57 protein-coding genes (2 of these 57 cut by a window edge) are annotated in these 57,671 nt (G+C 48.3%); 20 read left to right on the forward strand and 37 right to left on the reverse strand.

All coding sequences use genetic code 11. From position 1 onward, the window contains the following. A protein-coding gene (thiI, locus tag FO446_RS20045; RefSeq protein ID WP_173612347.1) for a tRNA uracil 4-sulfurtransferase ThiI crosses the window boundary here: on the reverse strand, positions 1-1,042 show its 5' portion. The gene continues 158 nt to the left of window position 1, outside the view; the window shows 1,042 of its 1,200 coding nt (coding positions 1-1,042); its start codon is at positions 1,040-1,042; its stop codon lies off the left edge, out of view. A gap of 25 nt (positions 1,043-1,067) precedes the next feature. Further along, positions 1,068-2,237 (reverse strand): cysteine desulfurase family protein, encoded by a 1,170-nt coding sequence (locus FO446_RS20050; RefSeq protein ID WP_237898908.1) that lies wholly within the window; start codon positions 2,235-2,237, stop codon positions 1,068-1,070. A gap of 276 nt (positions 2,238-2,513) precedes the next feature. Here FO446_RS20050 and FO446_RS20055 point away from each other — a divergent pair, with 276 nt between their 5' ends. After that, a complete protein-coding gene (locus FO446_RS20055) occupies positions 2,514-2,660 on the forward strand; it encodes a hypothetical protein (protein ID WP_162837761.1) in 147 nt (48 codons plus the stop codon). A 114-nt stretch (positions 2,661-2,774) separates the two neighbouring features. Here FO446_RS20055 and dapF read toward each other — a convergent pair whose 3' ends face one another. Continuing rightward, positions 2,775-3,635, reverse strand: coding sequence for a diaminopimelate epimerase (gene dapF / locus FO446_RS20060; protein WP_237898915.1), 861 nt, complete (start codon positions 3,633-3,635; stop codon positions 2,775-2,777). A 143-nt stretch (positions 3,636-3,778) separates the two neighbouring features. Here dapF and FO446_RS20065 point away from each other — a divergent pair, with 143 nt between their 5' ends. Continuing rightward, entirely contained in the window at positions 3,779-4,309 is a 531-nt protein-coding gene (locus FO446_RS20065; protein ID WP_173612350.1) for a DUF84 family protein, read from the forward strand. Positions 4,310-4,376: 67 nt separating this feature from the next. Here the strand turns inward: FO446_RS20065 and FO446_RS20070 are convergent, their stop codons facing one another. Next, on the reverse strand, positions 4,377-4,958 hold the full coding sequence (locus FO446_RS20070; RefSeq protein ID WP_173612351.1) for a DUF1700 domain-containing protein: 582 nt from the start codon (positions 4,956-4,958) through the stop codon (positions 4,377-4,379). A 97-nt stretch (positions 4,959-5,055) separates the two neighbouring features. Between FO446_RS20070 and FO446_RS20075 the strand changes: the two genes are divergently transcribed. Beyond that, entirely contained in the window at positions 5,056-5,646 is a 591-nt protein-coding gene (locus FO446_RS20075) for a 5' nucleotidase, NT5C type (protein ID WP_173612352.1), read from the forward strand. Positions 5,647-5,707: 61 nt separating this feature from the next. On the opposite strand, the gene FO446_RS20080 is transcribed toward FO446_RS20075, so the two are convergent. After that, on the reverse strand, positions 5,708-5,932 hold the full coding sequence (locus FO446_RS20080) for a DUF1540 domain-containing protein (protein ID WP_173612353.1): 225 nt from the start codon (positions 5,930-5,932) through the stop codon (positions 5,708-5,710). A gap of 100 nt (positions 5,933-6,032) precedes the next feature. Here FO446_RS20080 and FO446_RS20085 point away from each other — a divergent pair, with 100 nt between their 5' ends. Beyond that, a complete protein-coding gene (locus tag FO446_RS20085) occupies positions 6,033-6,812 on the forward strand; it encodes an SDR family NAD(P)-dependent oxidoreductase (RefSeq protein ID WP_237898920.1) in 780 nt (259 codons plus the stop codon). Here the strand turns inward: FO446_RS20085 and FO446_RS20090 are convergent. Both FO446_RS20090 and FO446_RS20095 read right to left on the reverse strand, forming a co-directional pair. Next, entirely contained in the window at positions 6,789-8,045 is a 1,257-nt protein-coding gene (locus FO446_RS20090) for an MFS transporter (protein WP_232773856.1), read from the reverse strand. The genes FO446_RS20085 and FO446_RS20090 overlap by 24 nt on opposite strands. Positions 8,046-8,184: 139 nt before the next feature. Continuing rightward, positions 8,185-9,402, reverse strand: coding sequence for an MFS transporter (locus FO446_RS20095; RefSeq protein WP_173612356.1), 1,218 nt, complete (start codon positions 9,400-9,402; stop codon positions 8,185-8,187). A gap of 157 nt (positions 9,403-9,559) precedes the next feature. Here FO446_RS20095 and FO446_RS20100 point away from each other — a divergent pair, with 157 nt between their 5' ends. Continuing rightward, positions 9,560-10,294, forward strand: coding sequence for a transcriptional regulator (locus FO446_RS20100; RefSeq protein WP_237898921.1), 735 nt, complete (start codon positions 9,560-9,562; stop codon positions 10,292-10,294). Continuing rightward, complete coding sequence (locus FO446_RS20105) at positions 10,266-11,585, forward strand: MFS transporter (protein ID WP_330873223.1); 1,320 nt, start codon at positions 10,266-10,268, stop codon at positions 11,583-11,585. The genes FO446_RS20100 and FO446_RS20105 overlap by 29 nt, the downstream gene beginning before the upstream one ends. A gap of 73 nt (positions 11,586-11,658) precedes the next feature. On the opposite strand, the gene FO446_RS20110 is transcribed toward FO446_RS20105, so the two are convergent. The 14 genes from FO446_RS20110 to FO446_RS20175 all read right to left on the reverse strand — a co-directional run bounded on the left by FO446_RS20110 (position 11,659) and on the right by FO446_RS20175 (position 25,284). Then, positions 11,659-13,095 (reverse strand): serine hydrolase domain-containing protein, encoded by a 1,437-nt coding sequence (locus FO446_RS20110; protein ID WP_232773853.1) that lies wholly within the window; start codon positions 13,093-13,095, stop codon positions 11,659-11,661. A 32-nt stretch (positions 13,096-13,127) separates the two neighbouring features. Next, positions 13,128-14,240 carry an o-succinylbenzoate synthase gene (gene menC / locus FO446_RS20115; RefSeq protein ID WP_173612360.1) on the reverse strand — a complete coding sequence of 371 codons (1,113 nt, stop codon included), beginning with the start codon at positions 14,238-14,240 and terminating at the stop codon, positions 13,128-13,130. Continuing rightward, positions 14,221-15,228 (reverse strand): ABC transporter ATP-binding protein, encoded by a 1,008-nt coding sequence (locus FO446_RS20120; protein ID WP_237898923.1) that lies wholly within the window; start codon positions 15,226-15,228, stop codon positions 14,221-14,223. Before FO446_RS20120 ends, menC begins: the two co-directional genes overlap by 20 nt. Next, entirely contained in the window at positions 15,225-16,214 is a 990-nt protein-coding gene (locus FO446_RS20125) for an ABC transporter ATP-binding protein (protein ID WP_088908700.1), read from the reverse strand. Before FO446_RS20125 ends, FO446_RS20120 begins: the two co-directional genes overlap by 4 nt. Before the next feature lie 23 nt (positions 16,215-16,237). Continuing rightward, a complete protein-coding gene (locus FO446_RS20130) occupies positions 16,238-17,092 on the reverse strand; it encodes an ABC transporter permease (protein ID WP_173612362.1) in 855 nt (284 codons plus the stop codon). Between the two features lie 15 nt (positions 17,093-17,107). After that, positions 17,108-18,028, reverse strand: a complete 921-nt coding sequence (locus tag FO446_RS20135; RefSeq protein ID WP_173612363.1) for an ABC transporter permease — start codon at positions 18,026-18,028, stop codon at positions 17,108-17,110. A gap of 17 nt (positions 18,029-18,045) precedes the next feature. Beyond that, the gene (locus FO446_RS20140; RefSeq protein ID WP_173612364.1) at positions 18,046-19,644 is read right to left on the reverse strand and encodes an ABC transporter substrate-binding protein; all 1,599 of its coding nucleotides are present in this window, start codon (positions 19,642-19,644) and stop codon (positions 18,046-18,048) included. A gap of 25 nt (positions 19,645-19,669) precedes the next feature. Beyond that, positions 19,670-20,548 (reverse strand): MurR/RpiR family transcriptional regulator, encoded by an 879-nt coding sequence (locus tag FO446_RS20145; RefSeq protein ID WP_173612365.1) that lies wholly within the window; start codon positions 20,546-20,548, stop codon positions 19,670-19,672. Further along, positions 20,549-22,042, reverse strand: coding sequence for a M81 family metallopeptidase (locus FO446_RS20150; RefSeq protein ID WP_232773852.1), 1,494 nt, complete (start codon positions 22,040-22,042; stop codon positions 20,549-20,551). Positions 22,043-22,245: 203 nt separating this feature from the next. Further along, positions 22,246-23,022 carry a GTP-sensing pleiotropic transcriptional regulator CodY gene (codY, locus tag FO446_RS20155; RefSeq protein WP_016742124.1) on the reverse strand — a complete coding sequence of 259 codons (777 nt, stop codon included), beginning with the start codon at positions 23,020-23,022 and terminating at the stop codon, positions 22,246-22,248. Between the two features lie 215 nt (positions 23,023-23,237). Beyond that, positions 23,238-24,014, reverse strand: coding sequence for a sporulation protein (locus FO446_RS20160; RefSeq protein ID WP_173612367.1), 777 nt, complete (start codon positions 24,012-24,014; stop codon positions 23,238-23,240). A 56-nt stretch (positions 24,015-24,070) separates the two neighbouring features. Continuing rightward, on the reverse strand, positions 24,071-24,616 hold the full coding sequence (locus FO446_RS20165; RefSeq protein WP_007720889.1) for a sporulation membrane protein YtrI: 546 nt from the start codon (positions 24,614-24,616) through the stop codon (positions 24,071-24,073). After that, complete coding sequence (locus tag FO446_RS20170; RefSeq protein WP_007720892.1) at positions 24,613-24,924, reverse strand: YtrH family sporulation protein; 312 nt, start codon at positions 24,922-24,924, stop codon at positions 24,613-24,615. The genes FO446_RS20165 and FO446_RS20170 overlap by 4 nt, the downstream gene beginning before the upstream one ends. Before the next feature lie 132 nt (positions 24,925-25,056). After that, positions 25,057-25,284, reverse strand: a complete 228-nt coding sequence (locus tag FO446_RS20175; RefSeq protein WP_173612368.1) for a hypothetical protein — start codon at positions 25,282-25,284, stop codon at positions 25,057-25,059. A 325-nt stretch (positions 25,285-25,609) separates the two neighbouring features. Between FO446_RS20175 and FO446_RS20180 the strand changes: the two genes are divergently transcribed. From FO446_RS20180 to FO446_RS20190, 3 genes are read left to right on the forward strand one after another with little or no spacing between them, the layout of a single operon-like run. Continuing rightward, positions 25,610-26,857: an MFS transporter gene (locus FO446_RS20180; protein ID WP_237898924.1), complete on the forward strand. Its 1,248-nt coding sequence runs from the start codon at positions 25,610-25,612 to the stop codon at positions 26,855-26,857. Beyond that, positions 26,854-27,006, forward strand: coding sequence for a hypothetical protein (locus FO446_RS20185; RefSeq protein WP_221868168.1), 153 nt, complete (start codon positions 26,854-26,856; stop codon positions 27,004-27,006). The genes FO446_RS20180 and FO446_RS20185 overlap by 4 nt, the downstream gene beginning before the upstream one ends. A 15-nt stretch (positions 27,007-27,021) precedes the next feature. Further along, positions 27,022-27,159, forward strand: a complete 138-nt coding sequence (locus FO446_RS20190) for a hypothetical protein (protein WP_167402441.1) — start codon at positions 27,022-27,024, stop codon at positions 27,157-27,159. A gap of 71 nt (positions 27,160-27,230) precedes the next feature. Here FO446_RS20190 and FO446_RS20195 read toward each other — a convergent pair whose 3' ends face one another. Beyond that, on the reverse strand, positions 27,231-27,746 hold the full coding sequence (locus FO446_RS20195) for a hypothetical protein (RefSeq protein ID WP_173612371.1): 516 nt from the start codon (positions 27,744-27,746) through the stop codon (positions 27,231-27,233). A 42-nt stretch (positions 27,747-27,788) separates the two neighbouring features. Then, positions 27,789-28,868 (reverse strand): M42 family metallopeptidase, encoded by a 1,080-nt coding sequence (locus FO446_RS20200; protein WP_221868167.1) that lies wholly within the window; start codon positions 28,866-28,868, stop codon positions 27,789-27,791. A 153-nt stretch (positions 28,869-29,021) separates the two neighbouring features. Between FO446_RS20200 and FO446_RS20205 the strand changes: the two genes are divergently transcribed. Then, positions 29,022-29,861, forward strand: a complete 840-nt coding sequence (locus FO446_RS20205) for a GNAT family N-acetyltransferase (RefSeq protein ID WP_232773849.1) — start codon at positions 29,022-29,024, stop codon at positions 29,859-29,861. A 78-nt stretch (positions 29,862-29,939) separates the two neighbouring features. After that, positions 29,940-31,241, forward strand: coding sequence for a BaiN/RdsA family NAD(P)/FAD-dependent oxidoreductase (locus tag FO446_RS20210; protein ID WP_221868165.1), 1,302 nt, complete (start codon positions 29,940-29,942; stop codon positions 31,239-31,241). Between the two features lie 238 nt (positions 31,242-31,479). Here the strand turns inward: FO446_RS20210 and FO446_RS20215 are convergent, their stop codons facing one another. From FO446_RS20215 to FO446_RS20245, 7 genes are all read right to left on the reverse strand, one after another. Then, the gene (locus FO446_RS20215) at positions 31,480-31,689 is read right to left on the reverse strand and encodes a hypothetical protein (RefSeq protein WP_173612375.1); all 210 of its coding nucleotides are present in this window, start codon (positions 31,687-31,689) and stop codon (positions 31,480-31,482) included. Beyond that, the gene (locus FO446_RS20220; RefSeq protein ID WP_173612376.1) at positions 31,686-34,139 is read right to left on the reverse strand and encodes a septation ring formation regulator EzrA; all 2,454 of its coding nucleotides are present in this window, start codon (positions 34,137-34,139) and stop codon (positions 31,686-31,688) included. The genes FO446_RS20215 and FO446_RS20220 overlap by 4 nt, the downstream gene beginning before the upstream one ends. A 47-nt stretch (positions 34,140-34,186) precedes the next feature. After that, complete coding sequence (gene refZ / locus FO446_RS20225) at positions 34,187-34,789, reverse strand: forespore capture DNA-binding protein RefZ (RefSeq protein WP_173612377.1); 603 nt, start codon at positions 34,787-34,789, stop codon at positions 34,187-34,189. A gap of 256 nt (positions 34,790-35,045) precedes the next feature. Further along, positions 35,046-35,954: a hypothetical protein gene (locus FO446_RS20230; RefSeq protein ID WP_173612378.1), complete on the reverse strand. Its 909-nt coding sequence runs from the start codon at positions 35,952-35,954 to the stop codon at positions 35,046-35,048. Positions 35,955-36,082: 128 nt separating this feature from the next. Further along, positions 36,083-37,081, reverse strand: coding sequence for an MBL fold metallo-hydrolase (locus FO446_RS20235; protein WP_173612379.1), 999 nt, complete (start codon positions 37,079-37,081; stop codon positions 36,083-36,085). 66 nt (positions 37,082-37,147) lie between these two features. After that, on the reverse strand, positions 37,148-39,388 hold the full coding sequence (locus FO446_RS20240) for a sensor domain-containing diguanylate cyclase (RefSeq protein WP_330873255.1): 2,241 nt from the start codon (positions 39,386-39,388) through the stop codon (positions 37,148-37,150). Between the two features lie 38 nt (positions 39,389-39,426). After that, positions 39,427-40,008 carry a histidine phosphatase family protein gene (locus tag FO446_RS20245; RefSeq protein ID WP_173612380.1) on the reverse strand — a complete coding sequence of 194 codons (582 nt, stop codon included), beginning with the start codon at positions 40,006-40,008 and terminating at the stop codon, positions 39,427-39,429. A gap of 230 nt (positions 40,009-40,238) precedes the next feature. On the opposite strand from FO446_RS20245, the gene FO446_RS20250 reads away from it, so the two are divergent. The 6 genes from FO446_RS20250 to FO446_RS20275 all read left to right on the forward strand — a co-directional run bounded on the left by FO446_RS20250 (position 40,239) and on the right by FO446_RS20275 (position 49,419). Next, on the forward strand, positions 40,239-42,524 hold the full coding sequence (locus tag FO446_RS20250) for a YcdB/YcdC domain-containing protein (RefSeq protein ID WP_173612381.1): 2,286 nt from the start codon (positions 40,239-40,241) through the stop codon (positions 42,522-42,524). Between the two features lie 292 nt (positions 42,525-42,816). Then, on the forward strand, positions 42,817-43,416 hold the full coding sequence (rpsD, locus tag FO446_RS20255) for a 30S ribosomal protein S4 (RefSeq protein ID WP_016742106.1): 600 nt from the start codon (positions 42,817-42,819) through the stop codon (positions 43,414-43,416). A gap of 325 nt (positions 43,417-43,741) precedes the next feature. Continuing rightward, positions 43,742-46,882 (forward strand): penicillin-binding protein 1A, encoded by a 3,141-nt coding sequence (locus FO446_RS20260; RefSeq protein ID WP_237898928.1) that lies wholly within the window; start codon positions 43,742-43,744, stop codon positions 46,880-46,882. A gap of 71 nt (positions 46,883-46,953) precedes the next feature. Continuing rightward, complete coding sequence (locus tag FO446_RS20265) at positions 46,954-47,586, forward strand: N-acetyltransferase (protein ID WP_173612383.1); 633 nt, start codon at positions 46,954-46,956, stop codon at positions 47,584-47,586. 34 nt (positions 47,587-47,620) lie between these two features. Then, a complete protein-coding gene (locus tag FO446_RS20270; RefSeq protein ID WP_173612384.1) occupies positions 47,621-48,265 on the forward strand; it encodes a CBS and ACT domain-containing protein in 645 nt (214 codons plus the stop codon). Next, positions 48,262-49,419, forward strand: a complete 1,158-nt coding sequence (locus FO446_RS20275; protein ID WP_173612385.1) for an acetoin utilization protein AcuC — start codon at positions 48,262-48,264, stop codon at positions 49,417-49,419. Before FO446_RS20270 ends, FO446_RS20275 begins: the two co-directional genes overlap by 4 nt. A 62-nt stretch (positions 49,420-49,481) precedes the next feature. Here the strand turns inward: FO446_RS20275 and FO446_RS20280 are convergent, their stop codons facing one another. From FO446_RS20280 to FO446_RS20295, 4 genes are all read right to left on the reverse strand, one after another. Continuing rightward, complete coding sequence (locus tag FO446_RS20280; protein WP_173612386.1) at positions 49,482-50,414, reverse strand: 5'-methylthioadenosine/adenosylhomocysteine nucleosidase; 933 nt, start codon at positions 50,412-50,414, stop codon at positions 49,482-49,484. A gap of 45 nt (positions 50,415-50,459) precedes the next feature. Next, positions 50,460-51,470 (reverse strand): catabolite control protein A, encoded by a 1,011-nt coding sequence (gene ccpA / locus FO446_RS20285; protein ID WP_173612394.1) that lies wholly within the window; start codon positions 51,468-51,470, stop codon positions 50,460-50,462. A gap of 116 nt (positions 51,471-51,586) precedes the next feature. After that, positions 51,587-51,895, reverse strand: a complete 309-nt coding sequence (locus FO446_RS20290; RefSeq protein ID WP_007720961.1) for a metal-sensitive transcriptional regulator — start codon at positions 51,893-51,895, stop codon at positions 51,587-51,589. 126 nt (positions 51,896-52,021) lie between these two features. Further along, a complete protein-coding gene (locus tag FO446_RS20295) occupies positions 52,022-53,119 on the reverse strand; it encodes a bifunctional 3-deoxy-7-phosphoheptulonate synthase/chorismate mutase (protein WP_232773845.1) in 1,098 nt (365 codons plus the stop codon). Positions 53,120-53,432: 313 nt separating this feature from the next. Between FO446_RS20295 and FO446_RS20300 the strand changes: the two genes are divergently transcribed. Then, entirely contained in the window at positions 53,433-55,589 is a 2,157-nt protein-coding gene (locus tag FO446_RS20300) for a cell division protein FtsA (protein WP_221868160.1), read from the forward strand. 71 nt (positions 55,590-55,660) lie between these two features. On the opposite strand, the gene ytxJ is transcribed toward FO446_RS20300, so the two are convergent. From ytxJ to FO446_RS20315, 3 genes are all read right to left on the reverse strand, one after another. After that, positions 55,661-55,987, reverse strand: a complete 327-nt coding sequence (gene ytxJ, locus FO446_RS20305) for a bacillithiol system redox-active protein YtxJ (protein WP_047071916.1) — start codon at positions 55,985-55,987, stop codon at positions 55,661-55,663. A gap of 122 nt (positions 55,988-56,109) precedes the next feature. Continuing rightward, complete coding sequence (locus FO446_RS20310) at positions 56,110-56,508, reverse strand: hypothetical protein (RefSeq protein ID WP_173612389.1); 399 nt, start codon at positions 56,506-56,508, stop codon at positions 56,110-56,112. 426 nt (positions 56,509-56,934) lie between these two features. After that, positions 56,935-57,168, reverse strand: a complete 234-nt coding sequence (locus FO446_RS20315; RefSeq protein WP_015892416.1) for a hypothetical protein — start codon at positions 57,166-57,168, stop codon at positions 56,935-56,937. Between the two features lie 226 nt (positions 57,169-57,394). On the opposite strand from FO446_RS20315, the gene FO446_RS20320 reads away from it, so the two are divergent. Next, positions 57,395-57,487, forward strand: coding sequence for a YjcZ family sporulation protein (locus FO446_RS20320; RefSeq protein WP_017250455.1), 93 nt, complete (start codon positions 57,395-57,397; stop codon positions 57,485-57,487). A 173-nt stretch (positions 57,488-57,660) separates the two neighbouring features. Further along, a protein-coding gene (locus FO446_RS20325) for an aminopeptidase (RefSeq protein ID WP_173612390.1) crosses the window boundary here: on the forward strand, positions 57,661-57,671 show its beginning. The gene runs 1,102 nt beyond the window's last position; the window shows 11 of its 1,113 coding nt (coding positions 1-11); it begins with the start codon at positions 57,661-57,663; its stop codon lies beyond the right edge, outside the window.

The raw sequence follows: 57,671 nt of genomic DNA on the forward strand, positions 1-57,671 counted from the left end.
ACACTGTGCAGCAGTCTTCATACGGCAAAATCGAAAGCTCGTACGTATCGATTTGGCGAGAAATATCCACGATGTCTACCTTGTCCATGGCGACGAGCGGTCGCAGGATTGGAATTGAAATCACCTTGTTGATCGTGTCCATGCTTTCCAAAGTTTGCGATGCGACTTGACCGAGGCTTTCTCCTGTTGCGAGTGCCTTGGCATTGGTATTTTCCGCAACACGCTCCGAAATGCGCATCATGAAGCGACGCATGATGGTGATCAAATAGTCTTCTGGACATTTTTCACGAATGGCGGTCTGAATCTCGGTAAACGGTACGACGTGGAGACGAACAGTTCCTCCCCATTTCGTCAGCTTATGAGCCAAATCACGTACTTTTTGCAAAGCGCGCTCGCTCGTAAACGGATAGCTGTGGAAGTGGATCGCTTCAAGCGTCACACCACGCTTCAGCATCATCCAACCTGCTACGGGACTGTCGATACCCCCAGATAGAAGCAGCAGTACTTTTCCGCTCACCCCAACTGGCAAGCCACCAGGTCCCTGGATGGTTTCACAGCTAAGGTAAGTACCCTCTGTGCGAATTTCTACATTCACGATGGTGTCCGGCTCATGCAAGTCTACACTGATAGCTGGCAGTGCGCGCAGGATATGCGTTGCTACCATTCGATTGACTTCCATAGAAGGAATCGGATAGCGTTTATCAGCCCGGCGGGAAACCACGCGGAACGTACGCGGCTGTGGATTTAATTGACGGACCATCTCCAGTGCTTTTTCCTTGATTGTTTCAATATCAGGATCTACCTGGATCGTCGGACTAAAGGAAGAAATACCAAAAACGCGCTTCAAACGCTCCATAACCGCATAGGCGTCCTCGCCATGCAGCTCCACATACATCCGGCCGTAATTGCGTCGAACTTTTACTTTAAAAAACGAGCGCAGTACGTTTCTCACACTCTTTACAAGGGCTTCTTCGAATTGATCCCGGTTTTTCCCTTTAAGCGCCAACTCACCATAACGAATTAAAATAACATCGTAGTTCATGTTTATCTCCTTTTAGTTGTCCACACTATTTTCTATGAGCGGGGGCAGGTTGTTGTTTGATATAAGTACGAAGCACACTGACGCATTCCTCTAGTGCCTTCAAAAACTGCTGAATGTCCTCCGCTGTATTTTCTCGGCCCAGACTAATCCTCAGAGACGACAGCGCGCAATCCCGCTCGATGCCAATCGCAGTCAGAACTCTGCTCGGCTCATTGACTTTGGATGAGCACGCCGACTTGGTGGATATCAGAAAGCCTTTTTCCTCCAAAGCATGCAACAGGACTTCCGCTTTTACTCCTGGTACTGACAAATTCATAATATGGGGAGCCGTATTCGCTTCCGGGGTATTCACAATGCAACCTTCAATCGTTGCAATCCCTTCACGAAGCTGTTGATTCAATTTTTGCAGCCTGATCATTTCGACGCTACCCAGTTCTTCTAAAATCCGGATTGCTTTTGCCATACCGGCGATGGCCGGGAGGTTTTCCGTTCCTGAGCGAACACCACCTTCTTGACCGCCACCCATCATCAATGGGTGAATGATCAAGCCTTCTCGTTTATACAAAATGCCGACTCCTCTAGGACCGTAAAACTTGTGCGCAGAGACACTCAACAGATCAATCCCTGAATCCTTGATGCGCAAAGGAACTTTCCCAATTCCTTGGACAGCATCGACGTGAAACAGGACTTTCGGGAATTGCTTCAACCATTGTCCGATTTCCAAGATCGGTTGAATGGTTCCCAACTCGTTGTTCACATGCATGACCGAAACGAGAATCGTATCCGGACGCATTGCCTTTTGAACAGCTTCTACCGACACGCGACCTTCACGATCTACCGGCAAATACGTCACAGCAAATCCCAGACCTTCCAACTGCTTGCAAACATCATAAACAGCCGGATGCTCTACCTGCGTCGTAATAATATGTTTCCCTCTGTTTTGATATTGAAAGGCTACGCCCTTGATCGCCGTATTATTGCTCTCCGTACCACCTGAAGTAAAAATAACTTCACTTTCTTTACAGCCTAAGTACTGAGCGGCAACCTTTCGCGCCTGCTTCAGTACATTTTCCGCCTCTACGCCTTTTTGATGCAAAGAAGACGGGTTTCCATAGTAGCTTTCCATCGCGCGTCTAACGGTTTCAATCACTTGAGGATGAGGCCGGGTAGTCGCACTGTTGTCCAAGTAAATCACCAGTACACACCTTCCTAAGGGCAAAAGGCCCGAATACTACGCTTCATCATAACATGACTTTTCGTAAAGAACATACAAAGTATTACACTTCCCGGCCTTATTTTTCCCAGAGTGCCTTGCTCTCAAAAGACCAAATCAGACAATCTGAACAACCGTTCACAGACTATTCACGGATAAAGCGCTTACATCCAGATATAGGCTATTTACATTGTTTTGGCCTTTCGTTAGAATAGTCAATAAATTTAGATAAAAAACAACAACAAGGAGAGAACCACCATGACAGCACAAGCTATGCAAGAAGAAATCAAGAAGATGGAAGCCGAATTGAAAAGACTACAAGCAGAACTTACGAAGATGAACAAGAATACCCCTCAATACGACCGCACGGAAGTCGCATACCTAAATGAGGTGTACAACGCGTGACACTTATTCGAATTCGATAGCGTGGTGACGGCATGTAGGATTGGCCGTGACCACGCTATTTTTTGTAAAAAAACCGCTCCTGTCGGTTGCGACGGAACGGTTTTGGATTTGCTGTTATTTTAAAGGGATCTCCCCCAAATACGCACCAGAAAAAACTTCAGTTGCCGGGCCCGTCATATAGACGCGGTTATCCGCTTCCTTCCATTCAATAAAGAGATCGCCTCCTGCCAGGTGGACAGTGACCTTTCTACCTGTCTTCCCGCTCAAGTGGGCAGCTACTGCAGCAGCGCAAGCTCCCGTCCCACAGGCAAGCGTTACACCTGATCCCCTCTCCCATACACGGAAAAGAATTTCCTCGTGATTCAATATTTGGATAAATTCGACGTTGGTTCGCTCTGGAAACCATTCGTGATACTCGATCAATGGTCCGTAGTGACGAACATCTTCTTCCTTCACTTCATCCACGAAAAGGATGGCATGGGGATTGCCCATCGAAACAGCCGTCATCGTAAACGCCGTTCCACCGACCTCGATTACCTCTTCTCGCACTTGCTCCTCAGGAATGCCAGTCATCGGAATTGCTGCTCGCTCAAAATGAGGCTCCCCCATATCGATCGTTACTTGATCGACCTTACCATCTGCTCCTAGCGATACGACAGGAGTGACGGTCCCTCCCAACGTCTCCACGGTAAACGTTGTTTGTTCCGTCAAACCGTGATCGTATACGTACTTGCTTACACAGCGCAAGCCGTTTCCGCAGTTTTTTGCTTCGCTGCCATCATTGTTAAAGACCCGCATGCGAAAATCAGCTCGCTCCGATGGCATAATGAGGATCAGTCCATCGCCCCCAATCCCAAAATTCCGATCACTCACCCTTCTAGCCAATTCGGGTAAATCTACACGCGACAAGTCTTCCTCAAAACAGTTGACGTAAACGTAATCATTCCCCAAGCCATGCAGCTTTGTAAATTTCATCGTCCACTCCTCTTTCTCTTTCGTATGCTGGGTCTGACTCTTATCTATGCCTATTATCTTAACACAACCTAGAGAATCGCGGTCGAATCAAAAGGTGGTATACTACCACTAGCATCGATGATGGAAAGAGGTGGAACAAGCCGTTGGATTACCATATTTTCCGCTATGCACTCGGAACGAAAAATGAAGCTAAGCGTCTCGCTGTGCAAAAAGCAACCGGAACGGAGCCTTTCTGCATATCCGTCCCCTCGGGCGTATCGGCTCAGCCGATGAGTGAAGAAGAGACGATTACAGGAGCGATCAATCGAGCAAAAGCTGCACGTAGTCAAACCCCTGAAGCAGACATTGGGCTAGGCTTGGAAGGCGGACTTATGTACGATGAGCGTTTTACAAAGCAGTGGTATTTGATTTCCATCTGCGCAGCCTGGAATGGAAGTGAGCTATTTATTGGTAAGGGGTTGGCTTTTCCTATCCCGAATCAAGCCGTTCACCGAATCCAGCAGGAGCAAATTGAGCTCAGTACCATCATTGATGAATGGGGGAAAACCGTTGGCAGTAATCATCGTGGCGGCGCCTATTCCCTTTTAACGGATAATCGCGTACGTCGTTCCGATGTGTTTTGTGACGCCGTGATCGCAGCCATTACGCCTTTTGTTTCCTCTTTGTACAAATAGCAGTAGCGCAGCATAAAAACCCTCTCCGGCTTTGAACGAACTGGAGAGGGTTTGCGGTTTGATGCTTTTAGCGAGCCGTATAATACGGGTAGATGACTAATGCGCCCAAAATGGCAACAGCACCTATGATCATCGCCCAAACTCCCAGCGTCTTCGAGTTGCGTCGATACGCCAGATAGCCAAGCACCATACCAATTGGAGCCACCAAGTACGGCATGAGAAACAGGGACAGGATCGATAAGCCCAAGCCAGTCATCCCGATACCGCTGGCCCCTTTTTCCCGGTTATCCTCGTCTGTGTCGATCTCACTGGCAGCACGACTGGTCGGAAACGGCTCGGCGATTTCTGCCGCCGCCTCGATGTCGTCATCTCTGACTTTGGCAACCGGTGAACGGTCTTCTTTTGTCAAAACAACGCCATCCAAGCGCTCCGAAAAGTCCTTTCTCTCCTCATCCAGCTCGCCTGTATAGCGCTCTGTCAAAGAGTGGGGGTCGTAGTGAACCCTGCGCCTAGACCGATTTTCCTCTTCGTCAAAGACGGCCTGTGTCCAAGTATTCGCTGCAAACTCCCTGTCGTGCTGATCAACCGTCTCGGAAAAACCGGTGTCTTCCTTCCGCTTCGCATCATTACGTTCATGTCGATCCAACATAGCATGCTCAGCCCCTTTTTTGGTAAAGGATTAATTAAGTGAAGGAAGTAGCCTTATTGTCTGCCTACGTTGTACAATTTAAACGGGAGGCGAGAGAATGAAACCAGACAAAATCCTAACCATTGGCATTGATATTGACGGTACAGTCACATCACCTAGCAGTATTGTTCCGTTGATGAATGAGAGCTTTGGAAGAGATTTACGATATGAAGATTGTGTAGAGTACAATTTAGCCAACGTGTATCAAATCACGGACGCAGAGTTTGAAATGTGGCTGGATCAAAATGGGGAGCGCCTTTATGATGGTGCGCCTGTTCATGGAATTGCCGATCAGGTTTTGCGCGATTGGTTTTCCTCCCACAAGCTGGTATATATAAGTGCTCGTGAGGATCGTCACCGCGATGTGACCTTACAATGGTTTGCTCGCTACAATATCCCTCATCATGAAGTGGATTTGATTGGGAGCCACGACAAGCTGTCAGCTGCACGCAAGTGGGGTGTGGATCTCTTTTTGGAGGATCGTCTGGAGAACGCTTTGCAATTGTCAGAAGCACTGCAAATTCCGGTGTTCTTGTTTGACACTCCGTATAACCAAGCTTCCCTACCTCCGCTCGTCCATCGAGTCACTTCTTGGGAAGAAGTTGCCCAAAAAGTCAACGAGCTTTTTCCGGCTAAGACAAGCGTATAGGTTGAATAGCAAAAAGACGTATCACCATTAAGGGATACGTCCTTTTTGCGCCGAAGCCGCGTTATTTCTTTTCGGATGTCCTCGGCTTAAACGTCAGACAACAGGTCTCAGACGAAGTGGAAGCCTGATCCTTATGCTGCGTATTTTGACCATACTCACCTGCAAACTCTTCTTTCAAGTTAACAGTTGCGTGTGCGTCAATCTCCACCATGATTTCTTCGGCGCTGCAAAGATTGCCCTTCGCCCAGTACTCACAGTTTGCAACAGAACATTTTACTGCTGGCATGTGCATTCACCCCCTAGAGGCTAGCCTTCACATCAACTTAGGGGCTTATACTTTGCCATTTACAATGGAAACAAACTCTACAAGGAAAGAAGAGAATGACATGTCGACTGCCCGTATTGTCGTCATCACCGGAGCTTCTGGTGGCCTTGGTCTAGCTTTGACACGACTTCATTTGGAAAAAGGAGACTGTGTCATTGCCACAAGCCGGAAAACGATTACCCAGGAACTCGTTTCGTTACAAAAAGTTTATCCTGATCGTCTCCATCATTACCCGTTAGACGTCAGCAGCAACGATGACATTCGGCAGTTCGCTGCATGGGTGCACATCCGCTTCGAACGTTGCGATTTTCTTTACAACAATGCCGGGATGGCCGTCTTTGAACCACTGATCGAAATGCGCGTAGAGGAGCTGGAAGAAACACTGCGAACAAATATTTCCGGTGTTCTTTACACGACCCGTGCCTTTTTGCCGATGATGCTCCAACAAAAGCAAGGTCATATTATTACGGTTGCCTCCCTCGCTGGACAAGTCGCAACAGCCAAAGCTGCAGTATATGCAGCAAGCAAAGCAGCCGTCATCCGCTTTAGTGAAGGATTGCGCCACGAGCTGCAAGGCAGTGGTATCGCTGTAACGTGTGCGATGCCAGGGCCGATCGACACACCCTTTTTAGATAAGGCAGACAAAACGGGCAGCTATCGTAGCAAAGTGAATCGGTATTTGCTGACACCGGAACAAACGGCAAAGGCTATTTATCGAGCGGCGGAAGCAAAGCGTCCGGAGGTTGCCATGCCATTTCGTCTTCATGCGCTCTCCCGCATCTACTTCTTAATGCCTCAGTGGCTAAAACACCTCGTCTCACCGCTCCTCAACAGGAAGTGAAGAGGAATCCTCCAAGTTTTTCAATGCCCCGAATGCAAGGAGACCGAAAATGATACATACGGCTGCTCCGGCTCCAATGATCCCTTGAACGCCCAGAAAAGGTATGAGGAAGCCGGAGACAGCCGCTCCCGCCGGCATCCCTGTCCCCGTAATTGTGCGAACGCTGGTTAATACCCTCCCCAAGAGAGCATCGGGCACCTGCTTTTGCAGATAGCTTCTGTACATGATGTTATAGGGAGCAAAGCAAAAGCCCGCCACAGCTATCGAAGCCATTGCGATCTCCAGCCTCGAGAACAAAGCGATTGGCAATGTGGTCAATCCCCACGCCACAATAATTCCTGCCAGCGTCGACCCCAACGGAAGTTTCCATGTAACCGTCGAAAAAAAGAGTGAGCCTAGTAAAGCCCCAACTGCCAAAGAAGACCACAGCATCCCTAACGCAACAGACCCTCCTGCCAAATCCTGATTCGCATACAGGGGTAGTGCAATTTCAATGGGGCCATACGACATGTTAAACAAAAACGTAAAGAAAACAAGAATGATCAATTGCTTGCGTCCAAATATGTAGCGATACCCTGTTCGCATGTCACTCAAGAGAGAACGCAAGAACACTCCCATTTGACCTTTTGCAATCGCTGTCGGATTCGCACTTTTCGTAAGGTCACGCGGCAGCCGGGAGAAGCAGAATGCACATACGAAAAAGCTGGCCGCATCAATCAACAGAACATAAGCTTCCCCAATCAACCCGATTAAAACACCCGCGAGTGCCGGTCCAAACATATAAACAATTTGCCATTGCGTTTCCATCACGCCATTCGCTTTGACCAATTGATTTTTGTCCGAGACGATTCTCGGCAATAAAGTCTGTGCCCCAGCTGTGCTCAACGGAGAAAGGATTCCTGCAATCACAATTAGTATGTATATCACAAATAGTGGAACCTGATCGACCTGCAATAATGCGACCAACGCTATAAAAATAAGCCCTCGCGCCACATTGTCCATCATGATGAGCTTGCGTCGATCAAATCGATCCAGCAAAACTCCCGCTACTAAACCAGCAAAAACAGCAGGGAGCATATACGCAAGAACGACCCCACCCATTGCAGCAGGTGAGCCTGTTTTATTCATGACAAACCACGTCAATCCCATCCAGCCAAACTGATCCCCCAGACTAGATAAGAACATCCCCACCCAATACCAGCGAAATGAACGCTGCCGCCATAATTCCTTCATGCTGCATCTTCCTTTTTCTCTATTTTCCATTCATTGTATATTTAGATTAATACTTTTTCAACAATTATATTTATTAAATTAAAAAGTCTTATTTTGTATATAAAAGAACCTCTGCTCCAAATCAGCAGAGGAACCTCTCCTATGTCATCACTGAACGTCTGCGATCTTTTTGCAACTTACGACGGCTCCAAAGCCACAGAAGTCCTGCTGCTACCCCAAAGAAGCCAAGCCACACGGAGACAGCAGCACTGCCGACCTGCTCCGCACTGAATCCGAGAATCAAGCAGCTCGCAGAAAAGCTCCCCATGGTCGCCATTTCCCGAATGGAAAAAACGCGAGCCAAATAAGCAGGATCAGAGAGTCGTTGTAGCTTTGTCACAGACAATATCGATGAGCTAAACTGAGCCGTTGATGCAAACAGGATGGCGATCGCCAGTCCAAGTAGTGGTTTTGCATGAAACACGGCGATAATTGAGCATCCCATCGCTACGAGTGCCCATCCTTGGACACGCCATGTTGCTTTTTCACTCAGACTATCAGACAGCTTGTTCACAGCAATCCCAGCGATCACACCTCCGAGTCCCAACGGAATATCCAAGAGTCCGAATACATACAAGCCCTCTCCCCGCTCCGTAAGAACATAGTACATCAGCATAATGTAATAGGCGCCACACACCCGTTCCGCCATCTGATAACCGATGACACTGGCAATTTCCCGATGTTTGCCGATATAGCGGAAGCCCTCATTTAGCCTTTCCATAAAAGGTACAACCGCTTTCGAATCAACAGAATTGGCGATATGCGGGAGCGGCAGCAAGACGAACAGCGACAACAAATAACAGGCGGCATCGAGCAAAAAGTTGTAACGATAGGAGAACAAGTAAACCAGAACTGCTGCCATACCCTGACAAACAATAATGAGAAACGAAGTCGTCCCCTGTAAAAGGGAATTGGCAGCCAGTCTGTCCTTTTCCTCCACGGATTGTACGATCGCTACTTGCATGGCTGGTTGGAAAAAAGCACTGCAAATATTAACCAGGATCAATAACAAAAAAGCCACCCATAAGTAGGTCGCAGAAGTGATGAAGAAAAACAAACTGACGAGTATGCCCCGAAGCAGATTGACGACAATCATGACCCTCCGTTTATCCCAATTCTCCACAAGTGTCCCTGCGAAAAAGCTGGCAAATACATAGGGGATCATGCGAAACACAGTACCTGCCGCAAAGGAAAGACCCGATCCACTTAAATCATGTAATAGTCCAACGACCGCAATAAATGTAAATTCATTTCCGATGATGTGTACAATGTGGGCCGTATACAAACGGCGAAAGACGGGATGTTGTAAGATCGCCACAGGAATGCATCCTCTCACCGTTTTTAATATTGTAGCATTTGTCGAAAAATAGGCGCAATTCATTCTTGCGAAACGGATCGTTTTGTTGTTACAATACGTTCAAATAAAACTGAACGTCTAAAAAAATATCCACGTTCAGCGAAAGAGGTTGATCAACTTGAAACGATACATAGTTGTGGAAACTTTGGATCAATTAAAAGCTGTCAGCGATTCCTTGCGCCTACAGATCATCACGATGCTGGTCAAGGAGGAATACACAGGCAAGCAGCTCGCTACCCTTCTCTCCCTTTCTCCCTCTAAAGTGCATTATCACCTAAAGGAATTAGAAAGCCACGGCTTCGTTGAAGTCGTGCGTACGGAAGAAAAGAACGGGATCGTGCAAAAGTTTTATCGGGCTGTTGCTTACGACTTCAAAGTAAGTGATGATTTGCTGCCCTCCCTGCGCGAAGACAGTATCCTGTTGCAGGAAACGATGCTTAATCACCTGCGCTCCAGTATGAATCGCCTGTATAACGCACCAGACGAATCATTTATGCTCTTTTCGGATCAAGAGGATCGTCCTCCTGCAATTGCAGTTAACTCCGAAGTAAAAGCACCTCGGAAAGAAATATTTGCTTGGCTCAATAAATATAAGGCTTTACTTGAGGAGCTATCGGAAATGGAAGATCGTTACTTGGAGAGGATTGCTGCTGGAGAAGAGGAGGATACGGTTGAAAACTTTTACATGGTCACGGTCGGGTTCATGACGAATGAACGCTACTACGTCGCAGAAGACGATTCCTTACCTGATAACTATGAGCACCAACCATCTGAATTCAAGCATATCACTGGCAAGATTGTGGTGAAGAAAAAGAAGGAGGAGAATGGAGATGAGCACGCTGGCAACAAATAATTCCCTTTGGAAAAATGGATCGTTTGTCCGATTATGGTGGGGCACTTTCTTTTCGGCAATGGCTGACGGAGCTTTCTTCATCCTGCTCAACTGGTATATTGTGAATGCCCTGGGCTCAGGGGCAATCCTCGGCACGACTTTGATTTGTCTGTCCATCCCCCGTCTTCTCTTTATGCTGGCAGGCGGGGTGGCTGCTGATCGTTTGAATCGAAAATGGATTATGTTTTCCTCCCTTTTGGTTAGGGGAATTATTTTAGCCTGCTTCAGTTTGCTTATGCTTCAAGGAAATGGCGCCTGGTTCCCGGTGAGCCTGTACGTCTTGGCAGCTTTATTCGGAACAGTCGATGCATTTTTTTGGCCAGCACGCAGCTCGATTCTGCCCTCTCTAGTCTCTCGAGAACAACTTGCGCCAGCTAACAGCTTAATGGAACTATGCCATCAGATTAGCTTGGTTGCCGGACCCGTAGTTACTGCCTTATTAATTGGAACCGTTCGTTATCCGATCATGTTTATGATCTTGGCATGCACCTTCTTCGTAGGAACACTCTTTATTCTCTCTCTCCATTCACACTCATACATCAAAGACACGATTTCAGAGTCTACAACAGAACCAAGAGCAAGCTCCTATTTCAAAGATATCGTGGGAGGAATTCGTTATACGTATTCAATCCCGATCCTCGCTCTTATTTTAACAACATCACTTTTCACCAATATGATGTTCTCTGGCCCAGTTAACATGATCATTCCCATTCATGTGAATAACCTCGGATGGGACGGGAGTGCTTTTAGCTCACTTAGTACCTCACTTGGAGTGGGCATGATTGTCGGCGGTATTTTGACTGCATTGTTTAAAGGATTCCGTGAAAAATTCATGTTACTCCCTATCATTCTCGGATGCATGGGAGTCAGCATCAGCTCGTATTTTTTCATTGAGAAGCTTTCCTATGGACTTGTCTCTCATTTTCTCATCGGAATGGCACTCAGTATGACGAATATTCCGTTCATCACCTACATTCAAAGTATCGTCCCTGCCAACATGCTCGGTCGTGTCATGTCATTGCTTTCCCTGATGTCCGTCGGCTTCGGGCCTGTCAGCTATGCACTGTGCTCCTTTCTTCTCGCCAAAAACATCGCAACACCGGGGCTTCTATTGTTCTTTGGCGGTATCATATTTGCAAGTATCAGCCTTGGCCTGTTCTTTTTCCGCTCGTTTCGCCAAATGGAGCAGCATCCGAACTGGAAACGACCTATGGTAGAGGAGCAGCAACTTTCTGCCACCCTTTCATCGTAACGCCTCTCCTATATAAATAGAAAGAACGCGCACCACGCAAGCATGAGCTCTTGCAGGTACGCGTTTTGCTTTATTATACAGTTTGTTCTTTTTCGGCAAAGACCTTTATTAGCTGACGAGCGCCAAAGCCCATCCGCGTAACTACTCCTGCCTCATCTCGGACGAAGCGGATAAACGCATCCGTTTCTCCCCGCTTCATGACGAAGCTGTCTTCTCCCACTGAACGAAGTGGAATATTCGTTCCATTACTCTTGGCTACCAGCTCGTTCTCTTCGATTTCTACCGATACAGTCGCCCCTTCGGACGAATGGTACTCCCCTGTAAATGCAGCGAGTGCATCTACAGAAATTTCATAATCCGGATATTGGAACGGCACTGTATTCGGAGAGTGTCCATTAGTTGCGTTTAAAATGCCATGCATCAAATCGGCCATTGGCCCGCCATCTGTGTTCATCAGTACGGCTCCTGTCAGGCCCCGCTCCGGTAAAACAAAAATTTGTGCCGCAACTCCCTTGATCGCTCCACCATGCTCAATGAGTGTTCCATCATGGCAATTGGCTACAAACAATCCATAGCCGTATGCTTGAAACGGCGAAATCGAGAAATGAGGCGCCGTCATGGCCTGCACACTCTCAGGTGAGAGCAAGCGATTCTCGCCCACCATTCCACCCGTTCTAAAAATTTCCGTATAGCGCAATAGATCGTGAATGGTCGATTTCAGAAAGCCAGCGGCCCGCATCGATGGTGAATCCCACCAGGAAGGGGAACGGTATACCTCACCGCCATCCTTTGGGCTTTTTCGGGTGAATAGCGTAGCCACCTCTGCTTCCTCTGGCAAATCTTCGACGAGAAAAGCACTGTTCTTCATCCCGGCAGGCTCCAAAATATGGTCATGCACAAACTGCTCGTAAGATATTCCGCTTACTCGTTCAATAATCAGTCCGAGCATGGCGTAACTGTCGTTGGAGTAGCTAAATTCCGTTCCAGGCGCACCTAGAAACTCGTAATTCAGCTTGCCGATATAGGTCATGAATTCTTCCTTTGTATTGATCTCTTCCACTTTATCGAGATCAAAAGCAAGACCGGAGCTAGAGGACAGGTCATCCCCTCCCTCTACAATGCTTCTTTTCATTGCACCCGCTAATGTATCCAAAGGAGGAAAACCTGCGGTATGTGTCATCAAATGATGAATCGTGATCTCCCGGGTATAAGCTTCATTGGGTGTACGGAGCTCAGGGAGATACTTGATGACCGGATCATGAACGGATAACTTTCCTGCGTCCTGAAGCTGCATGATGGCTACACATGTAAAGGACTTGGTCACAGAACCGATGCCAAACACCGTATCAGCGGTTAATGCTCTTGCGTCTTCTGTGTTGTCTGCCAGACCGAAGCCATGGAAATACCTCAGCTCTCCTTGCTCTGCCAATCCGACTGCTGTTCCTGTTACTTTTGCCTCTGCAAGCAGCTTTTGCGCGTATTCCTCAAACGACTGTACCCAATCCGCCATGTTCCTTCTCCCCTTTTTCATTAAGCTTTGGTTTAAGGCCGGAAGTTTGCCGTGCGAATCACATAGTTGCCGATCGCCTTTTGGTTCAGGGTATAACCGATACCCGGGCTATCTGGAACTGCCAATTGACCGGGAGCCATCAGCTCTACACCATTCTCGACGATGTCTTCCTCCCAGTAACGGCTGGAGGCGGCTGTATCACCTGGGATCGTAAAATTCGGCAATGAAGTAATCGCAATGTTGTGCGCGCGGCCAACCCCCGACTCAATCATGCCTCCGCACCAAACCGGAATACCGTGTGCCTGGCACAAGTCGTGAATGCGCTTGGACTCTGTCAGTCCACCGACCCTCCCCACCTTGATATTAATAATGCCGCAACTGCCTAGCTCTATCGCTTTTCTGGCATCATCCACATTGTGAATACTTTCATCGAGGCAGATTGGTGTGGACAGCTCCCTTTGCAGCTTGGCATGATCAATAATATCGTCATGAGCGAGTGGCTGTTCGATCATCATCAGCCCATATTGATCCAGCTCCTTCATCACATCCAGATGCTCCATTGTGTAAGCGGAGTTCGCATCTGCCATCAACGGGACACCCTCGCCAAAGCGTTCGCGGATTGCTCGAACCACCTCTACGTCAAAGCCCGGCTTGATCTTTACCTTGATCTTCTTGTAGCCCTCACCGAGATGGCGCTCTACTTTTGCCAAAACTTGCTCGACAGTCGGTTCGATACCGATGCTGATCCCAACGTCGATGACAGATTTCTCGCCTCCTAATGCTTTGGCGAGAGAGATTCCTTTTTGTTTACTGTAGAGATCCCAGATTGCGCCTTCTAAAGCCGCCTTCGCCATGTTATTGCGGCGAATCGGGGCAAACAGCCGATCCACATCCTCAGGGGTCTCGATCTCATTCGTGAACAGCTTCGGTATCATAAACTTTTCCATCATGTGCCATGCTGTCTCTGTCGTTTCTTCACTATAATAAGGGGCCGACATCGCCACACTTTCCGCGTGCCCTACCTCTCCCTCTCCATACACGCTAACCAAAATGAGCTCCTTGATGGTCGTATATCCAAAGCTCGTTTCAAAACGGAAACGAAGTGGCATGTGTAGTTGCTGCAATTCAATTCGTTCGATTTTCAATGTACTTCATCCCTTCTGTTCCATATAAATGACATGCGACATAATGTTGCGGCGAAGCTAATGTAGCGACAGGACGCACTGTGCGGCAAATTTCCGTAGCATATGAGCACCTGGTATGGAACGCACACCCTACGGGAACATTCGCCGGTGAGGGAACATCCCCAGAAAGAACGATTCGCTCCTTCTTCCGAAACGGATTGGCTTTGGGAACTGCTGACATGAGCGCTTCTGTGTACGGATGTAACGGGCGCGTAAACAAATCCTTTTTGCTGGCGATTTCGACGATTCGTCCGAGATACATCACCGCAATTCTGTCACTGATGTGGCGAACGACACCTAGATCGTGTGAAATAAACAAATAGCTCAAACCTAGACGTTGCTGCAAATCCTGCAAAAGATTCACGATCTGCGCCTGAATGGAGACGTCAAGTGCTGAGACCGGCTCATCGGCTACGATTAATGAAGGTTCCACTGCCAGTGCGCGAGCGATCCCGATCCGCTGCCGCTGCCCACCGCTAAACTCATGAGGAAAGCGAGTAGCGTATTGAGCATTCAGCCCGACCATTTGAAGCAGTTCCCTTACTTGATCGCGCCTTTCTTTCGCCGACATCTGCGGATTTTTGACGCCTAACGCTTCCTCCAAAGCCCCTTGTACAGTCATTCGTGGATTTAACGACGCATACGGGTCCTGAAACACGATTTGCATTCGTTTGCGGAGTGGACGAAAACGTGCAGCCGACATCTCTGAAATGTTTTGCCCTTCAAATTCAATCGTTCCACTCGTCGGCTCAATGAGTCGCATGATACTGCGACCAGTCGTTGACTTGCCACAGCCGCTCTCTCCTACCAGCCCAAGTGTTTCTCCTTTTCGCAACTGGAAAGAAACCCCATCGACTGCCTTGATCACTTCGTCGCTATTGCGAAACAATCCTTTGCTAATGGGAAAATACGTCTTTAAATCGTTTACCGATAACAAGATATCACTCATACCGCCATCTCCTTGTTCTCGTACAGCCAGCATCGAACGGCCTGTGTGCCTGTGCCCGTTGCCATCAGCGGCGGTTTTTCTTGGTAACATCGCTCCTCGGCCTGCGAGCAGCGGAAGCGGAATGCACACCCTTGTGTCACTTCACCCAGCAGCGGGACACTGCCTTCAATCGGATCAAGGCGAAGCTTCTCCTCCTCATCCAGATCGGGGATGCAGCGTAAAAGCCCAATCGTATACGGATGCTTCGGATGCGAAAACAGACTGGCAACATCAGCTTCTTCTACGATCTCCCCGTAGTACATCACAAGCACACGATCAGCCATTTCAGCCACGACACCCAAGTCATGCGTAATGAGCAGCAGAGAGGTATGATCGTTTTCCTTCAAATCGTTCATCAGTTCCAAAATTTGCGCTTGAATGGTCACATCCAGCGCGGTGGTCGGCTCGTCCGCGATCAATAAATCGGGGTTGCAAGCCATCGCCATCGCAATCATGACACGCTGCTTCATCCCACCTGATAGCTGATGGGGATATTCCCGCATGATGTCTTCTGCCCTCGGCACGCCCACTTTTTTGAGCATCTCAATCGCTTTTGCTTGGCGTTCTTTTTTCGATAAATCGGTATGCAGCTGATACACTTCCTCTAGCTGTCGGCCAATCGTATGCACCGGATTGAGCGACGTCATCGGCTCCTGAAATATCATCGCGATATCTTTTCCGCGAATGTTGCGAAGTTCACCGGTACTCAACTGGTTCAATAAGATATCACGAAATCGGATGCTTCCCTCCATCTGTGCATTCGCCCGGGACAAGAGTCCCATAATCGCCAAGGACGTCACGCTTTTACCGCAGCCAGACTCGCCTACCAACGCTACCGTCTCACCTTTTTTCAGTTGAAAGGAAATGCCTTGCAGCGCTGGCAGCTCGCCCTTGTCCGTCTTAAACTGCAGGCGCAAATCCTTTACTTCCAAAAGTACCTCTTTCATCAGCTCGTGCCCCCCTTCATCCATTACCTCGTTTTCGGGTCGAATGCATCCCGTAATCCGTCACCTAACAGATTGAAGCCAAGGACAACCAGCATGATGGCCAATCCAGGAAAAATGGACATCCACCAGGCCTGACTCAAGAATGCCTTGCCGACAAAAACCATGGCTCCCCACTCAGGCATCGGCGGTTGCGCGCCCAGTCCGAGAAAACTCAAGGCCGCAGCTGCTAAAATACTCACACCGAATTGAATGGTGGAAAGCACGATGATTGGGGAGAGAATATTAGGTAAAACATGTTTCAGCAAAATCTGCCAGTCCCTGATCCCCAGAGCGCGAACAGCCTCAATATACTCTTTTTCCCTTATGGATAAGACCGCAGAGCGAACGACCCGCACATAGGATGGAATAACGGCAATGACTACCGCGATCATGGCATTCGTTAAACCTGGACCCAAGACCGCAATGACAGCAATCGCCAGAAGCAGTGCAGGAAGTGACATGAGAATATCCATGCCCTGCATGATAAACAGATCCACACGACGATAATAGCCAGCGATAATCCCGAGCGTAACTCCGATCAAGGTAGAAAGCACAACTGTTATCAAACCCATCAGCAAGGAAATTCGCCCCCCGTGCAACAGACGGGAAAAAATATCTCTGCCGAAATCATCCGTTCCGAGAAGATGAGTCAAATTCGGAGCGCTTAATCGGCTATTAAAGTTCATTTGTTCGACAGGATGAGGGGCAATGACTGGCGCAAGAAGCGATCCCAGTGTAAAGACGATCAAGATAACCACACCCGCCATTGCTGTCTTATTGCGCCTCAGGCGTTTGCCCATCCCTCCCCAATACGACTCCGGACGATTACTGTTCACCATCTATCCGCTCCTTCCTTAGTCGAAATGGATTCGCGGATCAATCCGGCTGTAAATCAGATCCACGATCAAATTGGTTAAGGCAAAAATCAACGCCATGAAAAACACCATGCCCTGTATGGTCGGCATATCCCGTTTACTGATCGCCTCAATCGCCAGACTGCCGATCCCTTGCAGAGAAAACACGGTTTCCACCACCACAGCTCCAGCCATGAGCGCACCGAACTGCAAGCCTAACATCGTGACAACAGGAATAATGGCATTCGGCAGACCATGGCTCAAAATGACTCGGAAAAGCGCGGCCCCTTTAGCCTCGGCTGTCCGCATGTAATCCTGCCTGATGACTTCCAGCATGCTGGAGCGGGTCATTCGGGCGATCATCCCCGCTTCCGCCAAACCTAACGTGATCGCTGGCAGCAACAGGGAGTGAATCCCCTCATAGCCGGAAATCGGAAACAAGGCCAGTTTGTAAGCAAAAATCCAGATGAGAAACAAGGCAATCCAGAAGCCGGGTGCCGAAATACCGAGTAACGAGGCAAGCACCACAAGCCGATCGATGATGGTGTTTTGCTTGACGGCAGCAATCGTGCCCAACAAGATACCGAATATTGCGGCAATGATTACACTAAGAATGGCAAGCTGCATGGTGATCGGGAAACGGTTCATAATCTGATCCCATACCTTTTCACCAGTGAATAACGATGTTCCCAAATCGCCAGCGAACAGGTTTCCGACAAACCGCAAGTACTGCTGCCACAGTGGTTGGTCAAGACCAAGCTTCGCTCTCATTTGACTGATAGCCTCTGGTGTCGCAAACTGTCCGAGTATTTGTGTTGCGGGATCGCCCGGAATGAGATGCACCATCAAGAAGATCAGGACGGATACGCCAAGCAGTGTACCCACCAGGGAAAGTAATCTTTTTATTACATATCGGCGCATGCCTTCACCTCCGTTGTCTATTTTTCGAGCGTGACATCATGCAACGTAATGCCTTGCGTGTACGGATTGACCGTAAAGCCTTTGACGCCGCGTGTGGCTATCACCGTCTCACTTACCCATAAAGGGACCCACGGCAAATCATTTACCAAAATCTCCTGTGCCTCTTCGTAAATCTTGAGACGCGACTGCTCATTCATTTCCAAACGTCCTTTATTCAGTAAAACATCCAACTCAGGGTTGTTGTAATGAGTACGGCTTGTTGAATTGCTCTTTTCAAAAATGAGGTACAAGATATCCGCATCAAACCAGCCGTAGTACATCAAAGCCATGTCATACGACTTTTTCGAAATACGCTCTTTGATGGTTGTCATTTCTTGCACGCTGATTTTCATATCAATACCCGCTTCTTTCAGCTGGCTCTGCAAAATCTGCACCGCTCGCTGAAATGCTGGCTCTTGAGAGACGAGCATTTCTACAGACAACGGTTTCCCGTCCTTATCTACGATGCCATCCCCATTACTGTCCGTCCAGCCTGCTTCCGCTAGCAACTGCCTGGCTTTGCCTAAATCTCTCGTATATAACTGCTTCGCCTTGCTTTCAATCGCTTCACTGTAGCCATAAATCGTGGGTGCCAAAGGACCATAGACCGGCTTGCCGAAGCCGTTCAACGCTACCTGAACAAGTGGATCGCGATCTACGGAGAGGGCTACTGCTTTGCGCAGACGGACATCTGAAAACAACGGGTGCTTATTATTCAATGCGATGTATTTGTTTCCAATGTCCATCACTTTCTCAATCTTGACTCCGGGCAGTGTCTCCAGCTCCGCAACCGAGTTCGGCGGCGCATCATACAACACATGGACCGTACCCTTTTTGAATTCCATCAGGCGTGTATCGTCGTCTTTCATAAACCGGAACATCATGCTGTCGAATTGCAGAGGACCTTTGTTGGCAGCGTACTCCGGTCCCCAGTTATAATCGGGATTTTTCTTGTAGGTGAGCGAAGCACCCCGCTCGCGTTTGTCAAAAATGATCGGTCCCGTTGCAGATGGGTTATCTGCGAAGCCATCCCCTAATTCTTTTGCCTTTTTGGCGTCAAGAGGCGAGACTAATCCACCGACAATGACGTTAACAAACGGAGCAAACGGTTGGCTAAAATGCACCTTGAGCGTATGTTCGTCTGTTGCTTCCACTTTTTCAATTGGACCTGCAAGCCCCTTCACAGGCGAAATGGCGAGCAAACGGTCAAAGGAATCTTTTACGGATGCTGCCGTCATTGGATCGCCAGAGTGATAGCGGACATCTTTGCGGAGGATGAATGTCCAAACCTTGCCGTCCTGCGAGATTTCGTACTTCTCTGCCAAACCCGGATGAAGTTTGCCTGTTGCATCACGGGTCAATAGAGGCTCGTATATTAAACTGTTTTCCATACTCAGCCAGCTCGTTTTGTGCATATCAAGCGAGTCTGGGTCCGTCAAGGAAGCGATGACTAATGTGTTCCCTTTGGCCGCCGTGTCATTCCCCGTTTGATTGGTCGGCTGTGAGGAGCAGCCTGCAATCAACGCCGTTGCCACAAATACACTCATGGCCCCTTGCTTCCACTTGTGAATTTTCATTTCCCGTCCCCCTTATCAATTGCCGTTACACTTCGGTCCCTTCCGCAAACGGGTATATTTGTCGACTTGTCTCTTCGTATTCTTTCAGTCTTTGTTGTACCTGTTCTCCATCAGCCTGAACCACACCACTGATCAAAATATTCAGCATGGAAAAGATCGCCGTCATTCCTTTTAAAGCAGTAGGAGCAGGTGCGCTGACTTTTAAAATTTGATCGGCTACCGGCCCAATAGGAGATAGCTCATCGTCTGTAATCCCGATGATTTTGGCGCCTCTCTCTTTGGCTGCTTTTGCAAACAGAATCGTTTCACTCGTATAGCGGGGGAAGGAGAGTGCGATCACGAGCCACTCCTGATTGATCTGGGTCAACAGATAGTTGACGTCATCAACTGGCCCATTGTACAGATGCGCGTTTCCTCTGACGACATTCAATGTAAAGGCGAGCCAATGGGCTGGAGCATAGGAGCTGCGAAACCCTACAACGAGAATGTGTTTGGCTGCCATAATACTTGAAACCGCTTGCAAAAGATGGTTCTTTTGCAATTCCCCTAACGTTTGCCGAATATACGCAACATCCTGTTCCATGTTATAAGAAATCAGGTCTTGTTTTCCCTTCATCTCAACAGCCGCTGTTCGAAAACTGTGGATGGCATCAGCTTTTGGGACTTTTTCCAATAAGGAGCTGCGAATCTCATTTTGCAATTCGCTGTACCCGGAGTAGGCGAGAGCATAGGATAGTCGGATGATTGTCGTTTCGCTTGTGCCGCTCAATGCCCCAACAACTTTGGCTGGTTGCAGTGCAACGGTCTTCGGCTCGGCGAGAATATATTTGGCTGCTAGTTTTTGTTGGTTGGTCAATTCCGGATAATGCTTGCGGATGCGCTCCTGTACGGATTCCATGATCATCTACTTCCTTGTCAATTGATGTAGGTTCCACTCTGTGGCTGGGTCTAATGGATAAATCGGACGAATGGCTCGCTCGTATTTGAAGAAGCGGAAGTTGAGCGTCGTCAATCCCGGCGAATCGACGGTAATAACGCGTGCGCTAATCGGTTCGAAGGATGCCCGGAAGTGTGTGCTTGATTTCAAGGCCACGATCTTGTATTTGGTCACATCAATTCCGTGCAACAGAAAAATTTGCTCATCCAGCACTTGCGATTTCACGGAGCAAACCAGTACATCAACCCCGTCAATTTGCAAACGAACGGACTTGCCAAAATTCTCATGGCCCCCTTGCCCCATCGGCGTTGTCGCAATGAATTTTCCATCTGTCAAAGCTTTGACGTAGGCTGTTACTTCAAGCGGTTCTCCATGCAAGTAGTCTGTCTTTCCACCCAGTGATAGTTGTATGGTAGCGCCTACTCCTGCCTGATGGGCAATCTGGACTACTTCGGGATCGTAAATAAAACCAAAGCATGCATTCGTCAGCTTGGCTTCCAGCATCGCCCGCAGCAAATGCGTTCCGTCTCCGGGTGTGCCTCCGCCAGGATTATCTGAGGTCTCATTGATTACGATGGGCATGCCTTCCGTTTGCAGTGCCATCGCAATTCCCTCGGCAGGCGTGGGCATGTTCAGCTCGAATTCATCCCGCTTTTCCCAAATCAGACTGGCGACATCCTCGCTCACTTTTTTGGCGAGCTCCTGATCGTTATTCGTAACGCTCAAAACGGAGACGCCCAACTCAGGAATGTCCGTGTACGGAAAACCGTGGAAGAATGCACAGTCGATGACGCCTTCTTCCTTTTCCCACGCCCAGCAGGCTTCGTTTATTTCACGTGCTGGGGAATGATGGGTAGCCGATGTAGGAATCAATAATGGCAGTCGGGTCAAATGCATGGTCGGCTTGATACCTTCTGTAACCATCTTATGCGCAAGGTCGATTGCTTCAATACCACGTTCATAGCAATCCACATGCGGGTAGAGGTGAACACCCAGGAGCGCATCGGCCTCATCCACCATTTTTTGTGTCATGTTTGCATGGAGGTCGAGCGTAACAATTAAGGGAATGTCATAACCGACCAACTGACGCACTGATGCCAGAATGTCGCCCTCCAGATCATCTATTCCTTCTACAACCCCCGCTCCGTGAAGCCCCAGACAAATGGCATCTGCACCTTCTGTCGCAGCAATTGTGTCAAGAAGCTCCTTTTTAATCCGGTCATACGCTTCTCGCACAATCGTCCCCGCTGGATACGTAAAGGTGAGAAAGGTCGGCAAAAGCTCGATGCCCAGCTCTTCGGCGCGATCCACCATCCCTCCAGGAAAGTTGCGAACGCCCCGATTGCGATTCACAATCGTTTCATGATAATCCCACTCATAGCTTTGAAACATCTCGAGCGTCGTGGGCACATTGGAAAACGTATTCGTTTCATGCGCAATCCCACCAATTATCACCTTCATTCTTAGACCCTCCATCCGCTTTTGAAGTATGAACTTTAATTTTTGAATTTTTTGAAGTTTAAACCTTTGTGGACATTATAAAGGTAAGAAAATCATTTATTCAATCGCTAAATTATGAACGTTTTATCGTTTCTGCTATACTCGTTGATTCATAAACAAAAGCCCTCCCCGTTCAGGGAGAGCTTCTGTGTTGCTCGTGCAAATTATGAGGTTTTCCATTTCGCCAATTCAGAAGGGAATTTGTCATTCAACACTTTGATATAGGTACCCTTCATTCCTAACGAACGGGATTCCAGTACACCCGCGCTTGCCAACTTGCGAAGAGCGTTCACGATGACAGATCGTGTCAGACCTGCTTGATCTGCAAGCTGACTAGCTACCAGCAAACCTTCGCGTGCATCCAATTGCTCCATAATTTTTTCAATCGCGATCTGTTCGCTGTAGGACAACGAAGAGAGTGCGATTTTGGCAAATGTTTTGTCACGGACTTCATTTTCAATCTGTTCTGTGCGCTGACGAACGATTTTCATACCGATTACGGTAGCACCGATCTCGCCCAAAATCAGATCTTCTGTTTCAAACTGACCGTAAGCACGCAGCAGGACGAGTGTGCCAAGACGGCTTCCCCCTGCATTGATAGGAACAATCGTCGTCATCATTTGCGGGAAGATCGAATTCAACTCTTTTGGAACCAGGCTGTACGGGCTGGTAACCGGCTCGTTGGCCAAGGTTTGTGACACTTCCAGCAGCTTCTGATGTACACCTTCCTGCAGTTGCGTGGATGAACGCCCCTCTTCTTGCAGGGAGATCTCCTGATTCATTCCACTTCCCAGGATCGAGCCATCTGCGGTAATGATGTAAACATTTGCAGAAATCACTTCAGATAAAAGCCTTGCGAGATCTTGGAAACCTACTCCGCTACCACCCATTGTTTTTTGAAGCATCACATTAATTTTTCTCGTTTTTTCTAACAAATTCATAATAATATCCTCCTCTGGATTCTTCATGCTCACAGTATTGTCAGAAAAATCCAGCCCTATACATGCAAATCGAAAAAGTAGAAAGAGAATTGTGTACAGGAATGGAGGTAGAAGCCTCGACTATCGTAGGCGTTGGCGATGGTAAAACCTCCAAAAAGAAAAAAGGCTGGCAGAGTGGTTATTTTCACTCCGTCAGGCCTTTTTTGAATCACACTCTAGCGAAGCTGCTGCTTAATGAGCGCTTCAATCGCTTCGGCAATGACATGCGTATGTTTGTTCACGTCTGCATTCGTTAAGCGGAAACGAATATAGCGTTCATCGAGATTAAACGCTTCTTCAAATGCTCCCATAAAGCCGCGCGCACGTTTGTCCAGTTCCAATAAAACTTCCAATTCGCCATCACGAAGGAAGAAGACTACTTCGAGCTCCTCCAATTGGCTGCGATATGGCCCTGTTGGACGGAATTCAAATTCCTGTACAAACGGATGGTTGCGACCAAGGTGGCGATTGTATTCGCAGTCTACCTTATACAGCTGGAATCCGATCTGTTGAACAGCATCCAACACTTTGGTCATTAACGGATGTGGGCGAACCTCGATGAAATCGGAATCCCCTGGGTCAATCGCATTTTTAATATCGAGACCTGTCCGCAAGTAAACGGGTTGACGCCCCATTGTCAATGGCGTCTCATAAGGCAATTGAAAAGCGAATGGCAGAACGGTTTCTTCTTTCGGTTTCAATTGTACCCGCTCAGACAAACGATATTTGACAAGTGTGCATTCTTCCTTCGTCTTGTTATCGTTGATTTCTCTTTCATAGTGTGTAACGACATACATGTAGATTTCGTCGATTTCCTGGGCCACATCTCCTCCCTTGATATGGACTTCACCTCTGACCATATCGCCGGGAATGAGTGAATCCTGCTCAAGACGTGCATCTACTTGGGCAGAGCCAATACCTACACTAGCCAACAATTTTTTGAACATGGACATGCGTTCGCCTCTCCTTTATACCGACCCAGACCTATATGATCCGGCTATCAGATATTCTATATAGAAATATACGGCGGAAGAAATAGAAAGTTTCGCGCAATCTTTTGCCAAACATCATCGGGTATAACGTCCGCTGTCACGAACACATGCAGCGTTCTACTAATCACAACCGTTTTGATTCGTACCTCCACGGTCGTTCGATCTGACAAAATATATTCGCGGCGTCGCAGCATTTCATGCAAGACCTGATGGACCTCTGCAACCTGTTCAACCTTCTTCCCTTTTAACGAAGCGAGATCCTTTTCCACGCGATCGACTACTTGAACCACAATGGTGGCATGAAGCGGCTGCTTCTGATCGGCAGTGAGAACAGAGGCGCGTACGTCTTCGATAACGGTCTCTTGCTTTTTGCGATAAACCCGCTGATTTTGCTTCAGCTCCAGATTTTCCTCGTACAGTTTTTTGTTTTGCAGTTCCAAGCTTTTTTTGATCAGCATCATCTGCTCCATCTCGCGTCCGTATGTAAATAAAATCACGGTTCCGCCCAACACGCACCCCATGAGCAAAAGAGCGAGGTAACGTTTCCAAAGAATTACCTTCATGAGCGCACCTGTACCAGCCAATGCACGCAAATCGTTCCGATATGGGCACCCAAGAATGCAACGACGATCATAACAAGCTGTTTAAAGACCGGAGTCAAATTTCCCATCAGTATTTTTTCGATCTGCAAAAACGAATCAAATGTTCCGCCCAATGCCCCAACCAATCCCCATATTTTGAGCTGGTCAGCCAATTGGGCCATCGATAACAGAGGAGGCTTTTCCGTGAGAAATGCGCCCACCCCACCTGAAAGAGCGCCGCCGACCACAATGCCATAAGCCACAAAAAACGTCAAAATGACTTGTGCCATGATGTGCTTCATCCTTTCTTCGAACAAGCAGCATATGCTTATCCCTACGCTCGTCGTCCCGGTTTTATAACAGGACTTGACAGCGTTCCAAATAAAAAGCGGCATGCTATATTGGGCAGCATGCCGGATCAATCAGCGTTGGTTCCTTCTCCATTTCTTCAATTTCTTTTCAATGCTAGGCGAGTTCATGATCATGAGATCCGTAAACAGGTTAACCATTTTCGGATTGCGCAGCATCTGGTTAAAAACCTCTGGATTTTGCTTGAACCATTGCTCATTGGCACGAATCCATTTCTTGAAAGCGTCGTTTGTTTTGTAATAGTGATTCAATTGCCGAACCGGTCGACGATATCCACTCATCTTAATCTATCCCTTCGTCAAAAAATATAACGAGGAGAAAAACGATCACGATGATCCAGATGATTACTTCGAAACCTTCCTCGTTGAAGAAACCAAATCCTCTCACGTCAAATCCCCCCTTCATCCTGCCGCGCTCCTCGCACCATTCCATACGCCCATGGTACCTTTCCCTATAGGTATATGTCGTTCCACGCTTGTTGGATTGGACGCTTGCCTGCCTTCATATTAATTTTGTGTGCTGGCCTACTTTGTTGTGAAAAACGACGCATAGGGACAATCCTTTTCCACTCATACTAGAGAGGACTGAAGCAAAGAGGAGACGAACATGATAGCCTCTACTGGATCTCTGTTACGCAACAAGTCTTACTTGTTGTTACTGCTAGTCGTCTTTTTCATGCACATGGCCTCTTACCTGGTCATTCCCGTCTTCCCAGTCTTTTTGCAAAAGGTACGGGTTCTTTCACTCTCCCAAGTCGGCATCATTTTGGCAGCGGGAAGCATCACATACCAAATCGGAAGCTTGGCAGGCGGCTTGATGTCAGATCGCTGGGGCAAACGCTCTATCCTAGCCTTAGGGGCATTCCTTCAAGGATGTGCCATGGCAGGCTATCACTTCAGCCATTCCTATGGTTTCTTCTTGTTATTTTCCGCTGTCAACGGCTTGGGTCTTGGCCTGCTCGCTCCTACCATTAAAGCCATGATCGCAGATGAAGTGGATGAGAGCCAAAGAACTGCTGCCTTCTCGTGGAGAGGGATACTCGCTCACAGCGGGATTATTGTCGCAGGCTTGATCATTACATGGATGACTGCGGGTGGGAAACAGCCATTTCTCGTGGCTGCCTTTGTGTACGGAGCACTTGCTGTCTTTTCTCGCTCCATCCTTCCCGATGATCGCTGTGTCGGAACAGATTGCAAGCAAACGCCGATCAAGGAGTATCGTCACATCTTGACCCATCGCAGCTTTCTGCTTTTTTCCGTGATCTCGCTCTTGATCTGGTCGCTTTACGCTCAATTCGCCATGATCCTGCCGCTGCGGGGAGAACATGTCCTGCATTCCGCTACGATGATTGGTCTCATTTGGACGATCAACTCGCTCAGTGTCGTCGTCTTTCAAGGGTTGATCTCACGTTTTGTACTACAGCGCATCAATCCGTACTTGTCCGTCACAATGGGAACGATCTTGTTAGGTGCAGGGCTAACACTCATGGGATGGGCAAACCACTTCCTCACACTGTGCGGGGCTGCGATTCTTTTCATTTTGGGCGAGATGCTGTTTATGCCGATGCTGGACAGTCTCGTCACCCATTTCGCAAAAGAAGAATGGCTGGGGGCGTACTTTGGCTTTTCCAATTTCGTCTCTGGTCTTGGGACAGCTCTTGGGACGGGATTGGGTGGAGCGATGGTTGAAAAGCTAGGGGGGGTCGGCAGCATCAATCCGTGGATTGGCTATGGAGTGATTACACTGTTTTTGGCGGCTATTCTTGGTCTGTTTGCCCTATACGCCATTCCTCGCCACAAAAATGCTGTACTTGACTCCCCCTCAAAAACTCCCAGAAAGGAAGGGGCCACATGAACGTAGAGGAAAACGCACAGCCTCAACTCGAAAAGCAGATGGAAGTGCTTCGGCGAGTGCCGCTCACCTCCCTATTCATCCAACTGGAGGACCATGTATCCTCCCGCATTCGCCAAAAAACAAATTCGCCTTGGCAGCCATGGCTCTAAGAAAGGGGTAGTTACATGACCAAGCAAAACAAGGATTCCTCTGTACAGCAAAATCGACCAGACGAACGCAATCGCCAGCCCAAAAACGTTCAAAACGATGCGCCGGGCTATGGAGACAAAAAACTGGAGGGGCCAAATCGTCCTTCCACCTAACCCTTCGGCAACCAATGAAAAAAGTCATTTTGCGCCTTCATTCAAGGGCAAAATGACTTTTTTCGTTTCCTTTACGCAATCGGTACGAGCTTGTACGGCAAAGAAAATTCTTCTAATCTGTCCAAAAATGCTTGGCGGGACTTTTCATCGGGCGTAATGAGTTGGAGATAGCGTGTGAAGTAAAACACGATTCGATCTTCTTTGCCCTCCTTCAAGCGATAGTGTGACAGCTGTGCGATGTCCGTCAGGTTGTAGAAGTATTCATAGTGCTCCTGTGTAAAAGGCGCATGAAAGATCCGGCTGACAACTACACCATTGCTCTGATTTTCCCGCATGTTCTCTTTTGTTGCCCCAAGAAAACGAAGCAGTTCACCGGCACGCTTCGCCCCGACCTTTTCCACCAGTAGGCTGTCGTTGTATTCCACTTCCAGATCGGTCAATTTGTTGGAAACGGCTGCAAGCATTGCCATCAACACCTTGCGCACTGCCAGATTCTCCGTAGCAAATTGGTTGTCAAACACATTAAATTCAAAGGACGTAGCTTCGCCCTGACGCCGTGTATACAATATGATCGCGTTCAAAAGCATTCCTCCGCTTTCTACTCACTCAACGATATTCTCCGTACCAATTTATCTAGGCAAAATAGATTCCCACGTCGCACGATCCAGCTTGCGAATGACACTGAACAAGAGACGCTTGGCTGCCTCGTAATCCTCACGATCAATGATCGATGCATGGCTGTGAATGTAACGGGACGGAATTCCAATAACGGCAGACGGCACTCCCTTGCCATGGTACTGAACGACACCTGCATCCGTCCCGCCTTTTGCTACATAAATCTGGTATGGAATGTTCTCTTCTTCGCACGTGGAGATAAGAAGCTCACGCAATCCTACCGGCATGACGTACATCGGATCGTAGATGCGCATCAACAGTCCACCGCCGAGCTTGCCGCCATCATCTTTTACCCCTGGTATGTCTGTGGCTGGACTCGCATCCAATGCCAGGAACAAATCCGGATCAATGGACGCAGCGGCAGTTTTCGCACCGCGCTGCCCAGCCAATTCTTCCTGTACAGTAGCCCCGACGTAGACGACATTCGGATGATTTGGGTTTTCATGCAGCTCTTTTGCGAGCTCCACTGCCAAACTGCAACCATAGCGATTATCCCATGCTTTAGCCATGATACGGCGCGGATTGGCCATGACCTGCAACGGGCAAACCGGTACGATTTGCTGGCCAGCCCGTATTCCTGCCAGTTCGGCTTCCTCTCGTGAATCCACGCCGATATCAATGTACATGTTGCGTACATCCATCGGACGATTACGCTGATCGTCGCTCAAGACATGCGGCGGGATCGAGCTGATTACGCCTTCGACTGGCCCATTGTCCGTAATAATATGTACACGTTGTGCGAGCAGGACCTGCCCCCACCAGCCTCCCAGCGTCTGAAATGAAATAAATCCTTTATCTGAAATTCGGGTCACCATGAAGCCGACTTCGTCCATGTGACCCGCTACCATAATTTTGGGACCGTTCTCGTCACCACGCATAACGCCAAAAATACTGCCCAGATTGTCGTACATGAGTTCACTCGTATAGCTGCTTATGTATTCTCGCATAATCTCGCGTACCGGACCTTCGAAGCCAGGCGCTCCTGGTGCCTGCGTCAAACGGTTCCACAGTTCAGCTTGAAATTTATTTTCCATCGCCAAAAATCCTCCTCGACCCTAGTTTCATGCCAGTTAACCTTCTCTATTATCCGCGAGAGAGAATTCAGACGCAACTACCTCCAAGCAGGAATGCAAGATCTTGTCCCGAATGAAGAAAAAACACGAATCGTTTTGAGGGGGAAAAAGCAGATGGCAATCACATTGCGAAAGTTGACCGAATTCAGTGAAATTGAGCAATTAGAAGGAATGGAAGGAAAAATATGGGACCCTTCTAGTGCTATTCCTCACCATATGACACTCACGATGCAAAAGTTTGGCGGTCTGTTTTTAGGGGCATTCGATGGCGAGGAAATGATCGGCTTCTTGTACAGCTTCCCGGGCTTTACCAACGGAGAACCCCATCTTTGTTCGCACATGCTCGGCTTTTTGCCAGAGTATCGCAAGCAAGGGCTAGGTGTACAAATGAAATGGCTGCAAAAGGAAGAAGCGGCAGCAGCAGGCTATTCCAAAATTACATGGACGTACGACCCGCTTGAGACGGTAAACGGTGTTCTGAACATCGCCAAGCTCGGCGGAATTGTTCGAACCTATTTGCCAAACTGCTACGGAGAGCTCGATGACGACTTTAATCGCGGACTGCCGACAGACCGTTTCCTCGTGGAATGGATGATCGGAAGCGATCGTGTGGAATCCCGTCAGGCAGGAAAGAACCTTATTCCCTCTTTAGAACAGGCGCCAGACCTGTTGCGTCTGGAAATCAAGAATGGTATTCCATATCCTGTCGAAATCGACTTGTCACGCGAAGAGCCTATCGTGCTGCTGCCTGTCCCTGCCTTCTTCCAGGATGTTAAACGAGCTGATATGACCGTCGCTTCCATGTGGCGAGAGATGACCCGCGAATTGTTTACGGTCTATTTTGCCAAAGGTTATGTCGTTACGAATATCATCCGAGATGAATCCATCGTTCGTTACGTCTTAGAAAAGCAGCCGTTGACTGATATTTTAGGTGTCTCATCCTCTCTATCCTAGCTAGAATTGCGCGCCGGGTGCGCAGGTTGTGGTAAAATGGTGGTTGCCCAACCCTACACAACAAAGGACGAGAATGAAATGAATCCATCACAATACAAGTATGACGTTATCATCATCGGCGGCGGCCCCTCTGGGCTGATGTCTGCTATTGCTGCTTCTGGCCAAGGAGCAAGAGTTTGTCTCGTGGAAAAAGGCTCAAAGCTCGGACGCAAGCTCATCATATCTGGCGGCGGTCGTTGCAATGTAACCAATGCGAAGGAACAAGATGAATTGATCAAACAAATGCCGGGTAATGGCCGCTTCATGTACAGTGCTCTCACCCAATTCGGCAACCGAGAGATTATCCAGTTTTTTGAGGAGTTGGGGGTCTCGTTAAAAGAAGAGGATCGCGGTCGCATGTTTCCGGTCACAGATAAAGCCGTTACAGTCGCCCAAGCGTTGATTGATTTGTTGAAGCAAAGAGGTGCCAGTATTCATTTAAATGCCCCTGTAAAAGAAGTTCTCTATTCGGAAGGCAGAGTCGGTGGCATCATGCTCCAGTCTGGTGAAAAAATTACCGCGCCTTGTGTGATTATTGCCGTTGGGGGTTGTTCTGTACCACAGACAGGATCTACAGGCGATGGCTATGCTTGGGCGAAAACAGCCGGGCATACAATCACAGAACTGTATCCTACTGAAGTACCGCTTACAGCCAATGACTCTTTTATTCGCGATAAATCGATCCAGGGTCTGTCGCTGCGTGACATCACGATGACGTTGTACGCGCCCAATGGGAAAAAGATAAATACACAGGAAGGCGACATGATCTTCACTCATTTCGGAATATCAGGCCCCGCCTCTCTGCGCATGGGACATTATGTCTCTGTGTCGCAACGAAAATACGGAGCGGTTCCTCTATCTCTGACGATCGATCTCATGCCTGACAAAACAGCCGAGGAAATCATGTCGGAAAGCTGGCAACTGATCGAGGAACAGCCAAAAAAGGCAGTAAAAAATGCAATCAAAGGCTTCCTGCCTGAACGGATTATCCCACTCTTGCTTGCCATGGCAGGAATTTCGGATGAAACGACCTACAGCCATATGAAGAAACAGGAGTGGAGCAAGTTCACGAGCTTGATCAAAGCTTTTCCACTTACCATTACGGGGACGCTCTCTCTCGAGGAAGCGTTCATTACAGGTGGCGGTGTGAGTGTAAAAGAGATCGATCCACGTACGATGAGATCCAAACTCATGGATGGGTTATATTTTGCTGGAGAGGTCATGGACGTCCACGCCCATACCGGCGGCTACAACATCACCATCGCCTTTTCGTCTGGCCATTCTGCAGGTACGCATAGTGCGCAGGAAGCATTTGAATTTTTTTACGAGAATGACGTTTAGGTTATGAAGGATTGGGGAAACTATGAATCAGGTTCTCTTTTCATGAAAAGAGAAATCAGCACATTACTCCCCCCTAGTTGTAATGTGCTGGTTTAACAGACCTTACTCCCTTTATCTTCCTAGATGGGGCATCGCCTGCGTGAGCGATGCTTCTTTTTTTTGCCCACCAAAAAGCACCGGCTACAAAAGACGGCAAGTCCATCTTTTCATAGCAGGTGCTTTATCATTGATTATCGGTTTATCCAACAAGGCGGAACAAATACGCAAATCCAGCGAGCAAAAAGCCTAGGCCCAACAGAAAGAACGTATTGGCACGCTGCTTGACGCGCCTTTCGTCTCCCTGAAAATAAGCGTTCATCCGCGATTGCCAACGTTTTGTCCGCGGCTGCACCATGACGAGTATGCCAACTGCCAGTAAGAAGAGAGGAAAGACCATCATCTGGCTCATCCCTTTTTCTTACGACGGAGAAGCCAACCGTTGTCATCTTCGGTTGGTGCGCCTTCGATTACCAGACGTGCCTCCTCCGCAAGCTGGTAGGCTTCTGCGAAAGCCAGTTGTCGAAATGATATCTCTGCCTTCGTCAACAAATCATTGACCTGGCGATTTTGGCGACGATAACGGTTTGTATACTGAATGGCACCCTCTGCCATCTGACAAGTTGTGATAATCCGTTCTGCCATCCGCTCTGTTTCGCCGACCAAATCACTCGCGTCCTGGATCAACATGGCCACCTCTTCCAGATCATAGCGGTACTGTTCCATGATCATTTGCACGCGGCCCAACGTTTGCACGACTTCTTCAAACATGTATTTCAATTGATCCGGAATGCCCGGCAAGTAGCTGCGCTTGATTTGCTGACGGAGTCGGACTAATGTGTTAGAAATTCGCTCCAGTTCATCCAGCGCATCGTCTTCCGTTTCGATGACCAAATACGCTTGCTCTTCTTCTTCCAGAATCATCTCTTCCTGTTCAGGCTGACTCTTCGGCATGACCAGTTCATACTCTTCTTCTTCGTACACAGGCTCCTCCGCTTTGGCTGCTGGAGCTGGCTTTTGTGCTTTTTTATTGAAAAGCTGAGGAATTGCTTGCAACAACACGGAACGTTCAGCTTCACTCAGCTCAGAGGCTTTTCCTCGAACCGCTTGCTCTTCCTCCACTTTCGTCTGCTGGAAAGGCGTCGGCTTTGCAGGATCTTCTTCGCTGTTAGAATGCGCGGTCTCGCTAGCCAGAGTCGGCTCAGGTGTACGAATCTCCGGCTCCACAGGCGCGGATGTCGCAGCTACTTGCTGTAGGGAATCATCCTGTTCCGCCTCTCCTACCTCTGCTCTCTTTTCTTCCTGCACAAATTCTTTTTCATCCTTACCTTGATTCACTTCTGCTTGTGGTTCCGATTCAACTTCTGCATACACCGTCGCTGCGGCTTCATCACGAGCAAGAACACCATCTTCTATCGCTTGATACGTCGCATCAATGAGCACTTCGAACGCTTTGACATGGGTCAACACCATTTCCAGGCTTCCCTCTTCCAAAGCGCTCTTCGCAGACATGACCAATTGCTTTGCCTGCAAAAGAGCATTGTCAAAGGAATCCTGCTTTAATTGAAAGCCGTCACGAACGGCCTGCTCAATTCCTTCCTCCAGATGCTTGAATTCTTCCGGCAATTCCTTTTTCACGCGTTGCACAAGCTTTGGAATGAGCTCCATCGCTTGTCCTACCTGCTCCAAGACTTGCTGAGCTTTTTGTGTGGTTTCGTAGGCGGCAATGTCATCCCCTGCCGCCCGCGCTGTTTTCACGAGTTTTCGCATCGTGTCTACTTCATCCAGCGATGCTTTCAATTCATGGAAAGACAATCCGTACTCCAAGCGCAAATCGGACAAGCGTCGTTCCATCTGTTCCACTTGTTTTCCGATCTCAGGAACAACAACCTTGTTTTCTTGCTTGGTAACGGCCACTTTGGAAGTGTCAGTTTTCAGCTCATCAAGCTCTTCTTCAATTTTTGAAATGGCCTCTCTCGCCTCATTCAGCATGCCAAGTGCCAATGTAAAACGGAAACGATCGCAAGCCTCTTCTGCATCGAGAATCATCATTTCCACATCTGGGATGCGAATGCGCAGCAGGTTTTCTTTTTTGTCAGCCAAGTGGTGGTAACGTACTTCTGTCATGCCGCTGGAACGGCGAAGCGGTTTTTCCACCTCAATGACATTGATCTTCTCAACGAGCTCTTCCTTCCAATCCTCTACATCGTCTACTTGGGCAAAAATAGCACGACGTCTGATCATTGCGTAAATCAAACCGATCGATAGCCCAGCAAATACCGCACCAACCAGATAGATCCACCAGGGAATCCCTCCGAGTGTGCTACTGCTTTCGCTCTCTCCCGCTTTACTAGCGTCGGTCGCATCCGGTTTTGCTGTTGCTTGCTTGCTTTCAATACGGCTAAGCTCCCTGTTTACTTCCGCGATTACAGTTTGTATACCGGTCAAATACTGCTTTTGTGTGCGGAATGCGTCATAAAAAGACGCGATCTTTTCATGCAGCATTGCCATCGTGGCACCTTTTTCCTGCAATGAAGGACCGGCATAAATCCCCAGCTGCTCGGTGTTCATGTCAAGTACGATCATCAGTGCATCATCGGCCAAATTGTAATTGTCAAACAGCTTTTGCGCGTAAATATCTGGAGATTCAGCTTCCGGTGCAGTGCTTTCCACTACCACGACTTTGTAGCTGCCGGGTATCCCGTTCAAAGAATTTGCAAAGGCCGTTCTGTCTTCTTTTTTCAAATAGTTGTCAGCGTCCTGAACAACTTCGTCTTTTTTATCTGGAAACGGCGTTGCATAAGCCGGATTCGTATATAACAACATGCCTGCCAAACAGAGCATGAATAGTTTTCGTTTCACTTGTCATACATCCCCTTACTAGAATCATTCATTGGGAGAGGCCACGCCTAAGCGGGCAGCAAAGAACCTCGCAGATAACACATAATCGAGGTTTGCAGCCATTGGACGAAATCCTCGGAAGATGGCTCCAGATCATAGACCTGGCGAACCATTTGTGGTTGCAAAAATGGATATATCATCTGGCTCGTCATAGCCAGTACTGTACGATCAATAGAGACGGGCAAAAACTCACCCGAGACGACACCGCCCTCGATCACACGCGAAAGCCCGTGCTTCCATCGGCTCATATACAGTGTCATCACTTCACGTGCAAGCATGGATTCTACGCTCAGCTCACGGTGAATCAAACGTGTGATAGGCGCATGCTCACATTGAAATTGCAAATACAGCTGCACAACTTGTTCCAATCGTTGATAGGCAGGGATGTTTTCCTGCTCGTTTTCCAGTTCTTCCAAAAGGCGAAACAACGTCTCAAAGTAGGAAGCAATCAGCGTCTCCAGGACTCCTTGCTTCCCTTCAAAGTGATAGGAAATCAGCGCGGAATTTACTTGAGCAACAGAGGCAATTTGTCTTACGGAGGTTCCTTTGTAGCCATGAACATCAAAAAGCTTCGCTGCTGCGGATAAAATACGCATTTTCGTCTGATCCATCAGGCATCTTTCCCATTGTACAGATTATTCGACGAAAAAAGATAGTCTTGTTGTAAGTTCGACAATGTTTTCCATGATTCCTTCTCACAATGCTGATTCCACCGAAAAAAACCGCTACCGCATAGATTTTCTTCCACATAAGAAGTACGTAAAAAGTATCGAGTACGTTACCTTATCTTTTTAATTTTCCCTGACAGAAAAAAGACGCTCCTGTCTGTTTTGCAAGAGGAACGTCTCACTTGATTACTCTTACTTCCTATTTGCTTTTTTCCGTTGGAGCTATGATGGGGGCTACCGTTCCATATTGCTGCAAATATGTTTCTACTTGCGTATGCTCTTTTACACGCTGATCGTTCAAATCGTACGAAGATCGGATTGACATCGTCATGTTCGTGGGGAGCATCGTTTTTTTGTTGTAGTGAATCGTGTACTCTGCCTCCACCTCCATCTGGTTCACGAGCTCGTTTACGTCCACCTTCTTCTTGGACTGAATCGTGGGTCCGGAATGATGGGCAGGCGTTCCTCTCCAATTGCCTTCCGAGAGTGACATCGCTATCTTCAGCTTCGGTATGTAGGGTTTTTCTCGCCCTGCTATCGATTGGACTTTTGCTCCCGACTTTGTTTGTTCTTGCATTTGGGTAACAAGCCAGCTCTTTAGTTTGGCAGAATCCAATACCACTCCGATCGCCTCAAAATCGTCTTTTGGATTGTCATCAGGCAACATCCGGACGTTTCGTTTCATATCGTCTATTTGCTGAAACGAAGCAATGGGGTTCCAGTTGTTCATTTCTTGATGCAGGGCCGGACTATCTCCTGCAACATGGTTCCAGCCTTCGTTTTGTCCATCCTTGGTGTACAGCTTGTCCCCTTGGCTGAGCAAGGATAGGTTGTCCACTCTGTTTTCCTCTGGTACGGAGAGCTTCACGTTCATGTAAACAGCCTCTCCGTCTTTTCTTCCCGAAAAGTTAACCATGTTCGCATTGGCACTGTTCGCCGTCAACAGCTTGGTTTGGCCGTAGAACGCATACGATTTTTGTGCATCGAACTTGTCACGCACCTGCTCAAACGTTGTATTCGCATCCTGCTTCACTCTCATTTGGTTACAGCCACCCACAGCAACTGTACACGCTAGAGCCATCACGCAAATGGGCCAATACTTCTGCATCGATGCTACCCTCCCTCGGTTACCCTTAGGTCAGCCTCATGTGAGGTCCCAGGGTAATAGTCCCTTTTAGCGTTTCCGGGGAGGAATAGGCTTATTCTACTTGCAAGCCTCTCTTGCGCGATTAGGTTTTACAGGTGGTAATACAAGACTCGATCCTGCTCTCTCACTTCAATCTGATGGAGAATCATCAACAAATCGATGTGCCCCAATGTCTCGGATAGCGTTAATGGCAATTCTTTTTGGTACAAGCCCGGAAATAAGAGAGCATTCAGTTCAAAAGCTGTCTTTTCTCCATCTGCAAGAAGCCTGCGGAGCATGTCTGTTCTCTCCCAGTTCTTTTGCAGACGAGTGAGTATGAGCTCTCGATGATTGTAAACCGGTTCACCGTGTCCACTCAGGACTTGTTCGATCTCCATGTCCGCACACATTTGCAGCGCTGTGCGGTATTGGATCAAAGTCAGTGGTCTTGTACTCGTACGATTCCGGGGTGGTTCAATAAACGCATTGGATGAAATGCGCTTAATGATATGGTCTCCACCAATCATGACTTGATCCTTTGCCCGATACAACGACAGATGGCTTTGGCTGTGTCCCGGCGTATACAGTACTTGCCAGTCCTCCAGGTACGGCACCTTTTGCTCATGCTTCAGATGAAAGTCAATCTGGCTTGGCGCAGAAAACGTCTTCATCAGCTTGTGGAATTTCGAGATAATGACCATCATTTTTTCTGGCACACCGCTCTGGATGTACAGCTCTTCGAAAAACTGATCATGAAAAGTCATAAACTGCTCATCCTGCTGTACATAAGGTGTTGCCTGCGGATGGGCAAATGTCTTCGCTCCCGATCGCTCCCGTACTTTTTCTAACTGCCCGCAATGATCCACATGATGATGCGTCAGTATGACTTGATCGATCTCTTGCACGCTTACCCCAACCGATTCTAAGCCTTCTGTTAAGGCCACCCACGCAGCGTCGGTCAATGGGCCCACATCAACTAAGGTCAAGCGCTCCCCTTTTAGCAAGTAAACGTTTACTGCCCCCACATCAAAAGGAGTAGGTATTTCCAGACAATAAATATCAGGTGCTACTTGCATCGCGATCCTTTGCTTGCCATCATTTGTTGTCATTTTTTATCTACCTCTCAAGTTTTTTGCCTTTTTTTCCGAAAAGAGAAAAGAGCCATTGTTTTGGCTCTAGGCGAGAACAACTTGATTTCTACCTGAATTTTTGGCTTCATACAAAGCTATATCTGCTTGATGGAACAGCGCTTCTACACTCAGGTTTACATCCATCTCCCTGCTCCATTTCGCTAGTCCGCAGGAGATCGTGACCTGTGGAGACGTCTCCTGCTCGACGCATTCCCGTATGCGCTCTGCCACGGAATGCGCGGTGTTTTTGTCCACACGCGGCAAATAAACAGCGAGTTCCTCTCCGCCCCATCTTGCCGCGATATCACTGTCTCGAATGCTATGTCGAATCAGATTGGAGACCTGAATCAGTACCTCGTCCCCTACCTGATGACCAAACGTATCATTCACGTTCTTAAAATAATCAATATCGATCAAGATCAACGAGCCATTGTTGTCTTTTTGTAATGATCCTCTTACTCGTTCATTCAAATGTCTTCTCGTGTACAGACCTGTCAAATTATCCGTAATGACCATTCGTTCCATTTCATTATGCAGGACCGCGTTGGTCATTGCCAAGCTCGCGTGCTGGCCAAAGATTTCGAGGAGTTTGTAGTCGTCAAAACTAAAAAAATGATAACGGGAATCTGCGACTAAAAGGACTCCACTAATCTCACCTTCAACAACGAGTGGAACCCCCATGAAGGAACAGCACGAAAAGAGCGAAAAAGGAAGCGGTCCTGCCCCTGGCTGAGCAAGCAACAATGCCTGCTTGTTTTGCAAGATTTGCTGAAATGGCTTTTCATTAGAATTGATAGCCTGGCCATTGAATGCTGGTATGGAGGAAGAGAGCACATCGAAGCAATCTTCTCCTGGCGTTTTTCGCAAAATAGCACAAAACTCCGCATCAAAAGTAGCCCGCATCATTGTCGTAACAAAATCGAGAATTTCCTTTAAATCAAGACTTCTGTTCAACTGGCGTGCCATCTCATTAATCAAACGCAATTCTCGAATTAAATTGCGCGATTGCTGATAGAGCTGTGCGTTTTCAAACGCAGTGCCAGCAGTATCCGCCAAGATCGAGATGTAATCCTTTTCATGCTGATTCAAGGTGATTCGCTGATCGGATGTCACTTGCAAAACTCCGTAGATGCCTTGCTTGCCCAAGAGCGGCGCTGCGATCACCGTCACCTGTTGCTCCCCTTCTCCCACTTCTTCGGCAATGAGACGTCCTTCCAAATAGGCCTTGGTACTGGTTGACGGCTCTACTTCTTGAAAAGATAGCTGTTTGACCGGGGTGGTTGCATTGGGTTCAACCGTCAGGAAAAGCTCTGCTGACAAGTACGGATAAAGGCTGGGAATGCTCGTCACGATTTCATGCAAAACATCATTCACATCAATCGATGCCTGAATCTTAGACATCAACTGATACAACAAGTCTTTTTTGCTCGCTTCACGACGCAGGTCGTCCGACATGATCGAACGCCAAAGCGCAACGCTTGCCTTCGCGCCTACTTCCTGCAAAAAAGCTACATCCCGTTCATCGTACACGCAATCTGTTTCTTCGGGTGGCAGATGCAAAAACAATGCGTAGAGCGGCGTTTGGTTCAAGGAGACAGGCACGACGACAAGCCTGTGGTCATCCAAAATGGATGGCATGATTGGCGCCGTACCGAATCTCGAAACCAGTTGGGCAATGTGGGTTTGTCCACCTTCGGCCACTTGCGTTGTTACGCTCTCCTGTGGAATCAATGTGGCATTGTCAGCGAGCTTAACGACCGAACAATAGCCTTTTTGGATAATGTCACTAATCTGACCCGTCAAGCTTTGCAGCAGCTCTTTGGCCGTATCATGCAGCGTCAAATCCATGACAATCTGGCTGGTCACGTGTTGAATATAAGCATCATATCCCATGCGAATCAACGGCTCTAGCCCGCGCATGTAGGATGACAAATCGAAGTGGATCTGATCTGTGGGCGCTATTATGCCAATGACAGCTCGAACCCTTCCATCTTCTTCACACAAAGGAAAGGCTCCACACACATTATTTGTTTCACTTCTCGTTTTGACTACGATCTCTTTGGAAGAAAGTGCCTCTACAACAAAATCAAAGACTTTACCAATCGATACATCGTGTTGCAGGGTAAGCCCTTGAGAATTCCGAGATGGACCAACCTGCATTTCCATGAAGTTGATTACGCGGCCCCCGGAATCTGTCAAGAAAAGGATGCCTGGGCGCTTTTCCGGCCAAGATTGTAAGATAAAATGGGCCGTGTAGGAAAAGACCGTCTCTAACTTCCCCAACATTTTACTTGACACGAGAAACTCCCTCTCTCAGCATTTTCTCAAGCTTTCAAATGGTCTGTATCATTAACGGATAGAACTTCCCACCTGCGATCTACATACCGAAATATCGTAATACCGGTATTATCGATACGTGTAATCCCCGTTCCTTGTTCTCCTACCGTCACATAATGCAAGAAGCTATTAATGAGACCGCCATGCGAGACAACGACAATCGCCTCACCTGGATGACTTCCTGCTATTTCTGTCATGGCAGCTACCGCTCGACGCTGCATGTCTTCGAATGTCTCGATTCCACAGGAGGCCTCATCCTGATTCTCAAATCGCTCACGTATTTCTTCATAGGTGAGCCCCTCCCACTCCCCATAGCAGCGCTCTCGCAAGGTTGGCCGCGTTGAAACAGAGGATTGGAAGTTATCAGCAATCTTGGCAGCCGTATCGCGCGCACGACTAAGATCACTCGAATAAAAAGCGTGAATCGTCTCGCCTTGGAACCTGTCTGCTACTTGCTCGGCCTGGCGTACCCCGAGCTCGTTCAATGCGATGTCACTGTGGCCTTGTATACGGCGAACCTGATTCCACTCCGTCTCTCCATGACGAATGAGATACATGATGGTTTCCAAAACGATTTATCTCCTTACCGTTCTGTATTCTTATGGATAGTATTTCTTATTATATAAGATGCATGTTCACAATTCTAGATTGATAAAAAAACATTTGGTACAAAATTCCTATATTTCATTCCTTTCTGCAAATACCGGGAGCTTTTTTTCATGGATTTGAACTGAAACGAACTTTTACTTCCCCTCGTCAGAGGTGATAAGAAGAATATGACATCGTTGGAGGGGTTCCTATGAAACCGTGGATCATTCGGTCTAGCTCATTTGTTCTATCTGCCAGTCTGTTGCTGCCTGTCGCACAAGCGCATGCACAATCACCTCATGTGAGTACCAATAATATGGCGACTACTGTGTCACAAGCAGACTCCGTGGCACAAGCCAAAGCAAAGCTCTCCAAGGAAGCTGCCTTGGCACTCGCTACAAAAATAGTGCCTACCGCCGGGATGACAGTGCAAGATGTATCATTTCGTTCAGCGGATAGCTGGCGCCCATTTCCTGAATGGTCGTTTAGTTGGGTGAAGAAAAATCCGGAAAACGGCAAAGTCCTTCTATCATATAGCGTCAGTATCCACGCCAATACAGGCGAGCTGACTTCCTATTCGCGTCATGAGCAGGGAGCATCCTCGCTTCCCTATGCTAAGCGAATTTCCTACACGGAGGCGCAAGAGCAGGCGAAGCGTTTTTTGGAGAAAAACAATGCAGGAAAAGCAGCGGAAACAAGATTATATACTCGCGACATGCCAGAGCCAAAAACTCCGCTGAACGCAGAAGTCTTCTATAATTTCCGTTTTGTTCGTGACGTGGATGGCATTCTCTTTCCCGACAACGGCGCAGAAATCACCGTAGATGCTTCCGGTACTGTGACCAACTATTCTCTGTCCTGGAACGACGTGACTTTCGAGGATACGGATACGAAAATCTCAGAGGACGAAGCCGAGAAACTGTTTAAAGAACAAGCGAATCCAAAACCAGTTTACCTGCTGCCGTGGGAGCGAATGGAGACGCAAAACAACAAGCCATCCCTAGGTTATATGAATCCCTTCACCTTTTATATTGATGCGGAGACTGGCAAAGCAATGACACAATCGTTGACCTCGTATCAAGCACCGAAAGATCCTGAGCCTGTAAGCAGCAAAGTCCTTCCTGCACGCCGCAGCGGACAACCGCTCTCCCAAGAGGAAGCTGTACAATGGGCATTGAAAACATTGAATTTGTCCAACTACGAGCTTCGTTCTGCCAATTACAATGAAAAAGACTTCCGTGGCAATCGCCCTGTCTGGGATCTCGAATTCGGCGAAAAAGGCAATAGCGAAGACGGATTTGCGTATGTCTCCGTGGATGCTGTAACCGGCGACATCTACCGATTGAACAAGGACTTCCGCGGCCATAAAGAAAAAACAACCGCTACTAAAAAACCAGATATGGAAAAATTCAAAGCAAAAGCGATGGAAGCGATTCGCGAACTGGCTCCAACCATGGCCCACCAGCTTTACTGGACAGAACGTATTGAGGAAGAAAATCAACCCGTTGTTGATTCCGAGCGGACGCAGATCCGATTTGAGCGTTTTATCAATGGAATTGCTGCAGCTAGCGGCTCTGCCCATTTCACGTTTGATATAGAAACAGGCGATCTGCTGAATTACAGCGCTGATTTGGGCAACGAAACATACCCGACACAAGTTCCCAAGCACCTGCCTGCTGCCGAAGCGAGCGAGAAGTGGTGGACCGAGACAAAAGCAGAGGAAGTATACGCCCTCGTCCCTCTTACTCCTGAGGATGCCAAACGCGCAAAAGAGCAGCCTTCCTACACACCGAAGCGAACCGCCAAGATCGTTTATCGGGCGACCATTACGCCATTTGAGCAGCCGTATTACCTTGACGCTGTAACAGGCGAGTGGAGCTCCACCTCTACTGGCAAAACGATTGCACTGCATCGTCCGGCTCCTGCCGATTTGGAAGGACATCCAGCAGAGAAGGAACTTTTGCTGATGTATGAATACGACGCACTTACACTTGAAAACGGTAATATTATGCCGCAAAAACCGATCACACGTGGCGAAATGATTGAGATGCTCATGATCAGTCTCAATCAAGGCAGAAACTATCCACAGTACTCTCTGGAACGCAAGGCCACCTATAGCGATGTGGCAAATGGCTCCCGCTTCTTCTCAGCCGTGGAAGGTGCTGTTGATCGCGGACTTCTCGATAAAAATGCTTCCAAGCTGAACCCAAATGAGACGATTACACGTGAAGAGCTCGCGGATATGATTGTTCGTGCACTCGGTTACAAAAAACTGACGGACTTCCCTGGCATGTTTCAATCCGGGCTCTCAGACATTGCCAATTCGAAGTACCGCGGTTCGATCATTATCGCGACTACACTCGGTATTGTGCCGACCGATAAGCAGAAGTTCCAGCCGCAGAGCCTCGTCCCTCGTGCCGATGCAGCCATTACCTTTACCCGTTTCCTCGAAAAACGGGATAATCCAGACGGTCCGGTTACTTTGTTGCGAAAATAAAACCCAAAAAGCGCCATCCATCCCACTTCTTGCGGCGGATGGTGCGCTTCTTTCCCCTTGACTTTACTATGACGCGCCTAGTATTATTGAATGTATGTGTACAGGGTAGCATTGATTGTAGGTAAAAACGGAAGGATGTACCCTCTTAGTTCCCTCCCTTTACAGACTGCGGCTGATCATCTGTGAGGAGCACGATGCGGAAACGCTACCGTCCGAAGTTCGTGTAGATAAAGTAGGAACTAACCTGCCGGAAGTAAACACCTGCGAATCCATATTAAAGGAGAATGAAAACATGTCACGTTACACAGGACCTCGTCACAAACTGGCTCGTCGTCTGGGTATTTCCCTCGATGGTACAGGAAAAGACATCAAACGCAACTTCCCTCCAGGTCAACACGGTCACAACAACCGTCGTAAACTGAGCGAGTACGGAATCCAGTTGCAAGAAAAGCAAAAACTGCGCCACATGTTTGGCCTTAACGAAAAACAATTCCGCCGCACTTTCGACAATGCTAGCAAAATGGCTGGCGTAGTGGGCGAAAACTTCATGAAATTGCTGGAATCCCGCCTGGACAACCTGGTATACCGCATGGGCTTTGCTCCAACTCGCCCAGCTGCTCGTCAGTTGGTAAACCATGGTCACTTCCTGGTAAACGGCAAAAAAGTAAACATCCCATCCTACCGCGTACAACCGGGTGATGTAATCTCCATTCGTGAAAAGTCCCGTGGTCTGCAACTGATCAAGGACGCTCTGGAAAGCCGCACTTTCCTGCCGAACTACGTTACATTCAACGATGCTGCTGCTGAAGGTACCTTCACTCGTCTGCCAGACCGTGAAGAAATGCCAGCTGAAATCAACGAAGTTCTGATCGTTGAGTTCTACAGCCGTTAATCGTCTGAGGATAAAAAGAAAAAGAGTAGTGCCGCTTGTCGGCCTGCTCTTTTTTTATGTATTTGCTTTACGCCACGCTTTCTCCAGCTCCAACACCTCTCGGATGAATTCATCTTTCTGATTGCTGTGTTCAATTGTCTCCTCCTATGAAATCTATTTTCTCATCCCACTCTATAAGCTTAATAATGTCTGTAAAACGCAATCAATCACATGCCGTTGACAACTTCCAACGTTTTTTGACACATTTTGCTATCTCCTGCGCATTTTCTATCCTCTAGGTTCCTCGTATGGTATAATCAGGGGGTATGCTAGGGGGTCGTAGATTATGTCGAATAACCACACATCTTCCTCTGAACCGACGAAGAAAAAGCGACGCAGAAGCCGCGGTAGAACGTTCTGGATCATCTTCCAAATCGTCTTCGTGCTAGGGCTTATGGGAGCTGCAGTCGCGGGAGGAATCGTGACAGGTTATGTTGCCGCACTCGTGAAGGACGAGCCTGTGCGCAGCAAGGAGGAACTGGAGAATAAAATCTTCACCAACTATCTGACTGGATTCGCCTACTACAACGACGGCTCTCTGATTGGCCAATTGCGGGCCGAAGAAGGCGATCGACGTTTAGTGAAGAAAGCAGACGTTTCTCCCTATTTGATTAATGCCATCATCGCAACTGAAGACAAAACCTACTACCACCACTCTGGAGTTTCGCTTCAATCTACCATGCGCGGAGCGATTCAGGAAATTACCAACCAGCCTGTCGTCACAGGTGGTAGTACGATTACACAGCAGCTTGTAAAAAATACAATCCTTTCTGCTGAAGTTAGCCACACCCGTAAGGCCCGTGAAATCTTTACCGCGATTCGAATCGAGCGCATGTTTTCCAAAGATCAGATTCTGGAAGCCTACATGAACGAAATTTACTTCGGAAAAAACGCCAACGGATCAAACGTATACGGCGTTCAGGCTGCCGCAAAAGGGATTTTTGGCAAAGATGTAAAAGAGCTGGGGCTCGCTGAGGGCTCATATCTTGCGGGCATGATTCAAAACCCAGGTGCCTACTCTCCGTTCCGTGCAGAAAGCTATCAGCGCGGGAAGGAACGCCAAGAAATGGTGTTGGATCGCATGCTGGAAAATGGCTACATCACACAAACCCAATACGATGGAGCTCTCGCCAGTGATTTGAAGGCACAGCTAGCAAAACCGACGCAGCAAGCTTATCGGGAAGTACCATTCTTGATGATGGAAATTGAAGATCGTGCCGCACGTCAACTTGTGGATGCAGACCTCTTGGAAAAAGGACGAGACAAATCAACCATCGGCCGCAACGAATACCGACAGCTCGTTGAAGAGAAACGTCGCGACATACTGCGAAAAGGGTACAAAATACATACCACAATCGACAAGAGCGTATATGACATCATGCAGGCTGTTGCAGCCGATCCGAAAAACTTCGGTAAGAATCGCACCTATACGATTCGCCGCTCTAACGGCAAAACAGAGAAAATCGAAAATGCTCTGGAAGAAGTCGGCGCAATGCTGATTCACAACAAAACAGGAGCCATCCTCGGCATGATCGGGGGACGTGACTTCAAGGTGGAACAGACAAACCACGCCACTGTACCTCGTCAGCCTGGTTCGGCCATGAAGCCACTTGCCGCTTATGCTCCTGCTTTTGAACTGGGATTGCTCCAGCCAGCATCCCCAATCGATGATGCTCCCGTGCTACTCGCTGACGGCCAGAACGGTTCTCATTTACCTAAGAACTGGAACAACAAATGGCAAGGGATGATGAGTGCCCGCGAAGCGCTGCGGATGTCCTGGAACATTCCGGCGATCAAGACGTATTTGAAAGTTGGCATTCCAACGGCTCTCGAATACGTAAAGAAAATGGGAATCACTACATTGGTAGAGGCTGACAACTATGCAGCAACTGGTGTAATTGGCGGTCTTACCTACGGAACAACTGTTGAGGAAATTACAAACGCCTATGGGACATTCGCAAATCACGGTTCTTTCGTGGATGCCTATCTGATTGACCGAATTGAAGATAGCACCGGAAAAGTCATTTACCGACATGAGACTAAACCAGTGCAAGTGTACAGCGAGCAAACAGCATACTTGATCACGGATATGATGCGTTCCGTTGTCAATAACGGTACAGGCACACACATCCGCAAATACGTGCCGCGCAAAGTTGATGTGGCAGGTAAAACCGGAACAACGAACAACAGCAACGACCTCTATTTCGTCGGTTACACGCCAGAGCTGTCCATGGGGGTATGGGTTGGCTTTGACGAGCCATATCCAATGCCAGACGCGGACAAATATGTTCCGATGGTCGTATGGGGTAAGGTCATGAAGGATGTCATTGCGAAGCATCCGAACCTTTCACCTCCTGATTCCACCTTTAAAAAGCCGGCAGGAATTGTCAGCGCGACTGTTGACTCGAAATCAGGTCTTTTGCCAAGTGAGCTTTCGAAAGAAGCTGGCCATTTGATCACTGATTTGTTCAACAGCAAATTCGTTCCGAGGAAGGTGGACGATACCCACCAAAAAGCACGCGTCATTACTTATAATGGCCAACGGTATTTGGCGAAGGAAGGGACACCTGAAGATTTTGTTACTGAAGGCGTCTTCTACCGCTCACCTGATCCGCTTCCTACCAAGGAGCAAATTCAAGCGAAAAACAGCAGAGTCGCCACCCAACCACCAGATTGGGAGCAGCGTCTGCCTGACAGGGAAGATCCTCGCACAGAGACAGGTGGCGCACCATCTTCGCCAAGCGGTGTAACAGCTACAGGCTCAGGCAAGCAAGTTACGCTTACGTGGCAGTCAGCCAAAGAAGCTGACTTGGTCGGTTATCGCATCTACCGTGCTGATGTTCAGAACGGCTTTGTCAAAGTAGCGACTGTGAAAGATCCATCGGAATTGACTTTTGCCGATACGACTGCAATCCATCGAGATTTAGGCTATTATGTCACTTCTGTGGATATCGCCGGCCATGAATCGCAGCCTTCCGCAATCGCTTCTGTCGGTTCATCACAGACATGGCAGTTGCCTGATCCAAATCAAGGTTCGGAAACAGGCATCCCGAATCCGATAAACAATAACGGGAATGGTCAAACAGATCCAGGCGGAACGGAGACGAACCCAGCAGATGGATCAGGAGGCACGAATACAAACACAGATTCCACTTCACTACCTGCTGCTCCAAAATCCTTGTCTATCAAAAATACACCTAACGGTTGGCAGCTAAAGTGGAACGGAAGCAGCTCGTCTGAGCAGATGTACAACGTATATTTCAGCCCTGACTCAGCAAGCGGCTATTTGCTACTCGGCACCGTCTCTAGCACAAGCTTTACACACGCGGCAGAAGTACCGAATGGCAGCAACTATTACATTACCGCAGTCAACAGTTACGGAGAATCGCCACATTCTAACATCGTAACTGCCAACACCACAGAATAAACTGGAATGACAACTGACAGAGATGGTTAGACGCCATCTCTGTTTTTCTACAAACGTAAGGGGGGGAACTGATGGAGCACGTCAAACGCTATCATTCATTGAGCCTAATGGTGAACAACAAGGAGCTGCTCGTCGAAGGACCGATTACAGGAAGTTATCTAGCCTCATTACGCTTCGATGAAGGACTGAAAGCTTTTCGTATCCCTGAACAGCAACACGAAGCTCTCATCGAAATCGCTGATTTGCCTGAAGGGCGCATTATTATTGCACGCGAAGGAGACCTCGTCCTCGGCTACGTGACCTTTCTGCACCCCGATCCACTGGAGCGATGGTCACAAGCCCAACTGCCTGATTTGCTGGAGCTGGGCGCGATTGAAATCAGTCATAAAGTGAGAGCAGGTGGCGTAGGCAAAAAGCTGCTGGAAGTCGCCTTCTTGGACGACGCCATGGAAGACTACGTCATTATTACAACGGAGTATTATTGGCATTGGGACCTGAAAGGAACAGGACTCGATGTATGGCAATACAGAAAGGTCATGGAAAAGGTCATGGGCAGCGCAGGCCTGAGCTGGATGGCGACAGACGACCCGGAAATATGCTCACATCCTGCCAACTGTCTAATGGCCAAAATCGGCAAGCGTGTACCGCCAGAAACAATCGTTGCCTTTGATGCTATGCGGTTTCAAAATCGTTTTCTTTACTAGTTTGGATGCCTTTTGATTCCAGGAGGTCACTCTTATGCGTATTGAAGAGATTATGCGGAAAAAAATTGTCACGATCCAGCCTTCCACTACAATCGGAGAAGCACTTCTTCTCCTCCGTGCAAACAGAATCAGGCATTTGCCTGTCATTGAAAACGACTCACTCGTAGGCATTGTCTCGGACCGCGACCTGCGAGACGCTCTCCCCTCTCGCCTGCTCACACATGACGATGATGACACCGTCCTGCACAAGCCTGTAGCCGATATCATGAATCAACAAGTCATCACAGCCCATCCACTGGATTTCATCGAAGACGCAGCCCTCCAACTATACGAGCACAAAATCGGCTCTCTACCCATCGTCGAAGGGAATCGGCTCGTAGGATTGATCACGGAATCGGATCTTTTCTCTAGCCTGATCGAACTTTTCGGCGTTAACAAACCTAGCTCCCATATCGAAGTAGAAGTAGACGACCGCGTCGGCATGCTGGCAGAAGTCAGTCAAGTGTTTCGCGATGCACAGGTAAATGTCACGAGCGTCGTGGTCTTTCCTGGGAAAAAGCCGGCGAAAAAGAACCTTGTTTTTCGGGTACAGACCATTGATCCGCGTATCGTGACGCAATTGCTCCTTGAAAAAGGCTTTTCCGTAATCGGCCCTACGGAAGGAGGGATACCCCAGTGAGCCGAAATGCTCGTCTGATCTACTCTCCAGACTACACGCAATATTATTTTCATGATGATCATCCGTTCAACCAGCGTCGTCTGCTCCTCACACACGATCTGATGAGCAGTTACGGAATACTCCAAGACTCAGACATCCTGACTCCCCGACCGGCGACAGATGAAGAACTCGCCCTGGTGCATGACCCACGCTATATCCAATTTGTTCGTGATCAGGGCCATAGTGAACACGAGCTTCCGCAGGCAGCCAGTTATGGCTTGGGAACAGAGGATGTTCCCTGTTTTTCAAACATGCATGAAGCGTCCTCGCTGATCGTCGGAGGTACGTTAAACGCAGTGGACGCGGTTATGAGTGGACAGGCAGAACACGCCTTCAATCCCGCCGGTGGACTGCACCATGCCTTTCGTGGGCGCGCCTCCGGATTTTGTATCTACAATGATTGCTCCGTCGCGATCGCTTATTTGCGAAAAAACTGGAATGCGCGCGTGTTGTATATCGACACTGATGCCCATCATGGGGATGGGGTACAGTGGGCGTTTTACGATGACCCTCATGTATTGACTGTATCCATTCACGAAACAGGAAAGTATCTCTTCCCGGGAACAGGCAATTTGTCTGAACGTGGTGATGGAAGCGGTTACGGTTATTCTGTCAACGTTCCACTGGATGCCTTCACAGAAGACGATTCTTTTCTGGAAGTATATGAAGAGCTGGTGTCAAAGCTAGCGGCTGGCTTCAAGCCGGATGTCATCCTGACCCAAAATGGTTGTGACGCTCATGCATACGACCCCCTCACCCATTTGTCTTGCTCGATGAAAATTTATCAAGCGATTCCTCGCCTTGCTCACCGTCTCGCTCACGAATATTGTGACGGTCGTTGGATAGCAGTAGGAGGTGGGGGTTACGATATTTGGCGAGTGGTGCCACGGGCGTGGACACTGGTATGGAGTGAGATGAGTGATCAGCCTCTTGCGGACGGTGATCTTCCCGAAGCCTGGCTCAAGCGCTGGCAGCCTGAGACGGATTTGCCCTTGCCACCTCGGCTTTTTGACGAACCATTCCCAACAATCCCACGACGAGCAGAGATCACGGAAAAAAATCGGCTTACGTTAGAACGTGCGATGCTGTACGCACCTACTGGATCAGAGAAGTAAAAAAAAGCGTCCTGTCCTCGTACCTTTGGGTACTGGTCAGCACGCTTTTTCTATTCCAAACTCTATTTCACCAGCTCTTCCAGCTCAGACGGTGCAAAGCCTTTTACCGCTTTATCACCTACGACTGTAACAGGCACACCCATGAAGCCAAAGCGCTCCACTTCTTCTTGATAGGCACGACTCGTCATGACATCGCGCACTTCAAAGGTAACACCTTTTGCTGTCAGCCAATTCTTAACCATGTCGCAATCCACACAGTTTTTCGTCGAGTAGACAATCACTCCGGCAGTTGTCGATGCTTGTGTTGCTGTCAGCATATTACGGACAATCGCGTAGGAGCGCTGGGAAGCCAGCTTGGTAAATTCCACGAAGTTTACATGCGCGGAGCCGTCTGCTTTATCGGACATCGAACGAACCACGACAAACGGCACGCCATTCATCGCACATACTTGTCCAACAGATGCCCCTTCCATTTCGGTGCAGTGTGCTGCGAATTGCTCATACAGCCATTGAACCTTTTCCCGACTGGCAACAAACTGGTCACCGGACAAGATACGCCCGCTCACTACTTGAACTCCCGCTTCCAGCTCCTTGCCCGCATCGATCGCTTGCTGCATCAGCCCAGCATCCGCTTGCCAAGTCCATTGCTCTGTAAACGGAATCTGTCCTGGCTCAAAGCCAAGTGGTGTCACATCGATATCATGTTGGATGCAATCCGTCGAAACTACAATATCACCAATATTTAATTCAGGGTGAACGGCTCCTGCTACACCTGTGAAAATGACACGTTCCACTTGGAATGAATCGATGAGGATTTGTGTCGTCACGGCAGCATTCACCTTGCCGACACCTGATTTGCACAGCACGACATCCTTGCCTTCCATTTTACCTGTGTAATAGGTAATGCCTGCTTTGGTGGCTGTAGTTGTCTCTTGCATCGCTTCCAAGTAAAGCGCGATTTCTTCATCCATCGCGCCGATAATTCCGTAACGCATTTCCCATCCCCCTCTTGCTGTCAATTACCTATGTCCCTTTACCGATCAGGCTTGATCGGGTTTTGTGCTCTCCCGATACTCAATTCGATGCGGCAGCAGCACGACATGCTCTTCGACATTTTCGTTATTCATGTACTTGGTCAACAGGCGCATCGCCACCGCACCAATATCGTACATGGGCTGTACGACAGAAGTCAGTCGTGGACGTACCATTTCAACCAGACGAATATTATCGTGACCAATGACTTCGATGTCACCTGGCACGTTCAAGCCAGAATCTTGAATGGCATGGATCGCGCCAATGGCCATCTCATCATTTGCTGCAAAAATCGCCGTCGGCGGATTTTTAAGAGCAAGAAAAGCTTTTGTAGTGGACAAGCCGGATTCATAAAAATAGTTGCCTGTCGCAATCAGCTCTTCATCCAGCTCGATACCCGCATCTTTCAACGCCTTTTTATAGCCTTCATAGCGCATCAACCCTGCCAATGGATCGTTTGCAGGACCTGCGATCATCGCAATGCGCTTGTGCCCGCGTGCAACCAATGCTTCCGTCGCATCATATGCGGCTTGGAAGTGGTCAATGCTAACCGACGGAAGTACGTTATCCGCATCGCGAGTCGCGGCGAGTACAGTCGGTACGGAGGTGCTTGTTAATGCCTGCAAATGATCTTCTTTGATTTCTGCGCCCAGGAACAGAAGCCCGTCCACCTGCTTTTCGAGCAAAGTATTAATGAGCTGTAATTCCTTTTCCATCCGTTGGTCAGAGTTACACAGAATGATGTTGTATTTGTACATGGTAGCGATATCTTCGATCCCTCGCGCCAATTCGGAGAAAAACAAACTGGAGATATCCGGGATGATGACACCAACTGTAGTCGTTTTTTTGCTAGCGAGTCCACGAGCAACCGCATTTGGTCGATATCCCAAGCGCTCAATCGCAGCCAATACCTTTTTTCGGGTCAAAGGCTTTACGTTGGGATTCCCGTTGACTACGCGGGAAACTGTCGCCATCGACACCCCCGCTTCTCTTGCTACGTCGTATATAGTAACCGGCATCATGCACCCTCACTTTCCCTATTTTTTGGTTTTCATAAGCGTTTTCATAAATATATGCACCTATGATACGACAAGCCGTATGCCGTTGCAATCGTTTTTGACGGCTTGCGCACCCGTTACTTCATGAGTTTGTTCATCGTTTTCAAAAGCTCATCAATCACTTCATGATCGCCTTGCTGAATGCGATCCATCACACAGCTTTTCATATGTCCTTCGAGGAGCATTTTCCCAACCGCATTCAGGGCGGACTGCACAGCCGCAATTTGATTGAGAATGTCGTCGCAGTAGACATCCTTTTCTACCATTCCGCGAATTCCACGAACCTGTCCCTCTACCCGATTCAGACGGGAGATGAGATTCGACTTGATTTTATCAGGTCTTTCAGTGGACCGATCAGTCGAGCAGCATTGATGGTTGTCTTCCATATGGCCTATCCTCCTTCACCAATATCAGCACGTAATTCTAGCTTACTTGGTCGCCAATGGTTCGTCAAATGAGAAAGGTCCTCCCGCGCGCAGGAAGGACCCTTAAAAGATACCCGAAAGGTATTCTTATGCTCTCGTTGCCACAATCTCGCCTTTGTACAGGCCAGAAGCGAGCAGTTCATCAACGAACTCATTGAACTGTGGAATGTTCAACTGTTGCTTCGCATCAGACAGTGCCACATCTGGATCTGGGTGAACCTCTACCATGATTCCGTCAGAGCCGACTGCGAAACCTGCTTTCGCGCAAGGCAAGAGCAGATCACGGCGGCCTGTAGAGTGCGTCACGTCTACAAACACCGGCAAGTGCGTCTCCTGCTTGAGGAGTGGTACAGCAGAAATATCGAGCGTATTGCGTGTCGCTTTTTCATACGTGCGGATTCCACGCTCGCACAGCATGACTTGTGTGTTCCCTTCGGACAGGATGTACTCTGCCGCGTAGATGAACTCTTCAATCGTAGCAGAGAGGCCACGCTTCAAGAGGATCGGCTTGTTCACACGACCTGCCGCCTTCAGCAGCTCGAAGTTTTGCATATTGCGAGCACCGATTTGGATGACATCGATGTATTTCGTCGCCATCTCAAGATCTGCTGGCGTCACGATTTCACTGATCGTTACGAGGTTGAATTCATCCCCGATGCGCTTGAGAATTTGCAAGCCCTCTTCACCGAGACCCTGGAAGTCGTATGGCGAAGTACGAGGCTTGTACGCGCCGCCGCGCAGTGTGCGCAGGCCGCGTTTTGCGTGGTTTTCTGCTACTGCTCTTACTTGCTCGTAGCTTTCCACGGAGCAAGGACCTGCGATGAGGATCGGATTTTTCCCTCCGAACTCTACGCCTTTTACCGTGATAACCGTATCCTCTGCCTGTTTCTTACGGCTGACGAGGAGTACTTTTTTCTTATCATCGTCTTGCAGATCTAAAGAAACTTGGAAAATTTGCTTGAACAAATGACGAATAGCATTGTCATTGAAAGGACCTTTATTGTTTTCAACGAGCAGATTGAGCATTTGGCGCTCACGCTCTGGGTCAAAACGGTTGCTGCCCTGTTTTTCTTTTTCTTTGCCGAGCTCTTGAACCAAGGTAGCTCGTTTGTTGATCAATTCAAGAATTTGCAGGTTGATCTCGTCTATCCGCTTACGCATAGTTTCGATTTGATCGTGTGCCATCTCTCTCCACTCTCCTCTTTTTATATAGGGATTTATCGATAAATTAGGGTAATTATAATCGATTCAAACACCCTTGTCAGCAGTTTAGCGCCAAAAAGCGCGAAAGTAAATTTTTTCTGTTTTTTTATCTTTTCCAATTATTCGTCAAAACGAAGAAGATTCCTTGATTCGACAGGATTCTTTCCTTTCAAATCGAATAGTTTTGGATATATGTTCTAGCTAAAAGTGATTGTTCCTTTCCGATACAGACCAAAATCACCGATAAGTATTGTAAAGACTTCATGAACAACCTCTTACAAGGAGTGACCTACATTTGTCTGACATCACAGCCCCTGAGCTTATTTTTTCATTAGATATTGGAACGCGCAGCGTCGTCGGCCTGATCGTGGAAACGACCGGCGAGCAGTACCGTGTATTGGACTGCGCAATTCGAGAGCACGATGAACGCTCCATGCTCGATGGGCAAATTCACGATATCGTCGCCGTAGCTAAGGTGATTCAACAAATAAAAGAAGAGCTGGAGGGGAAATATGGCAAGCTGCATCAAGTAGCGGTCGCTGCTGCCGGTCGGTCATTGCGCACCCGCCGTGTGCGTGTGGACATGCCGTTAGCCAGACATGCCTTCATTTCGCGTGAAGATGTTGTCGCTTTGGAGTTTTCCGCTGTACAGGAGGCTCAAGCCGCATTAGCCCAGGAGCTAAAGGATCAAGACGTCACCCGCTATTATTGCGTGGGTTACAGCGTCGTCCATTACCATCTGGACGGAGAGTTGATCGGGAGTCTGATCGACCAGCGGGGTGACATAGCAAGCACAGATGTGATCGCAACCTTCCTTCCACGTGTGGTTGTCGACTCGCTGATCGCAGCACTGAAACGATGCGATCTGGAAATGCAGGCATTGACGCTTGAGCCTATTGCGGCGATCAATGTCCTGATTCCTGTGACGATGCGCCGACTGAATATCGCCTTAGTGGACATTGGGGCAGGTACTTCTGACGTAGCGTTGACTGAGGAAGGGGCAATTACCGCCTACGGCATGGTGCCCGTTGCAGGCGATGAAATCACGGATGCGCTCATGAATGCCTTTCTCATGGATTTTCCGATGGCAGAAGAGGTGAAGCGTCTCTTATCCACCGAGGAGTCCGTCACCTTCACGGACATTCTCGGAATGGAGCATACGCTGAGCGCTTCTGAGGTAACGAGTGCGATTGAGGCAGACATCCAGCAACTCGCCGATAAAATTGCCTTCAAAATATTGGAGCTCAACGGAAAAGCTCCCCAAGCTGTCATGCTGATCGGCGGCGGCAGCCTCACCCCTGGGCTTACCGGAAAAGTTGCTCAGGTCTTAAATATTCCTGCCGCCCGTGTTGCCGTTAGAGGCGGCGATGCGATCAAACAGTACGTCGGAGACAATCCTGCGCTCAGTGGACCTGAGTTCGTAACGCCGGTCGGTATTGCTGTTGCTGCGCGCCGTCACCCGTTGCGCTATGTAACCGTTACGGTCAATGATGCTCCTGTGCGCATATTCGATCTGCGAAAAATGACGTTGGGTGATGCCCTCATTGCATCCGGACTGGATATCCGCCGTCTGTATGGTCGCCCCGGATTGGCGATGACTGTCACGGTAAACGGACGGATGAAAATGATTCCGGGTGGTCACGGTACGGCGCCGGTGATTGAGCGCAACGGGGAGGGCGTCAGTCTCGACACGCCAATCAATGACGGAGACCAAATCACTGTAGTGGCAGGTACAAATGGCGATGATGCACGTGTGTTTGCCAAAGATTTATTCGATGAGCTGGACACGCTTGAAGTGATCTGCAATGACCGTCCCTATTCGCTCGGTCCAGTCGTACATGTTAATGGAGCGGTTGCTACTCTCGATACCTTGATCACTGATCGTGCCGAGGTGGACATCCGTCTTCCGCGCACTGTCTATGAAGTACTGGAGCTCGCTGGACTGAAAACGTCGGCGGAATCGGGCTTGCGTTTTTCCGTGAATGGACAAGATTATTCGATTCCGTCCCGTATCGAGGTGATCGAGCTGAACGGAAGACTAGCGGCTTTGACAGATCTCGTCCGGCAAGGAGATGTCCTCGTCTATCGGCTGGATGAAGTCCCCGCCCCTTCCATACAAGATGTCATTCCCTTGGAAGAATGGGTACAGGAGACAATGATCGTACACTTCAATGGTGAACGAGTCGAATTGCCTGTCGCACAAGTAACGATAACGGTAGACGGAAAAGCGGCGAATGCCTCTGATCCTGTGAGCGAAGGTGCCGACATCACGGTAAAATCCTCACCTGCGACTACACCTGTGTTTAGCGATGTCTTCCGTTTTGTCGATGTTTCCTTGGAAAAGCCCGACCGTGAGAGTATCTCCGGATTCGTCATGCTCGTCAACGGCGAACAAGCCAACTTCCAGACAGAATTGAAAAGTGGAGACAAGTTGGAGCTATTCTGGGAATAGTCTCTCCCGCGCTCTTTTTCTCCATGCAAAAAGCCGGATTCACCTCCTTATAGGGTGTTCCGGCTTTTTGATTACGCGTTGAGCGCCTGTCCGATCGCGTCCTTCGTAATTTTCCAGTGAGATGTGTGCCATTTTACTTCCCCGTCCTCCAGCAAAAAGATTTGCGGAGATTCGTGTTTGATGGAAAAACGATCCGCTACGGCATTGGATACAGGGCGATCCTCCCTTACCAGAATGACCGCAGATTCCACTTGATTGTCCTGCAAATACGCTTGAAACTCTTCATAAGCGGACGTACTGATTGGGCAGATTGTGCTATGCTTAAACAAAAGCTTTTTCCCATTTTTCGCTACGAACTCATCCAGTTCTTCTATGGAGTGAAGCTGTTTTTGTGACATGATTCATCTCTCCTTATCTTATGTGCCTATCAGTATACCTAAGTCCAAGCAGCAAAGTCTACATTTGCGGTGCAGTGGAGAAATGAAAAAGAGATACCTTTTTCCTAGGCATCTCTTTATCCTTACACCATGATTTTCGTTAGACGTTCGCGTAGCTCCAGCATCCATTTTTCATCGCCAAGGGACTGCGCCAACAAAAACAGATCCAATAGCTCGTTGACTTTTTCACCAAGTAATTCTCTTACGGTCGAATTCACCTTCTCATTAGCAATCAATACCAATAAGTTGGATAACTCTGACATTTCTTCGAATTCGATTGCCTGGCGCTGCGGATGTTGGCCCAGTTCCTCCATGAGTGACTTCAAATCATCCTTAATCACATCTACCACTTGGGAATGGTCACAGTCTTCGTCCACGCAGACGTGTACAGGTACATTCATGATTTTAACCCGTTTCCGGTACACGACATTGCGTAGCTCGATCTCCATTTCGTTCCCGCAGCGGTTGCATCTCTTTTGCAAAATGTTCACCCCTACCTATCTATGTATGTCTCTCATAACTATTCGAGGAGCGTCCTTTCAATCCTGCTAGAGAGCAGGTGGTACTTGGTGGATATAGAGTCAGATATAGACTAGAGTCAACATAGTGGAGGAGAAGAAAAAGCACAGTTCTCTTCGACTCTGACACGCTCACAAGGGGGATTGACTGTCCGTCTCCACTTCAAAAAGGGGACCGTCGATCCAAAGCCACCCTATGGGCGGATGTTTCTCAGGGAAGAAGTGTTCGACAACCGGGTCCCCTTTTTGAAGTTCCGACTGGGTAGGCGTTGTCAAGGTCTACGAGCCCTATGCTTTTTCTTCTCACCAGCTAAGTGCGTTTATCGGTAACGCAAAAAAGACGATGCTTGTAAGAAACATCGTCTTTCCTTTGTGATCAAAACTTCAATCTCACGCGTAGATTGCGTTTACTTTTTCACAATGCGGACAAACAGCGACTTTCCCCGCTTTTCCGTCTTCGTCTTCTACACGATAGCCAGTAATTTGCTCGGAGAAACAAAAGAGACATTCTGTATTGAAGTCCATATCGTACTGCGCTTTCCACACAATGGATTTAAAGTCTTCTCCAACATTAATCGTAATTTGGACCAAATCATGCTGCAGGCTCGATAATGATCTTTGCATCACATAAACATCCTTTCATACTTGCAAAGTCTTTTGGTATCCTCTAGCTTTTCCTGCTTTTCAGAATAATAAACATCGAGAATTGCAAGAGTATGAAAAACGAGAGATTATCAAAACAATTTTCTCAAAAATGGGCGGATGCCCGGTTCGGTCCTATGTGATCACCCATATGTTGTAGATGTAAGCACAAGAGGCTTAACACACACATGAGGAGGATGTTTATTCGATGAGCGGCATCTTTAATGGAGAATTCGACGGCTTCACTCTGGTTTTGATTCTTTTCATCCTGCTGGTTATTATCGGGTGCAGCTGCGATTAATCTTTCTTCCCCGAAGATATAGCCATATTCAGCAGGCCGTTGCATATACATGAAGTACCGAATCCTTCAAGCGCGTTTCCTCCGCAAGCTACCCTCGCCAGTGGGTAGCTTTTTTCTGTTTGAGTTGTGTACAATGGATAAGAATGATATGGAAAGCGAGGGATCCCCTTCCTATGAAAGATCC

The sequence above is a fragment of the Brevibacillus brevis genome, assembly GCF_022026395.1.
Lineage (GTDB): Bacteria > Bacillota > Bacilli > Brevibacillales > Brevibacillaceae > Brevibacillus.

Excerpts from the sequence above, each read along its gene's own strand:
- FO446_RS20055 (WP_162837761.1), top strand. The coding sequence starts at position 2,514 with ATGACAGCACAAGCTATGCAAGAAGAAATCAAGAAGATGGAAGCCGAA.
- ccpA (WP_173612394.1), bottom strand. The coding sequence starts at position 51,470 with ATGCCGGTTACTATATACGACGTAGCAAGAGAAGCGGGGGTGTCGATG.
- FO446_RS20140 (WP_173612364.1), bottom strand. The coding sequence starts at position 19,644 with ATGAAAATTCACAAGTGGAAGCAAGGGGCCATGAGTGTATTTGTGGCA.
- codY (WP_016742124.1), bottom strand. The coding sequence starts at position 23,022 with ATGAATTTGTTAGAAAAAACGAGAAAAATTAATGTGATGCTTCAAAAA.
- dapF (WP_237898915.1), bottom strand. The coding sequence starts at position 3,635 with ATGAAATTTACAAAGCTGCATGGCTTGGGGAATGATTACGTTTACGTC.
- FO446_RS20265 (WP_173612383.1), top strand. The coding sequence starts at position 46,954 with ATGGAGCACGTCAAACGCTATCATTCATTGAGCCTAATGGTGAACAAC.
- FO446_RS20320 (WP_017250455.1), top strand. The coding sequence starts at position 57,395 with ATGAGCGGCATCTTTAATGGAGAATTCGACGGCTTCACTCTGGTTTTG.
- FO446_RS20200 (WP_221868167.1), bottom strand. The coding sequence starts at position 28,868 with ATGGAAAATAAATTTCAAGCTGAACTGTGGAACCGTTTGACGCAGGCA.
- rpsD (WP_016742106.1), top strand. The coding sequence starts at position 42,817 with ATGTCACGTTACACAGGACCTCGTCACAAACTGGCTCGTCGTCTGGGT.
- ytxJ (WP_047071916.1), bottom strand. The coding sequence starts at position 55,987 with ATGTCACAAAAACAGCTTCACTCCATAGAAGAACTGGATGAGTTCGTA.
- FO446_RS20150 (WP_232773852.1), bottom strand. The coding sequence starts at position 22,042 with ATGAAGGTGATAATTGGTGGGATTGCGCATGAAACGAATACGTTTTCC.
- FO446_RS20280 (WP_173612386.1), bottom strand. The coding sequence starts at position 50,414 with ATGCGTTACGGAATTATCGGCGCGATGGATGAAGAAATCGCGCTTTAC.
- FO446_RS20120 (WP_237898923.1), bottom strand. The coding sequence starts at position 15,228 with ATGAGTGATATCTTGTTATCGGTAAACGATTTAAAGACGTATTTTCCC.
- FO446_RS20105 (WP_330873223.1), top strand. The coding sequence starts at position 10,266 with ATGGAGATGAGCACGCTGGCAACAAATAATTCCCTTTGGAAAAATGGA.
- FO446_RS20125 (WP_088908700.1), bottom strand. The coding sequence starts at position 16,214 with ATGAAAGAGGTACTTTTGGAAGTAAAGGATTTGCGCCTGCAGTTTAAG.
- FO446_RS20215 (WP_173612375.1), bottom strand. The coding sequence starts at position 31,689 with ATGAGCCAGATGATGGTCTTTCCTCTCTTCTTACTGGCAGTTGGCATA.
- FO446_RS20135 (WP_173612363.1), bottom strand. The coding sequence starts at position 18,028 with ATGCGCCGATATGTAATAAAAAGATTACTTTCCCTGGTGGGTACACTG.
- FO446_RS20070 (WP_173612351.1), bottom strand. The coding sequence starts at position 4,958 with ATGTTGGATCGACATGAACGTAATGATGCGAAGCGGAAGGAAGACACC.
- FO446_RS20315 (WP_015892416.1), bottom strand. The coding sequence starts at position 57,168 with ATGCAAAGATCATTATCGAGCCTGCAGCATGATTTGGTCCAAATTACG.
- FO446_RS20090 (WP_232773856.1), bottom strand. The coding sequence starts at position 8,045 with ATGAAGGAATTATGGCGGCAGCGTTCATTTCGCTGGTATTGGGTGGGG.
- FO446_RS20130 (WP_173612362.1), bottom strand. The coding sequence starts at position 17,092 with ATGGTGAACAGTAATCGTCCGGAGTCGTATTGGGGAGGGATGGGCAAA.
- FO446_RS20205 (WP_232773849.1), top strand. The coding sequence starts at position 29,022 with ATGGCAATCACATTGCGAAAGTTGACCGAATTCAGTGAAATTGAGCAA.
- refZ (WP_173612377.1), bottom strand. The coding sequence starts at position 34,789 with ATGGATCAGACGAAAATGCGTATTTTATCCGCAGCAGCGAAGCTTTTT.
- FO446_RS20110 (WP_232773853.1), bottom strand. The coding sequence starts at position 13,095 with ATGGCGGATTGGGTACAGTCGTTTGAGGAATACGCGCAAAAGCTGCTT.
- FO446_RS20170 (WP_007720892.1), bottom strand. The coding sequence starts at position 24,924 with ATGGCACAAGTCATTTTGACGTTTTTTGTGGCTTATGGCATTGTGGTC.
- FO446_RS20230 (WP_173612378.1), bottom strand. The coding sequence starts at position 35,954 with ATGCAGAAGTATTGGCCCATTTGCGTGATGGCTCTAGCGTGTACAGTT.
- FO446_RS20165 (WP_007720889.1), bottom strand. The coding sequence starts at position 24,616 with ATGAAGGTAATTCTTTGGAAACGTTACCTCGCTCTTTTGCTCATGGGG.
- FO446_RS20175 (WP_173612368.1), bottom strand. The coding sequence starts at position 25,284 with ATGAGTGGATATCGTCGACCGGTTCGGCAATTGAATCACTATTACAAA.
- FO446_RS20295 (WP_232773845.1), bottom strand. The coding sequence starts at position 53,119 with ATGGCACACGATCAAATCGAAACTATGCGTAAGCGGATAGACGAGATC.
- FO446_RS20250 (WP_173612381.1), top strand. The coding sequence starts at position 40,239 with ATGAAACCGTGGATCATTCGGTCTAGCTCATTTGTTCTATCTGCCAGT.
- FO446_RS20290 (WP_007720961.1), bottom strand. The coding sequence starts at position 51,895 with ATGGAAGACAACCATCAATGCTGCTCGACTGATCGGTCCACTGAAAGA.
- FO446_RS20085 (WP_237898920.1), top strand. The coding sequence starts at position 6,033 with ATGTCGACTGCCCGTATTGTCGTCATCACCGGAGCTTCTGGTGGCCTT.
- FO446_RS20210 (WP_221868165.1), top strand. The coding sequence starts at position 29,940 with ATGAATCCATCACAATACAAGTATGACGTTATCATCATCGGCGGCGGC.
- FO446_RS20190 (WP_167402441.1), top strand. The coding sequence starts at position 27,022 with ATGACCAAGCAAAACAAGGATTCCTCTGTACAGCAAAATCGACCAGAC.
- FO446_RS20075 (WP_173612352.1), top strand. The coding sequence starts at position 5,056 with ATGAAACCAGACAAAATCCTAACCATTGGCATTGATATTGACGGTACA.
- FO446_RS20195 (WP_173612371.1), bottom strand. The coding sequence starts at position 27,746 with ATGCTTTTGAACGCGATCATATTGTATACACGGCGTCAGGGCGAAGCT.
- FO446_RS20145 (WP_173612365.1), bottom strand. The coding sequence starts at position 20,548 with ATGATCATGGAATCCGTACAGGAGCGCATCCGCAAGCATTATCCGGAA.
- FO446_RS20260 (WP_237898928.1), top strand. The coding sequence starts at position 43,742 with ATGTCGAATAACCACACATCTTCCTCTGAACCGACGAAGAAAAAGCGA.
- FO446_RS20080 (WP_173612353.1), bottom strand. The coding sequence starts at position 5,932 with ATGCCAGCAGTAAAATGTTCTGTTGCAAACTGTGAGTACTGGGCGAAG.
- FO446_RS20185 (WP_221868168.1), top strand. The coding sequence starts at position 26,854 with ATGAACGTAGAGGAAAACGCACAGCCTCAACTCGAAAAGCAGATGGAA.
- FO446_RS20240 (WP_330873255.1), bottom strand. The coding sequence starts at position 39,388 with ATGTTGGGGAAGTTAGAGACGGTCTTTTCCTACACGGCCCATTTTATC.
- FO446_RS20180 (WP_237898924.1), top strand. The coding sequence starts at position 25,610 with ATGATAGCCTCTACTGGATCTCTGTTACGCAACAAGTCTTACTTGTTG.
- FO446_RS20160 (WP_173612367.1), bottom strand. The coding sequence starts at position 24,014 with ATGTCCATGTTCAAAAAATTGTTGGCTAGTGTAGGTATTGGCTCTGCC.
- FO446_RS20270 (WP_173612384.1), top strand. The coding sequence starts at position 47,621 with ATGCGTATTGAAGAGATTATGCGGAAAAAAATTGTCACGATCCAGCCT.
- FO446_RS20235 (WP_173612379.1), bottom strand. The coding sequence starts at position 37,081 with ATGACAACAAATGATGGCAAGCAAAGGATCGCGATGCAAGTAGCACCT.